Here is a 55,917-nt window from a genome sequence, read left to right on the forward strand (position 1 = left end):
GCGATCGATCCGCGCAGGGAATGTCCGGAAGGTTAATGACGCGATCCGGAATTCACAATCCGCGTGATGGAGAAAATGCGCGATCATCGCTCGCGACCGCGCGAATAGCGCGCGTTTTGCGTGTTTACACCGAGCGCCACGGAGAACCGTCGCGGGGAATCAGGTGGGCGAACCCACGCAGCGCGCGGCGTGCTAACGTGAAAGTAATCTTAAAAACAACAGTCATTGATATACTACATACCGAATATTGAAAAATGCGGCGTTGCAGCATATGATTGAGGGATCAATCTTCTCAATCATCCGGAGTTACACGTGGGATTCGTGCCTCTTGCGCTGTTCGCCATGGCCGTCGTTGGGTTGGGCTGTGCCGCCACCGTTCTGCTGACCGACTGGATTCCCGAATCGGTCGCTGCACCTGCATCGCAACATGGCCGCTTCGTGGGTCTGGGCGAGCAGCGCGGCAAAACGGCGGCGCCGAATCGCGCGCGTGTTCAAGCAGAGGCGATGAATGTCGTCAGAACTTCCAACTGAAACAGTGGCCACCCCGTTGACCCTGTCGTTGCAGCCAATCGGCGCGAGTGCGAGCTTGCGCGATCAGGCCTATGCGATGCTGCGTCAGGCAATCGCCGACGCGGATATCTACCAGAATCGCGAAGAAATCCGTCTCGACGAGCGCGTGCTCAGCGAATCGCTCGGCGTGAGCCGCACGCCGGTGCGCGAAGCGATGACGCTGCTCGAGCAGGAAGGCTTCCTGCGCATGGTGCCGCGGCGTGGCATCTACATCGTGCGCAAGAGCAAACGCGAAATCGTCGAGATGATCCAGATGTGGGCCGCGCTCGAAAGCATGGCCGCGCGGCTCGCCACGCTGCATGCGACCGACGAGGAAATCGGCCGCTTGCGCCATATGTTCGACAATTTCCGCGACACGACGCCGGCCGAGCATATCGCCGAGTATTCGGACGCGAACATCGCGTTTCATCAGGCGATCGTCGAGCTGTCGAAGTCGCAGATCATTCTCGACACGATCAAGAACATCTTCATCCATGTGCGCGCGATCCGGCGCATGACCATCTCGCAGAGCGACCGGGCCGCGCGCTCTATCGTCGATCATCTGCGCATCATCGAGGCGCTCGAAAAGCGCGATACCGAACTCGCCGAGCGGCTCACGCGCCAGCATTCGCTCGATCTCGCGGCGTTCGTCGAAGCCAATTGCGATTTCCTCGATTGATGGCGGCGTAGACGCTGCCTGGCTGCTGATGGCGAAAAGCCCGCGTGTGCAAGCACCGCGGGCTTTTTTGCGTGCGCGCACTTCGAGCGATGCGCAGGTCGCGCGGCGGCGAACGGCAAACAAAACGGGGTCGCCGCCGCGCTGCGGGATAAACCTTGCTTGACGGTCCCGAAAATATGGTATGTGATATATCAACAATGACCGGTGGAACGCACGACCTGGTGTTTTCCCTTGAAATGACTGCCGCAGAGCCTTGTAGATTCGGCGCAAAGCTGCGGCTGGCAAGCTCGAGCAGCACAAACTTCGCGCCGTCTATGTCTCGAAATTGGCCTTGAAGGAATGTGATATATCACATACGGTATCTTCGAAGCCGTGAGACGTCGGTGCAACCGGACGTATATCGAAGCGGACGCGTCCGTCGATAACCGTTGCACATCCGATTGATGAGGAGATGACCATGTCTGCAGTTGTTTCATCCCTGAGTCCGGCCACGGCCACCACGACCGCCGACGACACGCTCAAGCAGAAGACCCGCGACGCGGGCGTCGTGTCGGGCGGCCATCTGGTCGCAAAGGCGCTGAAAAACGAGGGGGTCGACACGATCTTCACGCTGTGCGGCGGCCACATCATCGATATCTACGACGGCTGCGTCGACGAAGGCATCCGCATCATCGACGTGCGCCACGAGCAGGTCGCCGCGCACGCGGCCGACGGCTACGCGCGCCAGACCGGCAAGCTCGGCTGCGTGGTGACGACCGCCGGCCCCGGCTGCACGAACGCGGTGACCGGCATCGCGACCGCGTTCCGCTCGGAAAGCCCGATCCTGCACATCGGCGGGCAGGGCGCGCTGACGCAGCACAAGATGGGCTCGCTGCAGGACCTGCCGCACGTCGACATCATGGCGCCGATCACGAAGTTCGCCGCGAGCGTGTCGAGCACCGAGCGCATCGCGGACATGATCTCGATGGCCGCGCGCGAATGCTTCAACGGCGCGCCCGGTCCCGCCTACCTGGAAATTCCGCGCGACGTGCTCGACCGCGAAGTCGACGTGTCGCGCGCGATCGTGCCGCGGCCGGGCCGCTATCGCGCGTCGACGAAATCGATCGGTGACCCGCGCGACATCGAGAAACTGGCGGACATTCTCGTCGATGCGGAACGCCCCGCGATTCTGTACGGCCAGCAGGTGTGGACCGCGCGCGGTCACGAGGAAGCGATCGCGCTGCTGCGCGGCATCGAGATTCCCGGCTATTTCAATGGCGCGAGCCGCGGGCTGCTGCCGCCGGGCGATCCGCATCATTTCGATCGCACGCGTTCGCAGGCGTTTGCGAATGCCGACGTGCTGATCGTGGTCGGCACGCCGTTCGATTTCCGCATGGGTTACGGCCGACGCATCAGCAAGGAATTGACGCTGGTGCAGATCGATATGGACTATCGAACCGTCGGCAAGAATCGCGATATCGATCTGGGTCTGGTCGGCGATCCGGGCGCGATTCTCGCCGCGGTGCTGCAGGCCGCGAGCGGTCGTATCAAGGACGACAAGCGTCAGGCGCGCCGCAAATGGATGGCGCAGTTGCGCGACGCCGAAGCGAGCGCAACCGAAAAACTGATGCCGCTGTTCCGCTCGAACAGCACGCCGATTCATCCGTATCGCGTCGCGTACGAACTCAACGAATTCCTGTCCGACGACACCGTCTATATCGGCGACGGCGGCGACGTCGTGACGATCTCCGCGCAAGCGGTGCGCCCGCGCCGCCCCGGTCAGTGGATGGACCCCGGCGCGCTCGGCTCGCTTGGCGTCGGCACCGGCTTCGCGCTCGCGGCGAAGCTCGCGCACCCGCACAAGGAAGTGCTCTGCTATTACGGCGACGGCTCGTTCGGCATGACCGCGTTCGACATGGAAACCGCGAACCGCTTCGGCGCACCGTATCTCGCGGTGATCGGCAACAACTCGGCGATGAACCAGATCCGCTACGGCCAGCTTGCCAAATACGGCGAAGAACGCGGCAACGTCGGCAATCTGCTCGGCGACGTGCCGTTCAGCAAATTCGCCGAAATGCTCGGCGGCTATGGCGAGGAAGTGCGCGATCCCGCGCAGATCGCGAGCGCGCTACAGCGTGCGCGCGAAGCGATTCATCGCACCGGCCGCTCGGCGGTGGTCAACATCTGGGTCGACCCGCGCGAGTACGCACCGGGCACGAAGAACCAGACCATGTACAAATAACCCTCATCGTTCAGGAGATACGACATGGCCAAGGCACTCGACGGTGTGCGCATCCTCGATTTCACGCATGTGCAATCGGGGCCGACCTGCACGCAATTGCTCGCATGGTTCGGCGCGGACGTGATCAAGGTGGAACGGGCAGGCGCGGGCGACATCACGCGCGAGCAGCTGCGCGATATTCCCGACGTGGATAGCCTGTACTTCACGATGCTCAATCACAACAAGCGCTCGGTCACGATCGACACCAAGCATCCGGAAGGCAAGCAGGTGCTCGAAGCGCTGATCCAGAAATGCGACGTACTGGTCGAAAACTTCGCACCGGGCGCGCTCGACCGGATGGGCTTTACGTGGGAGCGGATTCAGGAATTGAATCCGCGCATGATCGTCGCCTCGGTGAAGGGCTTCGGTCCCGGTCCTTACGAGGACTGCAAAGTCTATGAAAACGTCGCGCAATGCGCGGGCGGCGCTGCGTCGACCACCGGCTTCGACGACGGGCCGCCGGTCGTGACCGGCGCGCAGATCGGCGACAGCGGCACGGGGCTGCATCTCGCGCTCGGCATCGTCACTGCGCTCTATCAACGCACGCATACCGGACGCGGCCAGCGCGTGCTCGCGGCCATGCAGGACGGCGTGCTCAATCTGTGCCGCGTCAAACTGCGAGACCAGCAGCGGCTCGACCGTACCGGCGTGATGAAGGAGTATCCGCAATATCCGAACGGCACGTTCGGCGAAGCGGTGCCGCGCGCGGGCAATGCGTCGGGCGGCGGCCAGCCGGGCTGGATTCTGAAATGCAAAGGGTGGGAGACCGACCCCAACGCCTATATCTACTTCATCACGCAGGCGCCCGTGTGGGCGAAGATCTGCAACGTGATCGGCAAGGAGGAGTGGGCCACGGACCCCGACTACGCGACGGCGCCCGCGCGCCTGCCGCGATTGAAGGAGATCTTCGCCGAAATCGAACGCTGGACGATGACGAAGACCAAGTTCGAGGCGATGCAGATCCTGAACGGATACGACATTCCGTGCGGCCCGATCCTGTCGATGAAGGAAATTGCCGCGGAGCCGTCGCTGCGCAAAACCGGCACGATCGTCGAAGTCGATCATCCGAAGCGCGGCAAGTATCTGACAGTGGGCAATCCGATCAAGCTGTCCGACAGCCCGACCGACGTCAAACGCTCGCCGCTGCTTGGCGAACATACCGATGAAGTGATGGCCGAGCTCGGTTATTCGGCCGAGCAGATCACGGCGCTGCGCACGGCGGGCGCAATCTAGGAGCGAGGCATGCAGACGTGGATGCGGTTCATGTCGGGCGATGGCGGCATCGTGTTCGGCCGTGTCGAAGGCGCCTATCTGCACGAGTACGAAAGTCTCGCGCAGCCGGTGCCGACCGGCGCGGTACTGTCGCTGCGCGCATTGACGCCGTTGGCGCCGTGCGCGCCCGGCAAGATCGTCGCGCTGTGGAATAACTATCGCGCGCTCGCGGCGAAGCTCGACAAACCCGTGCCCACGCATCCGCTGTTTCTGCTGAAGCCGGCGGCGTCGGTGATCGGCGCGGGCGAGCCGATCCGCCGGCCGCGTCACTACGCGGGCAAGATCGTCTACGAAGGCGAACTCGGCATCGTGATCGGCCAGCGTTGCCGCGACGTGGATGCGCAACAGGCAGAGGCGGCGATCTTCGGCTACACGCTCGTCAACGACGTCACCGCCGCCGATCTGCTTAACGAGAATCCGCATTTTCCGCAGTGGTGTCGCGCGAAGAGCTTCGATACCTTCTGTTGCCTGGGTCCGGCCATCGTCTCCGGTTTCGACTGGCGGGCGGCGCGCCTCCTGACCACGCTCGACGGCGCCGAGCGTCAGAACTATCCGCTCGCCGATATGGTCTTTTCGCCGGCCGAGCAGGTGAGTCTGATATCGCAGGATCTGACGCTCGAACCCGGCGACGTGATTGCGTGCGGCACCTCGGTGGGCGTGGGGTCGATCAAGGACGGTGCAACGGTCTCAATTACGATCGATGGGATAGGCACGCTGACCAATACCTTGAGCGCGGCGCAGCGCGACGAGCCACGGCGATCGGGCGATACCGCGAACGTCGGTTGACGAGGGCCGGACCTCGCGGCTCTTGCCTTTTCATCGCATCACGGAGGATCACGCATGCCGCAAGCCTGTGGGAGTGCCGTGTGGATGGACCTGTTGTTGCTGCTCGCCGTGACTGTCGCCGCGGCGTTGGTTGCGGTGCTGATGGTGGCGTTGGCCGCGCTCTCGCGACGACAGTTCGGCCGACGTTCGGCGCAGCGGCATTCATGCGTGCGCGAACGCGATCTGACACGCAGGCCCCGGATGCTTGCATTGCTTGGCAGCGGCATCGGTTTGGCGGTCGCGTCGACAGGTTTTACGCGCTACCTGTTGGCAGCGGCGCGCGAGAACAGCGAACGCATCGAACTGTTTGCAGCCGTGTTGATCGGCGCGCTGCTCTTTGCGATCTCGGCGATTGCGTTCTGCAAGCTGCGCGGCGCATTGCAACTCGAGGCGGTCGCGCGGCCGGGACATCACGTCGTCAATCTGTTTGCGCTGTTTTTATGCGGATGGCTCGGTTACGGCTTCGTCACTGAACAGGCACAGCCGTTCGGACTCGCGGCATTGCTCGCGACGGGCGCGCTGGCGTTGGCAATGGGCGTGCATCTGATGCTGAGCCGCGAGTACTCGGCCGATCCCGCTCACGCGGCGAATCGCGTCAGTTGCGCAGCGCGCATGTATGCCTTCGCCGCGCGTAGCGATGGCCTGGCGATCGGCAAGCCGGGCCTGCTCGCGAACATCGAGTGGCATGGCGGGGAAGAGCAGACGTGGGCGCTTCGCGATGTCACGCCGGCGATGATGCGCGTGAGCGCCTCTGCAGATAGTCGGGATGGGCGTGATGGTAGACGCGGCAACGGCCGCCAGCGCGACTATGCACGCCAATGCGCGCACGAGCGGCCGGTTCATTTCACTACACGTCGCTGATCAATGATGCATGCGTCGCCAGGAGAGCTGATTGCCAATAGCGAAGACGGCGGGACGATGATCCCGCCGCCCGAGTCTTTTTCGATGCTTCTAGTCGCCCACGGTCGCGGCGAATTCGCTGTAGTACTGCGTCTTCCTATGCAGAATCAGTTGCGCGAGAAAGTCGGCATCGTACGCCCGATGCAGGTGGCTGTGATAGCGCTCGATATAAGCGGTGATTCGCGCCAACTCGCCATTGAACTCTTTCAGCATGTCGAGCGTCGCACGGTCCCAGCGAAACCGCAGCCCAAGATCGCTGAACGCGGCATTGTAGGCGCTCAGATGCGCATCGTCGGGTTGGTCTTCGTGATCCGCCGCCGCTGTGCGAGCGTTGCGTGTACTGATACGGGATTCAACCGGAGCGTGGTTCATGATTGGCCTCCTCGGCTCGCAAGTGAAAGAACTCGCTTGCAGCATAGAAGTCGCGATCGATTTGCAATAGTTAAAGTTTTATTGGCTTTCCATAGCCTACGGCTTATGCACGCTCAGTTCCCTCACGCGGGTGATCTTTTCGATCAGATTGGCGCCTTCCTCCATCAGGAAGCGTTTGAAGGCGACGGCAACCGGTGGCAGACGCTTGTTCTTCCGATGCACGACATACCAATTGAGCATGACCGGAAAGGTTTCGACGTCGAGCACGACCAGATGACCCAGTTGCAATTCGAGGCTGATCGTATGGGCGGACAGAAACGCGATGCCCATGCCGGCGATGACCGCCTGCTTGATCGTCTCGGTGCTCTTGATCTCCATCGCAATCTTCAGATTGGACAGCCGGCCGGCAAAACCTTCTTCCATCGAATTCCACGTGTCCGAGCCGCGTTCGCGCACGATGAACGCTTCGTTCGCGAGTTGACTGAAGCGGATATTGCGCTTGTGCGCAAGCGGATGAGTGGGCGCCGCGACGATCACGTACGGGTGCGGCGCGAACGGTTCATTGGTCGCGTCGGTTTCGTGCGGCGGACGCACCATGACCGCGAGGTCGGTCTGATTGGTCGCCAGTTGATGAAGCAGTTCTTCGCGGTTGTGTACCGCGAGATTGAGATCCACACCCGAATAGCGACGCGTGAATTCGGCGAGAAGGCGCGGAAAGAAATAGTCGCCCGCGCTAATCACCGCAACATTCAGTTTGCCGCCGGAGACGCCCTTCAACTGGCTCATCGCTTCGTCGACTTCATGGAACTGCTGCATGATCGCGCGGCTGTAGTGGAGCATTTCCGTGCCGGCCGGCGTCAGATAGATCTTCTTGCCGAGTTGCTCGAACAGAGGCAGCCCCGCATGTTCCTCGAGTTGCCGGACCTGGGTGGAAACGGCCGGCTGAGTCAGATGCAATTCCTCCGCGGCGCGGGAAAAACTCAGGTGGCGCGCTACCGTTTCAAAGACCTTCAGTTGCCGCAGAGTTGCATTGCGCATCGTCATGGTCGATGTATAAGGAAACGTGAATCAACATAATAACAAACTTTAATTATGAGTAATTCAGCAATGACCCTAGCATGAAACGTATTAGAAGCCGAATAGCCGCTGTAATACGCGGGTTAACGCATAGATATGTGGTGTGGCGGACTCGATAGCGGGGAATAACCTGTAATGCTTACCGGCTGAAGCGTGGTTCTGGTCGGAATAAAGCAAGAATTTTATAGAAGACGAGTTCGGGCATCTGCGGAAACACAAAAGCGTCAATTGAGATTTTTCCCGAATAGCGAAGTTCTCGGGCCATAACGATAAGGCGGGACACATCCAGCGCGGCGCGTAAGCCGGCTGCACTAAATAAATAGTGGAGACAAGGCTCATGAACGATATCACCCAGCAATCGACGACCCGTATGTCCTGGCGTAACCGATGGTGGCAACTCGTCATCGGCATGGTATGCATGGCGCTGGTGGCGAATCTGCAATATGCGTGGACGTTATTCGTGGCCCCTATGCATGCGCGGCATCACTGGAGCGAGGCGTCGATCCAGCTTGCGTTCTCGATCTTCATTCTGACCGAGACGTGGCTCGTGCCGTTCGAGGGCTGGCTCGTCGATCGATTCGGGCCGCGCCCGGTGGTGGCAGCCGGCGCGGTATGCGCGGGTTTGTCGTGGATTCTCAATTCGCATGCGACCACGCTCGGCATGTTGTATTTCGCCGCGGTGATTGGCGGGATAGGCGCGGGCGGTGTGTATGGAACATGCGTCGGCAACGCGCTCAAATGGTTTCCCGACCGGCGCGGTCTCGCCGCGGGTTTGACGGCCGCGGGCTTTGGCGCAGGCGCGGCGCTGACGGTGATTCCGATTGCGAACATGATTACGCGCCGCGGCTATGAAGAGACGTTCCTGTTCTTCGGCATCGTGCAAGGCGTCAGCATTCTGCTGCTCGCGATGCTCCTGACGCGGCCGATCTTGCGTCAGCCAGGGGTACGCAAGAGCCGCTTCGCAGTGTCGAAGGTCGATTTCACCTCGCGCCAGATGATCAGAACGCCAGTGTTCTGGGTGATCTACGCGTCGTTCGTCGCGGTCGCGGCGGGCGGCTTGATGGCGACCGCGCAGATCGGCCCGATCGCGAAAGACTGGGGCATAGCGCGCATTCCGATGACGGTCTTCGGCGCGACGTTGCCGCTGCTGACCCTCACGCTGTCGATCGACAATATCTTCAACGGCTTGACGCGTCCGCTGTGCGGCTTCATCTCCGACAAGATCGGCCGTGAAAACACGATGTTCGTGATCTTCGTCGGCGAGGGGCTCGCGTTGCTCGGCATGATGCAGTTCGGCAGCAATCCGTATGCGTTCATGGTCTTTGCCGCGCTGATCTTCCTGTTCTGGGGCGAGATCTTCTCGATCTTCCCGGCGACTTGCGCCGATACGTTCGGCAGCAAGTACGCGGCCGCCAATGCCGGCACGTTGTACACCGCGAAGGGCACTGCCTCGTTGCTGGTTCCGATCGCGTCCATACTCGCGGCGACGGGCGGCTGGAGCCTTGTCTTCGTCTTTGCCGCCGTCATCACGATCGCAGCCGGCATTTGCGCGAAGTTCATCCTCAAGCCGATGCGCGCGCGTTGGATCGAATCGCACAACGAACCTCAGGGCGCGCTGGCCGTCGCGGGTCATGGCAATGGCAATGCGTCGCGAATGAGTCACTGGCCCGAACAATCTGGCGAATAACGTGAGCGTCGCGCGCCCGGAACCGATGCCATGAATGTTTCGCTGCAGCAACTCAAGGTATTCGTCGCGGTCGCGCGCGAGCGCAGTTTCACGCGCGCGGCGCGCGAGTTCGATCTGACGCAGTCGGCCGTGAGCCGTTGCGTGCGTGAACTGGAAGACGCGGTCGAATTGAAGCTGTTCGATCGCACGACACGCCAGGTCGAACTGACGAATGCGGGTGCGAGTCTCGAAAGAAGAATTGGCCGGCTGCTCGACGAAATCGAGTTGACGCTGCTCGAAGAGCGCGCTGCTTATGACGGACACACGGGCGTCGTCTTATTCGCGAGTAATCCGGTGTTGTCATCGGGCTGGGTGCCGCAGGCTTTGGCGCAGTGCGCGTCGGTTTTTCCCGAGCTGGTCGTATCGGTCAAGGATCAACCTCAAAGCAGCGTACTGGCCAGTGTCGAGCAGGGCGAGGTGGATTTCGGCGCGGTCTGCGTGACTGTACCTGTCGATAGTCCTCTACTGCACGCTCAGGTACTTTTCACTACGCCACTGCATGCGGTGCTTCCATCCGCGCATCCGCTAGCGCGGCAAGACAGCATCGGATGGCACGCGTTGCGCGAATGTCCGCTGATAACGCTGAATGCCGATACTGGCGTGCGCGCCGCGCTCGCACCGGTACTCGCCGCGAACGGATCGAAGCGCCGGCCGTTGCAGGAACTCGGACACGTTGCGACGGTAGCGCGCATGGTCGAATTGGGACTGGGTGTCGGCGTATTGCCTGTCGATGCGCATTGGCCTTCGCCGGGCGCTTCGTTGGTGAGTCGTCCGCTGGTCCCCGAAACGGCATTGACGACGGTACTCGTGCACCGCAGAAATCGCTCGCTTCGTCCCAATGCGGCTGCTGCGTGGGCGCAGTTCGTTGCGTCGACGACTGATCATTCGCCGGTCGCGAACGAAGCACCTGCCGCAGCCGCGACGCCAAGCTTCAACTGGCGGTCCGTGCGGCAAAGCCTGTTGCCGGAACCTTAGACAGGGGCCGACAAAAAGCTTGCGCGACGCGCGGCATTCGATCGATGCGCCGTCAGTCAACCACATAACGTCCTACTCAAGGAGCTTCATGATGGAAATCCAGACCGATCTCAGGCACCATGATCTGCTGATCGACGGCAAGCGCATGCCGCCAGGCAGCGGGGAATATTCCGTCGACATCAACCCCGCGACCGAGGAGCCGATCGCACGGGTGGCGCAAGGCAGCGCCGCCGACGTCGATGCCGCGGTGCGCGCCGCGCGCGGCGCATTGAAAGTATGGAATTCGATTCGGGCCGCCGAACGCGGGCGCATCCTGCAACGTCTCGCGGGCCTGATGCGCGAGAACATGGAAGAACTCGCCGCGCTCGAGAGTCTCGACGGCGGCAAGCCGATTGGCGCGGTGATGCGTCAGGACGTGCCCGCCGCGATCGATACCGTCGAATACTACGCAGGCTGGTGCGACAAGATCAACGGCCAGGTGGTGCCGACGCGTCCCGATGCATTGACCTATACATTGCGCGAACCTGTCGGCGTGGTCGCCGCAATCGTGCCGTGGAATTTTCCGCTGATGATCGGCATGTGGAAGATCGCGCCCGCGCTCGCATGCGGTTGCACGCTGATCGTCAAGCCCGCCGAGATCACGCCGCTCACCGCGTTGCGCATCGGCGAGCTGGCGCTCGAAGCGGGCGTGCCGCCGGGCGTGCTCAACATCGTCACCGGCAAAGGCAGCGTGGTGGGCGACGCGATGGTCTCGCATCCCGGTATCGACAAGGTCACGTTCACCGGTTCGCCTTCGGTCGGACGAGGCATCCTGCAGGGCGCGGCGGGCAACTTCAAACGCGTGACGCTGGAACTCGGCGGCAAGTCGGCCAACGTGATTTTTGCCGACGCGAATCTCGACAATGCGGTGCGAGCCGCGGCGTCGGGTGTGTTCTTCAATACGGGGCAAGTGTGCTCCGCCGGGTCGCGGATACTCGCGCATCGCGACGTGTATGACGAAGTGGTCGAGCGTCTGGCCACGCGCGCGAAGTCGATCAAGGTCGGCGACCCGTCGCTGCGCGAAACGTCGATGGGACCGCTGATTTCGGCCGCGCAGATGAAGACCGTATTGAGCTATGTCGACACGGGACGCTCGGAAGGCGCATCGCTCGTGACGGGTGGCGCGCGCGTCGGCAATCGCGGCTTTTTCGTCGAGCCAACCGTGTTCGCGAATGTCGAGCACGAAATGCGCATTTCGCAGGAAGAAATCTTCGGGCCCGTGGCGAGCGTGATCCGTTTCAACGACGAAGCGGACGCGATCCGAATCGCCAATGGCACGTCGTACAGTCTCGCGGCTGGCGTGTGGAGCGCTGACTTGAGCCGCGTGCATCGCGTGGCGCGCGACCTGAAGGCGGGCACGGTGTGGATCAACACCTACGGCTATACGGACGTGCGTTTGCCGTGGGGCGGTGCTGGCGATTCGGGCTTCGGTCGCGAGCATGGCGATGTCGCGATCGAGAACTTCACGGAACCGAAGGCGGTGTGGGTGGCGATCGATCAATAGCGGCAAATGCGAAAAAGGATCGGATGCATGGCATCCGATCCTTCAGGTCGTGTTGCAAGACGAAAGGGAATTGACGAGTACTCGGTCAATTGCCCTGTAAAGCCATCTTCTCGCGCAATTTGATCAGTGCGAGCACGACGTCGATAGTGGGTGTCGGTTCGGCAACGAGTCGCCCCATTTCCTGCACGACGGTCAATAAAGGATCGATTTCCATCGGCCTGCGGTGCTCGAGATCGACGAGCGTTGATGTCTTGTGCGCACCGACCGCACCCGCGCCATCAATACGCCTTTCCACATCGACGCGAAAGTGCACGCCGAACTGATCCGCGATTCGCTTCGCTTCGAGCATCATCGTGCGTGAGACCGCGCGCGTGCCCGGGTCACTCGTGAGCACATCGAGCGTTGCATGCGTCAATGCGCTAATCGGGTTGAAGCACAGATTACCCCATAGCTTGAGCCAGATTTCGTCGCGAATGTTGTCGCGAATCGGCGCTTCGAAGCCGGCCGCCTGCATGATCTCGTGCAATTGCTCAATGCGCGGGGTGCGCTCGCCACTGGGTTCGCCGATGGGAAACTTCTTGCCGTACACGTGTTTGATCACCCCCGGTTCGACGATCTCCGCCGCCGGATAGAGTACGCAGCCAATCGCGCGCTCGGGTCCGAGCTTGGTCCATTGCGAACCGTCGGGGTCGACGCTCGTCAGCCGAGTGCCGGCAAAGCGCCCGCCGTGCTGATAGAAGTACCAATATGGAATGCCGTTGACGCCGGTAACGATCGCCGTATGCTTGCCCAGCAGCGGTTGCATGGAATCGACCACGCCAGGCAGCGAATGCGCCTTCAGCGTCACGATGACGAAGTCCTGGACGCCGAGTTCGCGTGGATCGGACGTGCAGCGCACCGGCGCGCTGAACGTTTCGCCATCCATGATGAGGCGCGCGCCGTGTTCACGCATCGCGGCCAGATGCGGGCCGCGCGCAATGAAGCTGACGTCCGCGCCGGCGCGTGCCAATTGCACGCCCATTAAACCGCCAATCGCTCCCGCTCCGAAGATGCAGATCTTCATGATGTCGCTCCGTGACGATGAAAAAGCCGTTCGCCCAATGCCGCATTGCAGTACCTCGCGGCCGGTCACGGTTCGAGCATAAGGTGGCGCGACGAATGCTGATAGTTAAAGTTTCTCTGTCGATGTATTAGTTATTCGTTATGACAAGACCCCGACGTGAATGCTGCTTCGACTGTCGGCCTCGATACCTCAGCCGCGCCGAACCAGCAGAAAACTCACGCCGATTGCCGCGAGAAATCCGCCGCAGCAGCGATTGAACCAGCGGCGGATCTGCGCGCGCATCAGCCATTTGCCGAGATACATGCCGGCCCACGAATACAATGCAATCGCCACCCATTCGAGTACCAGAAAGCTCGCGCCGAGCGCGGCGAATTGCGGCAGTATCGGCTGCGCGACGTCGACGAATTGCGGCAGGAACGCGGTAAAAACCAGAATCGCCTTCGGATTGCCCGTCGCCACGAAAAACTCGTGCCGTGCGATGCGCGAGAGCGCGGCCTCCTGGGGTTGCGACGTATCGATTGCGGGTGCGTCGCTGCGCCACAACTGGATCGCGAGCCAGATCAGATAAGCGGCGCCCGCGAGTTTGATCGCCAGAAAGATCCACTCGGACGCATGCAGCACGACCGCGAGACCGGTCGCGGCGAGTGCGAGCATCATCGCGAAGGCGAGCAGCCGGCCGCTGCCGCCGACGAACGCTTTCATGAAGCCATGACGCGCGGCCACGTTGATCGAAAGCAGGTTGTTGGGCCCGGGTGCGAGGTTGATGGCGAAGCAGGCGGGTAAAAAGAATAGCCAGGCGGTAAGGGACATGACGGCTTGCATTCCGAACGGGAGATCACGATGCATCGCGCGCGATGCGTTGCCGGGATTGTAGCGAAACCGCGCCGCGCCTCGGCCAGCCGCGTGCTCAGTTCACCGCCTTGATAAAGCCAGGATCGCCAATCAATGTATCGACGCTGAGCTTGACCGTGTCTTCGATCGCGATCGTGTTGTTGGTGAATTTCGGCGACTTCTGCTTCACGGTGCGCGTGGTCGTGTACATGACTTTTTGGGTCGCCGCATCGATAACCACGTAGTGCATCTTCAGCGTCCACAGCGCCGGCGAGCGCCTATCGTCCACCGTGAAGGTTTCGATGCTGCCGCTGAGCACGCGTTTGTTGTCGTCGATACGAAAACCGGCCACTCGCAGACTATTCGCGACGCCATTGCGCACCGCGAGGCTGACGTCGTCCTTCAGCACGAGCCCGGTCATCCCGTTATTTTCGATGCGGTTCGGCGAGATATGACCGTCGCGCGCGGGCAGATACGCGAAGTCGCGTGCAGGGGCGACGCTGAGCGAGCCGGTGCCGTGGGTCTTCGTGTGCGTTGCGCTGGCGCTGCTGTTCAGGCCGAACCATGACCACGAGCACGCGGACAGCAGCGTGGGCAGCAGTATGGCGCCGCAGCCCTTGAGCACGACGGATCTCAACGGCGAACGCGCAGCAGCCATGCGGGAGAAAGCGGCGGTCGAAGTCAGAGGAGTTGCCCTTTTCAGTGGAGTCATTCCGGTGAAGAACAGCATGGTAGCAGCGAACCGGACCGTCGAACCTTCAAACGGATGTTTTCGGAATTGCCCGCGTCAGGCCCGGACCTGAGCCGTTCAGAAAAAGCCCGCCTTTCCTTGCGTGATATCGATCAGCGTTGCCTTGGCGTCATCGAGTGCGTTGGCGGGCACGCGCATCGTCATCTTCACCAGCATGCCGTAGGCGCTGTCCACGAGCGCATAGCCTTCGGCGTCCATCCATCGACGGACTTTGGCTTCGTCGGCATAACTCACTTCGACGCCCAGCAACACCTGGGCAATCCTCTCGACGCGCGGCGCGTCGAGCAGCGCGGACGCGATCGCATCGGTGTACGCGCGCACCAGACCGCCCGCGCCGAGCTTCACACCGCCGTAATAGCGCACGACCGCCGCAAGCACGCCATCCAGATCGTGATGCCGCAGTACTTCGAGAATCGGCCGACCGGCGGTACCGGACGGTTCGCCGTCGTCGGACATGCCGGACTGGCCGCCCGCCAGCAGCGCCCAGCACACATGCGTCGCGGCAGGATGTTCGTCGCGCAGACGCTGCAATTCGGCCATCGCGGCATCGCGATCGGCGACCGGGATCGCATGCGCGATGAAGCGGCTCTTGCGAATCTCGAGTTCCGCGCTCAGTGGCGCGGGCAGGGTATAGGTGGGCAAGGCGGAAACGTCGGTGGATGAAAAGAAGCACACGGTAGGCGGCGCGATGTCCGTCATGGTAACGGATCGTCGGTGCCAGCGAGGCGCAAGGGCAGCTTCGCGGGTTCGTCTACAATGGTCCGCTGAGCGCGCGCCCGTCATTTAGACCCCGCGCGTCGCAAGGAGACGACATGCTTGACCTATCCACGTTGGGGACGTTCGTTGCCGTCGTGCTCGGGCTCTTTCTGATTCCAGGCCCGGCCGTGCTGCTAGTTTTGACTCGCACCATGCACGGCGGACGTAAAGCCGGCATTCTGACCGGTCTCGGTATCGCAACTGGCGATTTCGTGCATACGCTGGGCGCCGCGGTTGGCCTCTCCGCGCTGCTGATGACGTCCGCGCTGGCCTTCAATGCGGTGAAATTCGTCGGTGCAGCGTATCTCGTCTATCTGGGCATTCGCGCGTTGCGCGAAAAGCAGGCGAGTGCGCACCTGCCGGTCGTCGCGCCGGTGTCGGGTTCGAAGGCGTTCTTGCAGGCAATTCCCGCCGAAGTGCTGAACCCGAAGACCGCGCTGTTTTTCCTTGCGTTTCTGCCGCAGTTCGTGCGCCCCGAACATGGCTCGACGTTTCTGCAGTTCGCGACACTCGGGCTGATTTTCGTTGCCATGAGCGCGCTTTATACGACGCTGATCGTCCTGACGATGCGGCCGCTGGGCAAACTCGTGAAGCGTTTGACGTGGTTGACGCGCTGGCAGAACAAGCTCATCGGTGTGCTGTTCATTTCGCTCGGCCTGCGCGTGGCAGTGCAAACACGCTGAGTCCGGAAGCGCGAGTTCAGGACGGCGCCAGCAGGATCAGCGACCCAACGACGCGACTGTTAAGCATTGCAAGGCGACGATGCCATGGCTCGCCCGATTCAGGAGACAGCGATGAATGAAGACGCAACTTCGACGGCGCGCGCAATCGAGTTCTGGTTCGACTTCGGCAGCAACTACAGCTATCTGAGCATGATGCGGATCGAAGCGTTGGCGGCCGCGCGCAACGTGACGATCGTCTGGCGGCCGTTTCTGCTCGGTCCGGTATTTCGCCAGCTCGGTTTCGACAACTCGCCCTTCGTACTGCAGAAAGAAAAAGGCGCGTACGTGTGGAAAGACATGGAGCGTCAATGCCGCAAATACGGCATTGCGCTCACGCGCCCCAGCACGTTTCCGCGCGCGGCGCTTCTCGCGATGCGTGTCGCGCTGCTGGGTGCGAACGAGCCGTGGATCGGTGCCTGGTGCCGCAAGATCATGCAGTTGAATTTTGTCGACGACCGCGACATCGGTTCAATCGATGTCGTCAGTCACGCGCTCGACTCGCTTGGCTTACCGGCGCAGAGCGTGATCGACGCCGCGCAAAGCGACGCGAATAAGCTCCGCTTGCGCGAGCAGACCGAACGGGCCATCAACAAGGGGATTTTCGGTGCGCCGACGTTTTTTGTCGGCGCGGAGATGTTCTGGGGCAATGACAGGCTGGAGGACGCGTTGGACCACTGCGACGCGATCGCGGCGCGTCATTGAACATCAGCGGGAGCGCTTAATCAGCCTGCTGACAGAAGCGCCGACCCGGCACGTGAGAGACCACGGCCTGGGCGATTTCGAGCGGAGTACATTCGGCGGGAACGACGCGACGGCTCGGTTCGGGCGCGTGCTTCATCGTCCATTCGACGAGCCGGTATGAACGGCCCCAGGGCGGTTGCAGCGGATCGGAGACCTTGCAGGAATGAATCTGGCGAGTCCATTCATGGCCGGGCATCGCACGCAGGTGTTCGACTACCATCTCTTCAACCATGATTTACCTCCTTCTTGTGCGCGTAACCGTTTTCGGTCGCGCTTCTGGCACCCCTCAAGAAAAAGCGCCGCCGATGTTCTGGCGGCTCAACAGGGGATGTGCCACATACTTGCAGGGAACAATTAAGCGAAACTTAAGAACCGCAATCATTACGCAAACGGATCTCATTGCGTGTAAGCGAGTGCAAGTGAATGCAAGCAAGAGCTGACAACAGTGGGCATGAACGCTGGCAGGCCGGCCGACACGTCGCGAGCCTGCCCTCAAGACCCCGGCGGATCGGCCGTTATCAGTAGAGTTGGGGCGTCGACCCCGCTTCGCCTTCAGGGCCGCGCTACTGATACCGTGACGAATCTCGCCCAAACGCCGCTTGCCGAGCGCCTTCGCTCGCTCGTCGACACCGTGCAGCACAACGAGCGCACGTTGCGCCGCTTCCAGAACGTCGAGTTGCGGTTGATCGGCGCGCAGGATTTCGCATCGTTTCTCGATACGTTGTTCAGCCATCTGCCGCGGGAGTTCTCGCTCGCGAACGTGGTGCTGTGGCTCGATGAGCGCGCGCCAATGCTGCTCGAACTGCTCGAGCCGGGCAACCTGCGCGCGCTCGATCATGCGCAGCTGAAGACCTCGCGCGAGGGCGGTCTCGTCGCGCAATCCTTGTGCGAAGACGATCGGCCGTGGCTCGGCCGCCCTGGCGAACTCGACGACGACACGCGCCGCGCGTTCTTCGGTACCGCGCCAGCTCACGTGCCGGCCAGCGCGATCCTGCTGCCGCTCGCCGCGGGCACGAGCGTCAGCGGCTATCTATGCCTCGGCAGCGACGACCCCGCGCGCTTCGGCGCGGGCATGGCCACCGACATTCTCGAGCGCTTCGCGAGCATCGTCACCGCGAGTCTCGACAACGTCGCGCATCGCGAGCGGCTCAGGCAGCTCGGCATGACCGATTCGCTGACCGGCCTCGCGAATCGCCGCTATTTCGACGAACGGCTGCGCGAGGAGTTGATGCGCGCGGCCCGTTATCGCGTGCCGGTCGCGTGTCTTTTCATCGATATCGACGGTTTCAAGCGCATCAACGATAGCCACGGCCATCAGAGCGGCGACCGCGCGCTCGCGGCGGTGGCCGCCTGCGTGCGACAGCAGGTGCGGCTTGGCGACACCGTCGCGCGCTATGGCGGCGAGGAGTTCGCCGCGCTGCTGCAAGGCGATCGCAGCGACGCGTTGACCGTCGCGGAACGCGTGCGGCGTGCGGTCGAGAATCTCGACGTGCGCGACGAGCACGGCGTGCTCATTGCATTGACCGTGTCGATCGGCGTGGCCGGGCGCGTGGTCGCCGGCAGCCCGGCCGAGGCGATGTCGCTCGGTCAGGCGATGATGGACGAGGCCGATCGCGCGATGTATCAGGCCAAGCGCAACGGCCGCAATCGTATCGAGGCGCAGGTCGATGCGCTCGATGAGCAGGGCTGATCGACCGTAACCAACACTAACTACGCGTCACACTCCTGCCGCATCCGGCGGTACCCCGAGCAGCTGCAACGCGCCGCCCATCACGCCGCTGAACACCGGTCCAGCGACCGTGCCGCCATAGAACGCCTTGCCAGCCGGATCGTCGATCATCACGGCGACGATCAGGCGCGGATCGCTCATCGGCGCCATGCCGACGAACAGCGCGCGGTAGCGGTTCTTCGCGTAGCCCGCGCCGATCTGCTTGCGCGCGGTGCCGGTCTTGCCGCCGACGCGATAACCCGCCACGGTCGCGGCGCGTCCGGTGCCGCCGTCGCCCGTGGCCATTTCGAGCATGTTGCGGATCGCGCGCGCGGTGCCGGGCGTTGTGACCGATTCGCCGCGGTCGGCGAACGACTCGGGGCTGTCCGCGTCGAGCGGCTCGCGCAGCAGGCTCACGCGCCTCAGCGCGCCGTCGCCCGCATAGGCGGTGTAGACCTGCGCGATTTGCAGCAGCGATACCGACAGCCCGTAGCCATATGCCATCGTGGCCTGTTCGATCGGGCGCCAGCGCTTATATGGCCGCAGCTTGCCGGCGGCCACGCCAGGGAAGGGCAGCTCGGGCTTCAGACCGAGCCCGTATTGCCGATACTTGGTCCAGATCGTCTCGGCCGGCAGATTCAGCGCGAGCTTTGCCAGCGCGATATTGCTCGACTTCTGCACCGCCTCGGCGACCGTCATCGCGCCATGATTCGACGTGTCGTGAATCACGGCCGGGCCGATCCGATACCAGCCGGGCGCGGTATCGATGATGCTCTGCGGCCGCACCTTGCCTTCGTCGATCGACAGTGCGACGACCAGCGGCTTGATCGTCGAACCCGGTTCGAACGTGTCGATCACCGCGCGGTTGCGCAGCTGCCGGCCGGACAGGTGCGTGCGGTCGTTCGGATCGAAGCTCGGGTAGTTGGCGAGCGCGAGGATCTCGCCGTTGCGCGCATCGAGCACGACCACGCTGCCCGCTTCGGCGCGGTGCTGCGCGATCGCCGCTTTGAGCTGTGTGTACGCGAGTTGCTGGATGCGCCGGTCGATCGTCAGCTGGATCGTGGCGCCGTTGCGCGCGGGCACGAGCGGCCGCGTCTCCGAGATCACGCGGCCGAGCCGGTCGCGGATCACCTCGCGGTGGCCGGGCACGCCTTGCAACTGCGCATTGGCGGCGAGTTCGACGCCTTCCTGGCCGTTGTCCTCGATGTCGGTGAAGCCGACCACATGCGCGGCCGACTCGCCCTCGGGATAAAAGCGTTTGGTGTCGGCGATCTGCGTGATCCCGGCTTGCCCGAGGCGCGACAGATGCCCGGCAGTGTCGGCATCGACCTGGCGCTTGAGCAGCACGAAGCTGCGCTCGCCGTTCAGACGTCGACGCAGTTCCGCGAGCGGCAGATCGAGCAGCTTTGCCAGCGGCGCGAACGCGCTTTCGTCGACGAGCTTCGGCGTGGCCCAGATTTCGTAGGTCGCGAGACTGACCGCGAGCATCGAACCATTGCGATCGACGATCCGGCCGCGCGTCGCGTCGAGTTCGAGCAGGCGCTGATAGCGCTTCTGCCCTTGGTCGACGTAGAAGTCCTGATTCACGACCTGCACCCAGAACGCGCGGAGCGCGAGCGTCGCGAACGCGCCGAACACGAGCAGCACGACGAACTTCGAGCGCCACGCGGGTAGTCGCGCATCGAGCAGCGGGTTCTTCGCGGCTAAGGCATAGGGATCGGGCGACGGCGGTTTTTTCTGGCGGATCATGGCGGCGGGCAGCGGACCTCACGTACTTTCGATTGAACGAGGCCGCCAAAGCCACGAGGCCTGGCGGCAAGGACTGTCGCCTGGCCGATTGTAAATAAAACGTAATTTAAATGCGAGGAATGTGAAAGGAGGCGCGTTCGAGTTGGAGCAAAGGCGAGCCGAGCCGCAGCTTGATCACGAAAAGCCGCGCGAACTTGCAAAATCAGCGCGGCTGATTCGTTCGATTGATGCGTCGACTCCGACGCGGCGTGTTGAATAGGCGCTCCCTGCCTGTGGGGCGCCTTCTTTTTTCGCGCCCGTCGGGGGCGCGGCGGGGCAAGCTCAAGCCGGCAACGCGAAACTCGCAATCGCGTCGCGCAACACGGCGACCTGGTCCTTCAGCGAATGCGCGGCGGCCGCGGCCTGTTCGACCAGTGCCGCATTCTGCTGCGTGACCTGATCCATCTCGCCGACCGCGCGATTGACCTGTTCGATGCCCGCGCTCTGCTCGCGCGACGCGTGGCTGATTTCTTCGAGGATCTCGTTGACCCGCCGCACCGACTGCACGATCTCGCCCATTGTCGCGCCCGCGTTGGCGACCAGTGACGAGCCGGTCTCGACGGTATCGGTCGAGGTTTCGATCAGCGCCTTGATCTCTTTGGCGGCCGTCGCCGAGCGCTGCGCGAGGCTGCGCACTTCGGCCGCGACCACCGCGAAGCCACGGCCCTGTTCGCCGGCGCGAGCCGCCTCGACGGCGGCATTCAGCGCGAGGATATTGGTCTGGAACGCGATGCCGTCGATCACGCCGATGATGTCGCCGATCTGCCGCGAGCTCGCGGTGATCTCGCCCATCGTGCGCACCACGTCGTCGACCACGCGGCTGCCGCGCGTCGCGACGTTCGCTGCGTCGCTCGCGAGTTGCGCGGCCTGGGTCGCGCTGTCCGCGTTCTGCTTCACGTTCACCGTCATCTGATCCATGCTCGACGCGGTTTGCACGAGCGCCGCCGCCTGCTCCTCGGTGCGCTGCGACAGGTCGGTGTTGCCCGCTGCGATTTCGGTCGCGCCGACATTGATGTTCTCGGTGCCCTGGCGCACTCGCGAGACCGTGTCGACGAGTCCCGCCTGCATCGTGCGCAGCGCATGCAGCAGGCTGCCGCTGTCGTGCGGCTCGATCGGCACCGGCGTCGCGAGGTTGCCTTGCGCCATCAACCGTGCGTGCTCGACGGCCACTTCGAGTTCGCCGCCGAGCGAGCGGCGGATGCTGCGCAGCACGACCAGCATCACGGCCGTAGAGAGCGCACCGAGCGTGACGGTGATCGCGAGCCAGCGCAGCAGGTTGCGGTAGAACGCGCTTTGCACGTCGTCCATGTACATGCCGGTCACGAGGTACCAGTCCCACGGCGCGAAGTGCACCGAGTAGCTGGTCTTCGCGACGGGCTGCTCGCTGCCGGGCTTGGCCCACAAATAATCGACGAAGCCGCCGCCGTCGTGATTGCCCGAGTTGACGATATCGACGAACAGATGATTGCCGGCCGGATCGGTGAACTGCGCGAGGTTCTTGCCGATCAGTTCGGGCTTGATCGGATGCATCAGCATGACCGGCTGCGAGTCGTTGATCGACAAATAGCCGTCCTTGCCGTAGCGCATCGCGCCGAGCGTCGCGAGCGCCTGCTTTTTCGCGTCGTCCTCGGACAGCGCATGCTGCTGGGAGAGCGAGTAGTAGTGGCCGACGACGTGGTTTGCCTCGTCGATCAACGAGCGCAATTGCTCGCGTCGGTCCGAGATCATCGATGCGCGGTTCTGCCACGCGCCGAACGCGCCGATCAGGATCAGGCCGACCCACAGAACGGCGATCATGGACGCCAGTTTTCGGTTCAGAGTCATAGCGATGGGAATAGGCGTTTTGGCCAGTAAGGTCCATTGAATTGCGGTCGGATGCCGCTCGCTGTGTTTACGGCGCGAAATGGCATTGATCGAGGCAGGGAAAACCCGCTGTTCGACATCCCTATTCGTCCGATTAATGGGTGGATTTATTGAATGTTTTAGCGGCGCTCATGCGCGCAATTCGAAAAAGATTTTTGTGCATTATTCGCGAATCTGAATTAACCGGCGATTTTCGGTAAATCGCGGCGATTGAAAAATGCGCGAGACAATCGACATGAAAAAATGCCGGCGCTGGTCTGCGTAAAACCTGCTGAGCCCAATCCAGGAGGGTTCGCACCAACATCCCACAAAACGCCAATCAAATCCAAAAATCCCGTTAAATGGTCGCGCATGCAAAAAACAACACATTTTTCCACTTAAACGCAACCACGAAAGACCGCTGAGACCTTCAAAGACTCGTCATAAAAAATTCCGCTATAGTCGCCCTTTTCCGATTGCCAGCCTGGCATCGAAGAACGCCAATAAGCCCGCCACCAGGAGTCCCGAAGAGTGAATGCACGCGATCCCGCTTTCGTTTCCCAGTCCCGCAGCGCGCGCCTGCGCCAGATGCTCGTCAGCAGCGAACTCGAATTCATGATGGAGGCGCATAACGGCCTGTCCGCGCGCATCGTTCGCGAAGCTGGGTTCAAGGCGATCTGGGGCTCGGGCCTCGCGATCTCCGCGCAGTTCGGCGTGCGCGACAACAACGAGGCGAGCTGGACGCAGGTGGTCGATACGCTCGAATTCATGGCCGACGCGAGCGATCTGCCGATCCTGCTCGACGGCGACACCGGCTACGGCAACTTCAACAACGTGCGCCGCCTCGTGCGCAAGCTCGAACAGCGCGGCATCGCCGGCGTGTGCATCGAGGACAAGCAGTTTCCGAAGACCAACAGCTTCATCAACGGCGAGGCGCAGCCGCTTGCCGATATCGACGAATTCTGCGGCAAGATCAAGGCGGGCAAGGACTCGCAGAACGACGAGCATTTCTCGATCGTCGCGCGCGTCGAGGCGCTGATCGCGGGCTGGGGCATGGACGAAGCGCTGCGCCGCGCGCAAGCGTACGCCCAAGCTGGTGCCGATGCGATCCTGATTCACAGCAAGCTGTCGCGCCCCGACGAGATTCTCGAATTCGCGCGCGAATGGGCCGGGCGCGCGCCGCTCGTGATCGTGCCGACCAAGTACTACAGCACGCCGACCGAGGTGTTCCGCGAAGCGGGCATCAGCACCGTGATCTGGGCGAACCATCTGATCCGCGCGTCGACCTCGGCGATGCAGGCCGTCGCGAAGGAAATCCATTCGAGCGAGACGCTCGTCAACGTCGAGGACAGCATCGCGGCCGTCAACGAAATCTTCCGTTTGCAGGACGCCGACGAATATTCGGAAGCCGAAGACCGCTATCTGTCGAGCGGCCGAGCGGCCGGCTCGGCCGTCGTGCTCGCCGCGAGCCGCGGCAAAGGCCTTGAAGCGGTGACCGGGGACCGTCCGAAGGTGATGCTGCCGATCGCCGGCAAACCGCTGCTGCGCTGGCTCGTCGACGCGTTCAAGAAGCAGGGCGTCAACGACATCACCGTGGTCGGCGGCTATCGCGCCGACGCGATCGATACCGCGGGCATCCGCCTCGTGGTCAACCAGCAGCACGCGCAGACCGGCGAGCTTGCCTCGCTCGCGTGCGCACTCGACCACCTGACCGGCGACACGGTCATTTCGTACGGCGACCTGCTGTTTCGCAGCTACATCCTGCGCGATCTGGTGGAAAGCGAGGCCGCGTTCAGCGTGGTCGTCGATTCGTCGCTAACCGATGCGGAGAACGCGAGCGTGCGCGATTTCGCGTGGTGCTCGGCCGCCGACGACCGCGGTCTGTTCGGCAACAAGATCGTGCTGCGGCATGTCGCGAGCGGGCGGGAGCAGTCGTCGGCGGCGGGCGTCGCCCCAGTGCCGCATGGCCGCTGGGTGGGTCTGCTGAACGTGCGCGGCGCGGGTCGCGAGCGCCTGCGGGCGGTCATGCGCGAGTTGCGCACGCGCGACGATTTCGCGTCGCTCGACATGCCCGCGCTGCTGAACGCGTTGATCGAAGCGGGCGAGTCGATCGAGGTGCAATACGTGCACGGCCACTGGCGCGGCGTCAACGATCTCGACGATTTCCGCCGCGCGGGCGACTTCGCGCACGCGCAGGCGCCGTTCGCGACGGCCGTCGGCGGCGGGGCGACGGCGAACGATGCACACGGAGGCGCGCAATGATCGAAGCAGCACAGTTCGTCGAGGCGGCGCGCGAGCGCGGTTTCGACTGGTACGCGGGCGTGCCGTGCTCGTATCTGACGCCGTTCATCAACTACGTGCTGCAGGACGAGTCGCTGCACTACGTGTCGGCGGCCAACGAGGGCGACGCGGTCGCGCTGATCGCCGGCGTTACGCTCGGCGCGAAAAACGGCCGGCGCGGCATCACGATGATGCAGAACTCCGGGCTCGGCAACGCGGTAAGCCCGCTGACGTCGCTGACGTGGACCTTCCGCCTGCCGCAACTGCTGATCGTCACGTGGCGCGGCCAGCCCGGCGTTGCCGACGAGCCGCAGCACGCGCTGATGGGCCCGATCACACCGGCGATGCTCGACACGATGGAAATTCCGTGGGAGACGTTCCCGACCGAGGCCGACGCGATCGGTCCGGCGCTCGATCGCGCGATCGCGCACATGGACGCAACCGGCCGTCCGTACGCGCTCGTGATGCAGAAGGGCAGCGTAGCGCCGTATGAACTGAAGGACGGCGGCGCGCCCAGGCGGCGCACGCCGGTCGAGCCTCGCGCGCGGTTTCGCGACAGCGCCGCGGACGAACTCGCGACGCGCCACGACGCGCTGCAAAAGGTGATCGCGCATACGCCGCTCGACTCCACGGTGGTGCTCGCGTCGACCGGCTTTTGCGGCCGCCAACTCTATGCGATCGACGATCGCGCGAACCAGCTCTACATGGTCGGCTCGATGGGCTGCGTGACGCCGTTCGCGCTCGGCCTCGCGCTCGCGCGCCCCGATCTGCGCGTGGTCGCGCTCGACGGCGACGGCGCCGCACTGATGCGCATGGGCGTGTTCGCGACGCTCGGCGCGTACGGCCCGTCGAACCTCACGCACGTGCTGCTCGATAACGGTGCGCACGACTCGACCGGCGGCCAGGCGACGGTATCGTCGCAGGTGTCGTTCGCGGGCGTGGCGGCCGCGTGCGGTTACGCGTCGGCGGTGGAGAGCGACGATCCTGCGATCATCGACGAGCTGTTCGCGGCGCCGCCGCTCGACGGGCCGCGCTTCGCGCGCCTGACGATCCGCCGCGGCACGCCCGACGGCCTGCCGCGCCCGACCATTACGCCGCCCGATGTGAAGACGCGCCTGATGCGCCACATCGGCGCGATCTGAACCCAACGCCAACAGGAGCGCCCATGCTGCTGCTCAACCCCGGCCCGGTGACGCTCACCGAACGTGTCCGCAACAGCCTGTTGCAGACGGATCTGTGCCATCGCGAGAGCGAGTTTTTCGATCTCCAGGAAGAGGCGCGCACGCGTCTCGTCGACGTGTACGGGCTCGACCCGAACGAATGGCAGGCAGTACTGATGACCGGCTCCGGCACGGCCGCCGTCGAAAGCATGACGGCCGCGCTGGTGCCGCACAACGGCAAACTGCTGGTCGTCGAAAACGGTGTGTACGGCGAGCGTATCGCGCAGATCGCCGCGCAATACGGCATCGCGCACGAAGCGCTGAAGCACGACTGGATGGACGCGCCCGATCTGGCGAAGATCGCCGAACGGCTCGACGCCGACAAGTCGTTCACGCACGTCGCGGTGATTCATCATGAAACGACCACGGGCCGTCTGAACGACATCGCGGCGCTCGGCGCCTTGTGTCGCGAGCGCGGCCTGCGTCTGCTGGTGGACGGTGTCAGCAGCTTCGGCGCCGAAACGATCGATTTCGCGGACGCGAGCCTCGACGCGCTCGCCGCGACCGCCAACAAGTGCCTGCATGGCGTGCCGGGCGCGTCGTTCGTGCTGGTGCGGCGCGCGGCGCTCGCGCGCGCGGCGAGCCGCACGTACTACCTCGATCTCGCGCGGCTCGCGCGTTTGCAGGATCAGCGCAACACGCCGTTTACACCGTCGGTGCACGCGTATTACGCGCTGGTCGAGGCGCTGCGTGAGCTCGCCGACGCAGGCGGCTGGCGCGCGCGTCACGCGCGCTATGCGGCGCTTGCCGAGCAGGTGGGCGCTGGGCTGGCGGCGCGCGGCATCGACAGTGTGTTGCCGGCCGGGCAGTCGTCGGTGGTGTTGCGCGCGTATCGCTTGCCCAACGGTATCGCGTATCCGCAACTGCACGACGCGCTGAAGGCGCGCGGCTTCGTGATCTATGCGGGGCAGGGCGGGCTGTCGGCGGAGCTGTTCCGCATCTCGACGATGGGCAACGTTCACGCGGCCGATATCGACCGCCTGCTGCAGGGCTTCAGCGACTTGATGCGCTGACGCTGCGCCGAGCGGCGCGCCGCGACCGCGCCGCTCGCGGCTCCCTTACACAGGATCCTTGTCCGGCGGCCCGTCAGGCCGCTGCGGCTCCTCGGCATGATGCCCCGGCGACGGCGGCACGAGCGGGTCGGCTTCCGGGTCGCGGTTCGGATCGGCGTTCGGGTCGGGAATCGGGCTGGTGTGCATGTCGTAGCTCATTGCGTCACCCTTGCGGTTGAAATGCGCGGGTCCGGCCGAAGCGGCTTGATACCGCCGATCTGTGCCGCCGCGTCGGCTATCTGTCTTCAAGCGTAGGCGCTCGCCGCGCTTCCTGCTCGCTCCTTTTTGCTATTTCTTCGCGCGTTTGCGGCCGGCGCTGAGCTGCCAGTAGCGCTCGGTCGCGAACACGTCGTCGTAGTTGCCTGCGCCGAACGCCCGCAACTGGCTCGCGTACGCGTTGACCGCTTCGCGTTTCAGATGCGCGCGGCGCTGCACGTCGATGGTGTGGCCCGCGCTCGGCGTTGCCGGCGTCGCGACGATGCCGCGCTGCGCGAGATCGGCGAGCCGCGCCTGCACCGCGCCCGGCGTGAGCCGGTGAATCGCTTCCTCGTAACCGAACCAGTCCAGATGCGTGAGCCGCGGCAGGATCTCGCAGCACGCTTCGAATACCCGGGCGTGATCGTCGTGATGCAGGCCAAGCGGCATCAGCAGCGTGTTCGCGGTCGTGCGGTAAATCGTTTCCTCCAGCGCCGCGGCCATCTGGCTGATCGACGGCGAGTCGGCGTACTGGCTGTCGCGAAACGGCATGCGCAGCGGGATCGCGTCGAGCACTTCGAGCGCGCGGTTGTCTTCGATGGTGCGTTCGCGGACCGCTTCATGGGCGTTCGCGAAGCCTGCTTTTTCGTCCCACTCCGTGTGCATGTCGTGCTCGGGCGGCGCGGCGAACACGGTGCAGACAGCGGCGTCGGGATGGGCGGCGAGCAAGGCGCCGCAACTGAAGACGGCGTCGTCGAAATGGGGCGAGACGATGAAAAGGCGTGGAGTGGTTTCGCTCATGGGCTTGCGTGTGGCGATTCGAGGCGGGACGGATGAGGCATCGAGGCTGCCGGTCGTCAAGGCGCCGCGTGCGAAAAAATGGCGTCACCTCAGCTTAGGCGCAATTGGTGCGGCTTGCGCGCGAAACTTGCGGCGCGCAAAGCGCGTGCCTGAAAGATCGCGGAGGGGCCCTTGAAGCGCACGTTTTTGGTATGAGTCGCCGTCTCGACGGCTCAGGTACAACCAGAAGGTTGAGATCGAAACGCGTCAGATCCAGGGGCTTCATGCCGTATCAGTGTTCCTTGTCCGGCAAGATTCTCGATGTCGACCGGCTGCGGTCAGCCAGTCTCGGCGAGCCTGATGTTAGCGGCTAGAGCGTGCGCAAATCGTCCGGCGTGTCCACGTCGCGCAGAATGCCGGGATCGTCAACGTCGATGCGCGTCAGCGCGTGTGACCTGAGCAGTGCTTTCGCGCCGGTGTCGCCGTCCAGCGCGAGTAGCGCGTCGCGATGCTCGCTGCCGAAGCCGACCGGATGGCCGCGCTGGCCGTCGTAGAACGGCGCGACGAGCGGCGCGCCGTTGTCGAGCGCGCGGGCTATCGCTTCGATCGTCGGAACCGCAATGCGCGGCATATCGGCGAGCGCGACGATCCAGCCCTCGGCGTCGTCGCTCGCTTCGATACCGGCGGCGAGGCTCGCGCCCATGCCGCGTTCGGCGCTCGCCGCAAACACGACATCACAGCCGGCATCGTTCAGCGCGCGGGCGAGCGCGTCGGAGCCCGGCCGCACGACTGCGAGCACCCGCGTCACGACCCGCAGCAGCCGATGCGCGGCTTCATGCGCAACCGGCGTGCCGTCGGGCATACGTGCGAGCAGTTTGTTGTGCAGCCCGTGCGGATCGAAGCGCGAGCCGAGACCGGCGGCGAGCAACACACCAGTGGCGAGCGAAGCGTAGGCCATCGGCGGATACCGGTAGACAGGAATGTCCCCGATTGTGCGATGCAACGGTGCGCGAAGCAAGCGGCAAGGCACGCCCGATGCAAGCCGCCCGCCGCTTTCGCTTTCACTCCAACTCCGGCACTGCCGCCGGTTCAGGTCGGCACCGCCTTGTCCAGCGTGATCGGCAGATCGCGCACCCGCACGCCGGTCGCGTTGTACACCGCGTTCGCGATAGCGGCCACCACGGCCGTGATGCCGATCTCGCCGATACCGCGCACGCCGAGCGAGTTGATATAAGGATCGGGCCGGTCGATGAAGGTGATGTCGAGCGTGCCGATATCGGCATTCACCGGCACGTGATACTCGGCGAGGTTCGCGTTCGTGAAGCGTCCGAAGCGCGCATCGAGCGTGCTTTCCTCCTGCAGCGCCGCGCCGATGCCCCAGACGATGCCGCCCATCATCTGGCTGCGCGCGGTCTTCTGGTTCAGCACGCGGCCGACGTCGTACACCGCGACCACGCGCGGCACGCGGATCGTGCCGAGCTCGGCATCGACGTGGACCTCGACGAACACCGCGCCGAACGAGTGGAACGAGTACTTCTGCTTCTCGTCGCCGGGCTTCACGGTTGCGCTCGCCTCGATCGGCTTGCCGCCCGCGCGCGCGATGATCGCCGCGGCCGGATCGCGCTTGCCCGGTTGCGAGCGGCTCACGACCCAGCCGCTTGCGACGGTGACGTCATCGAGCGGCAGGCCATGCACGGGCGACGCCGCATCGGCAAGCGCCAGCGCGATCAGCTGGCTGCGCGCCTGGCTCGCCGCGTCGCGCACCGCGGGCGACACGCTGGCCGCCGACTGCGAGCCGCCCGAGACCGGCGCGCGCGGCAGCGACGAATCGCCGAGCGCGAAGCGGATCTGCTCGGGCGTGAAGCCGAGCGCATCGGCGGCGACCTGGGTCATCACCGTGTAGGTGCCGGTGCCGATGTCCTGCGTGCCCGATGCGACCACCGCGGTGCCGTCCGGCAGAATCTGCGCAAGCGCCGACGCCTCGCTGCGGTTGGCCGGATAGGTCGCGGTCGCCATGCCCATGCCGATCAGCGTGTCGCCGTCGCGCCTCGAACGTGGCGCGTGCGGGCGGCGCGACCAGCCGAACTTCTCGGCGCCGATCTGATAGCACTCGCGCAGCGACTTGCCCGACCACGGCTTGTGCTCCTGCGGATCGCTGTCCGCGTAGTTCTTCAGGCGCAGCGCGAGCGGGTCCATCTTCAGCGCGACGGCGAGTTCGTCCATCGCCGATTCGAGCGCGAACGAGCCGGTGGTTTCTCCGGGTGCGCGCATGAAGGTCGGCGTGCCGACATTGAGTTGCACGAGCCGGTGCGTCGTTATCTGGTTGGGCACCGCGTACAGCATGCGCGTGACCATGCAGCAGGTCTCGGTCCAATCTTCGATCATCGACGTGTTCGAGATGCTGTCGTGACGCATCGCGCTCAGCGTGCCGTCATGCCGCGCGGCGATCACGAAGTGCTGCTCGGTGCGCGGCCGCGCGCCGACCGGGCCGAACATCTGCGGGCGTTCGAGCGCGAGCCGCACGGGCCGCCCGGTTTGCCGCGCGGCCATCGCGCACAGCGATACGTGCGACCACGACGAGCCTTTGCAGCCGAAGCCGCCGCCGATCAGCGGCGAGATCACGCGCACGTCGGACACAGGGATGGCGAACGTCTTCGCGAGCACCTGCGCGGCGCCGCTCACGCCCTGCGTCGAGTCGTAGACCGTCAACTGCGGGCCGTCCCATTGCGCCATCGTCGCGTGGGGCTCCATCGGGTTGTGGTGCTCGATCGGCGTCGTATAGGTCGCTTCGATATGCACGTCGCCGCTTTGCATGCCGTCTTCGAAGCTGCCGCGCTGCGTGTCGGTCTGACGGCCCTGCGGCTTGTCCGGCGCATGCGCGTGCGCCTTCGCCTGCTCGAAGTCGAGCGCCGCCGCGCCCGGCTGATAGGCGATGCGTAGCTGGCGAGCGGCATCGGCCGCATGTTCGAGCGTATCGGCGACGACCACCGCGACCGGCTCGTTGCTGTAGTGCACTTCGTTATCCTGCAGAAGCGACAGATGCCGGCCGGCCGGCGGCGCGAGCGCGGGCCGGCCGCCATTCGGCAGGCGCGGCGCGTTCTGGTAGGTCATCACGAGCAGCACGCCGGGCACGGCCTCGGCGCGGCTCGCATCGATCGACGCGATCGTGCCGGCCGCGATCGTGCTCGTCACGAGCACCGCATGCGCGAGGCGCGCCCCGGGGAATTCGGCTGCATAACGCGCGTCGCCGGTCACCTTCAGCAGTCCGTCGACGCGATCGAGCGGTTGTCCGATCAGATTCATGCGATACCTCCCGCGTTGCCGGCTGCCTGATTGACCGCACGCACGATCGCGCGCTGCGCGAGCTGCACCTTGAAGGCGTTGTCGTGGCGCGGCTGCGCGCCGCTCAATGCGGCCGCGGCGGCGTTCTTCAGCGTGGCCTGGCTGAGCGGCTGGCCGCTCAGCATCTGCTCGGCCACGTTCGCGCGCCATGGTTTGGGCGCGACGCCGCCGAGCGCGATGCGCGCGCTCTGAACACGCTCGCCGTCCATCTGCAACGCGGCCGCGACCGATACGAGCGCGAACGCGTAGCTGGCGCGGTCACGCACCTTCAGATAGTGCGAATGCGCGCTGAAGAGCGGCGGCGGCAGATCGACCGCGGTGATCAGCTCGCCGGGCTGCAAGGTGGTATCGACATCGGGCCGGTCGCCCGGCAGCCGATGGAAATCGGCGAACGCGATCGTGCGCTCGCCGCTGGGGCCGCTCACGCGCACCAGCGCATCGAGCGCGGCCAGCGCGACGCTCATATCCGACGGGTTGACCGCAATGCATTGCGGGCTCGCGCCGAGGATCGCATGCGCGCGGTTATGGCCGTCGAGCGCCGCGCAGCCGCTGCCGGGCAGGCGCTTGTTGCACTGCGTGAACGCGGTGTCGTAGAAGTAGCCGCAGCGGGTGCGTTGCAGCAGATTGCCGCCGACCGTCGCCATGTTGCGCAACTGCGCCGACGCGCCCGCGAGCAGCGCTTGCGACAGCAGCGGGTACTGCTCGCGCACCAGCGCGTGATTGGCCGCGTCGCTGTTGCGCACCAGCGCGCCGATGCGGATGCCGCCGCCGGGCAGCGTCGTCACCGAGTCGAGGCCGCCGATGTGCGTGATATCGATGAGCCGCACCGGCCGCGCGACGCCGCCCTTCATCAGATCGAGCAGATTCGTGCCGCCGCCGATGAATACCGCGCCCGGCTGTTGCGCGGCGCGCACCGCGCTGGCGACGTCGCCGGCGCGTTCGTAGGAGATCGCATCCATGTCGGTCTCCGTCAGGCGTTGTCGTGCGCGGCGCGGACCGCGGCGACGATGTTCACGTACGCGCCGCAGCGGCAGAGGTTGCCGCTCATGCGTTCGCGGATTTCGTCGTCGGTGAGCGCGGCGGGACGCGCGCGCACGTCGGCGGTCACGGTGCTCGCCGTGCCGTTGCGGAATTCGCCGAGCAGGGCGGTCGCCGAGCACAACTGCCCCGGCGTACAGTAGCCGCACTGGAACGCATCGTGTTCGATGAACGCGGCCTGCACCGGACTCAACGCGCCGTTGCTCGCGAGTCCTTCGACGGTCGTGATGTTCTCGCCTTCGTGCATGACCGCGAGCGTCAGGCACGAGTTGATGCGGCGGCCGTCGACGAGCACCGTGCAGGCGCCGCACTGACCGCGGTCGCAGCCTTTCTTCGTGCCCATCAGTCCCGCGTATTCGCGCAATGCGTCGAGCAGCGTCACGCGCGGTTCGAGCTGCAGCGTGTACGCGCGGCCGTTGACGGTCAACGTGACGGGGCGCGGCGGCACCACGGGGATGCTTGGCGGCGCGGGTGAGGCGGGCGTCGGCGCTTGCGTTTGCGCGCGCAGATGCGGCGCCGCACCGATCGTCGCGGCGGCCGCCGCAGATTGCAGGAAGCGGCGTCGTGACGGTTGGGAAGGCGTGGTGGTGGGCTCGGCGGTGGACTCTGATGCGGGGGTGTCCCCGCAATGCTGACATTCTGTAGGCGTAGTCATGACGATCTGTTGACTCCACTGAAAGGTCAATGCAGGCTGACGACGCGTCGATGTCCAACGCATCGCGTTGAAACAAAACTATTGCGCAGCAATTTGAATGCCGTTGCAGCTAACACGGTATTAAAAACTCGCTGCAAGCGCAAAGCCGATCTGCGCAATAAAGGCAGGCCAATATGCGCAATGACCGCGATGGAGCCCGGCTGGAGCCGCGCAAACACGGGCAAAGGTTGCACGTCGCAACAGGAAAATGCGAAATCGACCTCCGGGCTCAACGCGCCCGGCAGGCGGCCAGGATGCCTCGCAGCAAATCGATCGGCGGCGGCGGACATCCGGGGATCGTTACGTCGACCGGCAAGATCGACGAAACAGGGCCGCACACCGCGTAACTGTCGGCAAAAATGCCGCCCGTGCACGCGCATTCGCCTGCGGCAACGACGAGTTTCGGGGCGGGTGTCGCGTCGTACGCGGCGAGCATGGCCGCTCGCATATTCAGCGTCACCGGCCCGGTCACGAGCAGCAGGTCGGCATGCCGCGGACTCGCGACGAATTTGATTCCAAGTCCTTCGATGTTGTAGTACGGGTTGTTCAGCGCGTGGATCTCCAGTTCGCAACCGTTGCATGAACCCGCGTCGATCTGCCGGATGCACAGCGCCCGCCCGAGCAGATCGAGAATATCCTCGCGAATGCGTCGCTCCTCGTGATGCCACGCGTGTTCTGCCGCCGGTGCGGGTTCGCCGGGAAAATCGGTGCGCGCGAATTGCCGGATCAGTTGCCACATCAGAGATCGTGCCCCGCGTAGTTCAGGTTGAACGACTTGTTGATCAGCGGGAAATCGGGAACGATGTTGCCGATGATCGCGTGCTCGAGCGCCGGCCAGTTCTGCCACGACGGATCGTGGCAATGGCATCGGGCGATAACGTCGCCGGGGGCGAGATCGAGGGCGACGAATACGTCCCCCCGCCAACCTTCCACCCAGCCTATGCCTTGCGCGGGCGCCGTTGCAGGCGTCGTGGCGACGACCACCGGACCATCCGGTAGATTGGCCAGCAGCGTGCGGATCAGGCGCAGGGATTCATCGATTTCGGCGAAGCGCACCGCGACACGCGCGGCAACGTCGCCGCGCGCATCACTGACCGCCTTGACCGCTATGTCGTCATACGGAGCGGGCCGCAAGTTGGCGCGAACGTCGAAGGTTCGACCGCTGGCGCGGGCAGCCATGCCACGCACGCCAAAATGCTCGACCACAGCGGGGGTCAATCGGCCCGTGCCGAGGAATCGATCCTGCAGCCCGGACTGGTCATCGTAGACTTTGCGCATCACGTGGACCTCGCGTTCGATGCGTTCGCATTGCTCCGCCAGCACCGCCGCGTCGTCGGGGCGAACGTCGATCGATACGCCACCCGGCACGATCCGATCCATCAGGTACCGATGTCCGAATGTACGGGCGTTCATCCGTATCCAGTCCTCCTTGAGCCGCGAGAACTGCGCGAGTCCGAAGCCGAACCCGGCGTCGTTGCCGAGCGCGCCGAGGTCGCCGAGGTGGTTGGCCACGCGCTCGCGTTCCAGCAGAAGCGCACGCAGATACAGTGCGCGCTTCGACAGTATCGTGCCGCCGGCTTGTTCGAGCGCCATGCAAAAGGCCCACGAGAACGCGACGGTCGAGTCGCCCGCAATCCTGGCGGCAACCCGATGACCGCGCGATGCAGGAGTACGTTCGAACAGACGCTCGACGCCACGGTGGACATAGCCGAGACGTTCTTCAAGGCGCAACACCTTCTCGCCGACGACCGAGAACCGGAAATGCCCCGGTTCGATGATGCCGGCATGAATTGGCCCGACCGCGATCTCGTGTACGCCATCGCCCGCGACCTGCACGAATGGGTAGTCCGCCTCGCTCGAATCAAAGTCTTCGACACCCGTCGCCTGCCGTTGCAGCGGGAAATAATCTTCGGGCCAGTTGCCGTGATTGAGCCACGGCCGCGTGTCCTCGGCGCCACGCGCCCGCAGGCCGAGCAGATCGAAGATCGCCCGTTGCATGCGAGTCGCGCACGGGAAAACGGTGGCGAGATCGGGATAGTCTCCACCGGCATCCTGCATACGCCCGATCGCGAGGCGTACCCACAATATGCCGTCATCGCATTCGTACGCGGCATTCACCGAGAAACCGTCTTCGACTGCTTCGCTGCCCCACATTGCAACGAGGCGCCGCTGCTCGGATCTCGCGGTTCGCGCCAGCTCGAGCCAGACTGATTCATCGGCGCTCACCACATGCGCTGGAATCTGGCCCGCACGGTGCGTGAGGCGGGTGGCGGCAATCTGCATCGATTCGAGTCGCATCCGTCACCCCGCCAACATCGTTGCGGCCTGGCGATACCACGTCGCCAGGTAGGGTGGCACATAAAGCCCAAGCATCAGCCCCAAACCCAGATGCACGAATACCGGCAGCGGCGCGGGGCGATGCTCGAGCGGTTTGGCCGTCGTGGTTTCACCGAACACCATTTGCTGCACGCGCGCGAAGATCGCCGCGAATGCGACGGCGAGGCCGAGCAGCAACAACGGCGCCGTCCACGGTATCGTGTTCATCGCGGTCGTCAGGATCAGGAATTCGCTTGCAAACACACCGAACGGCGGCAGGCCGAGAATCGCGAGCGCGCCGAGCAGCATGCCCCAGCCGACCGTCGGGCTGACCTGCAGCAGCCCGCGAATGCCTTCGATCGCCTGGGTACCGGCCTTCTGCGTCGCGTGGCCAACCGCAAAGAAGATTGCCGACTTGACGAGGGAATGGACGGTCATGTGCAGCAGACCGGCGAACGTCGCGACCGGGCCGCCGAGGCCGAACGCGAACGTCATCAAGCCCATATGCTCGATCGACGAATACGAGAACAGCCGCTTGACGTCCTTCTGCCGAAACAGCGAGAACGAGGCGACCAGCACCGACACCAGCCCGAACCCGACCAGCAATCGCCCCGGCAGGCCGTTGCCAAGCGCACCGTCCGCCAGCACCTTGCAGCGCAGCACTGCGTACAGCGCGACGTTCAGCAGCAGCCCGGACAGCACCGCTGAAATCGGTGTCGGGCCTTCGGCGTGCGCGTCCGGCAGCCAGTTGTGCATTGGCACGAGGCCGACTTTCGTGCCGTAGCCGACCAGCAGGAACACGAAGGCGATCGACACGATGGACGGGTCGAGGTGCGTCTTGACGGCGGCAAGGCTCGTCCACAGCAGCGCATCGCCGTCGGTCAGTTGCCGGCTCGCGGCGAGGTACAGCAGGATCGTGCCGAACAATGCCTGCGCGATGCCGACACCGCACAGGATGAAGTACTTCCAGGCGGCTTCGAGGCTCGCGGCGGTCCGATAGACGCTGACGAGCAGCACGGTCGCGAGCGTGGCGCCTTCCATCGCGACCCACAGCACGCCAAGGTTATTGGTCAGCAGCGCGAGCAGCATCGCGAACATGAACAACTGGTACATGCTGTGATAGAGGCGCATGCGCGTCGCCGTCATCCGGCCGCGCGCCTCTTCGACCTGCATGTACGGCCGCGAGAACAGCGACGTCGTCCAGCCGACGAACGCAGTCAGCGCGACGAGGTACACGTTGAAGGGATCGACGAAGAAGGCGCGTTCGAACGCGAACGACGGTCCATGTTCGACGGTACGCGCGGCGAGCACGAGCGTCGCCGCGAACGTCACGGCGCTGAAGCCGGCGTTCAGGTTGCGCGCGACATGAGCGGGTCGCACGGCCGCAAGAGAGACGGCCGCCACGAGCGGAATGCCGAGCACGGCGAGCACGACGTGGGCGTCATTCATCTTTGAGTGTCTCGAGGTGACGGATGTCCAGGCTGTCGAACTGCTCGCGAATCTGGAACATGAACACGCCCAGAATCAGAATCCCGACCAGCACGTCGAGTCCGATACCGAGTTCCACGATCATCGGCATGCCATTGGTGGCGGCCGTTGCGGCGAAGAACAACCCGTTCTCCATCGACAGGAAGCCGATCACCTGGGGAATCGCCTTCGCGCGCGTGATCATCGCCATGAACGACAGCAGCACGCACGCAAGCGCGATCCCGAGCGTGCCGCGCGCGGCCGACGTCGCGAGCTGGCTGATCGGCGACGCGACGTTGAACGCGACGATCACGAGCACGATGCCGATCAGCAGTGTCGTCGGAATGTTGATGAGCGGCTCGACGTCGGCCTGAATGTCGAGCTTGCGCACGAGGCGATACAGGAGCCACGGAATCACGCCGACTTTCAGCACGAGCGTCAGTCCGGCCGACACGTACAGATGCGCATCACCGGTCACGAAACCGAGGATCAGATTGGCCAGAACGAGCGCGACACCCTGTAGCGTATAGAGGTGGATCAGCGACAGGATCCGACGCTGACTCAGCATCGCGAACGACAGCATCAGCAGCACCGCCGCGAGGAAATTGATCAGTTGCGTCGCGTAGGTGTGCATTCATGCTCCCAGTAGCAGGTGAACGAGCATGCCGATCACCGCGAGCAGGAAGGCGGTCGCGAGGAACTCCGGGACCCGGAAAATCCGCATCTTCGCGTTGGCGGTCTCGATCACGGCCAGCGCGGCGCCGCCCGCCATCAGCTTGACGAAGAGTGCCGGCACCGCGAGCACCAGCGCGAGCGGATTACCCGCCGCGGCGATCCCCCACGGCATGAACAGCGCAATGCCGATGCACGAGTAGGCGAACAGTTTGAGGCTGGCCGCCCATTCCATCAGCGCGAGGTGCCGCCCCGAATATTCGAGGATCAGCGCCTCGTGGATCATCGTCAGCTCGAGGTGGGTGGTCGGGTTGTCGACGGGCAGCCGCGCATTCTCGGCGAGCGACACCAGCGTGAACGCTATGCCGGCGAACGCCAGGCTCGGATAGATCGTCAGCTCGCTGTGTCCGAGCGTCGCGACGATGCTCGTGAGCAGGGTCGACTGCGTGATCAGCGAGGCCGACAGCAGCACCATCAGCAAGGCCGGTTCCGCGAGGAAACCGACCAGCATCTCGCGGCGCGCGCCGAGCGTGCCGAACGCCGTACCGATATCCATCGCCGCGAGCGACAGCGCGACGCGCGCGAACGCAAACAGGCCGACGAGCGCGATCGCATCCGCGGCGGGAGACAGCGGCAATTCGGTCGACAGCGTCGGCACGATTGCACAGGCGAGCGTCATTGCCGCCCACACGACATAGGGCGCGCCACGGAACACCGGACTCGCGCCATAAGCGACGACTGATTCCTTGTTGAACAGCTTGTGGAGCATCCGGTACGGTTGCCAGATGCTGGGCGCGCGCCGGTTCTGCAGCCACGCGCGGCACTGGTTGACCCAGCCCGTGAGCAGTGGCGCGGCGGCAAGCGCCAGCACGATCTCGAGGGTTTGCGATAGCACGCCGGATAGGGTCACCATCGTCTCACCAGCAGCAGGAGCAGGATCAGCACGGCGAAGCTGTAGGTCAGGTACACGGCAATCTTGCCCGTCTGCAGCCGCCCCGCCCATTCCGCCGCGCGTTGCGTGAGTGCGGCGATACGGTCGTAGAGAATCGACCACGTGCGGTCGGCGACCGAGACCCGGTAGGCCGGCTGTGCGTCGAACGGCGACGGCAGTTGCCGCTCGATGCGCAGCAGCGGCGCGAAGATCTCCCGGATCGGTTGCCCGAAGCCTTCCGCCGTATCCTGCATCCGCGCGGTCGTAAACGGGAAGCCGCAACTCCACGGCGCGGCCCGTCGCAGCCGACCGTGGTAGAAGCGCCGTACCAGCACCCACGCAAGGCCGCAGCAAGCGACGAAAAACAGCATGAACACGACGGGCATGTAACTCGCCCGCGCGGTCGACACCGGCACGAAGATCAACCAGCCATGATTTTCCGCGCCGATTCCGGCACCGACGAGCACGCGCGTGACCCGGTCCAGCACCTTGACGAACTGCGTAGGCATCAGTCCGAGCAGTACACCGGCCACCGCGAACCAGCAGAACGCGAGCCGTTCCCAGGTATTTGCGTCGTGTGCGCGACTCAGTTTCGCTTCTCTCGGCTGCCCGAGGAAGACGATGCCGTAGAACTTGACCATCGTGTAACCGGCGAGAGCTGCCGTCATCGCGACGAGCGCGGCCGCAATCGGCACCGTCATCGCCAGCACGGAATTCTGCAGACCCGGCGTGAACAGGAAGCTTTGCAGCAGGAGCCACTCCGCGACGAAACCACTCATCGGAGGCAAGCCAGCGCTGGCTGCGACGCCAGTGAGCACGGCCCAGGCGGTCCACGGCATGACACGGATCAGGCCGCCAAGCTTGCCGAGATTGCGCTCCCCGGTGGCGTGCAGCACGGCCCCGGTGCCGAGGAACAGCAGGCTCTTGAAGGCCGCATGCGCGACGATCTGGTAGAGCATCGCGCTCAGCGCAAGCGCGGAAAGGGCCGTCATCCCGTACGCGCGAAACAGCACCGCGAGCCCGAGCGAGACGATCATCAGGCCGACGTTGTCGATCGACGAATACGCGAGCAGGCGCTTCATATCGACCTGGATCGTACTGAACACCACGCCGAGCAGCGCGGTGCCGATACCCAGCACGAGCAGCAGCACGCCCCACCAGGCGAGCTGCACGTGCAGCAGGTCGAACACGGTCCGGATCAGGCCATACAGGCCGACCTTCAGCACGAATCCACTGAGCAGCGCCGATACGGGGGACGGCGCCGCGGGATGGGCGTCCGGCAGCCACACGTGCAACGGGAACACGCCCGCCTTGGCACCGAATCCAACCAGCGCGAACAGGAACGCGAGCGATGCCCACAACGCGTCGGGCGACTGCGCGCGCAGATTGGCAAACGTGTAGTCACCGGTGCGCGCCTGCAGGATGCCGAAGCAAAGCAGCAGCGCGAGCGCGCCGACGTGGGAGATCAGGAAATACAGGTAGGCTGCGCGGCGGATCTCGCCGATCCGATGGTTGGTCATCACGAGGAACGTCGCGGACAGCGTCAGCGTTTCCCAGGCGACCATGAACACATACGCATCGTCGGCGATGAGCACGAGCGCGATGCTCGCGATGCAAACGTGGTATTCGAAGCAGATGAGTCCCGGCGCGGACCCTTCGCCCTTACGGAAATAACCGGCGGAGAAGGCGCCGATCCCCGCGCTGACGACACCAAGCACGAACAGGAAATAGCCGGATAGCCCATCGACGCGCAGATGGAACGGCAACCCGGGCAGTCCGATCGGCAGCACCGCGGCGGTCGGTTCGGAAAAGATGCCGGCGAGTCCCGCCGCGCCCAGCAGCAGCCCTCCCAGCGCGCCGAGCGGAAACAGCCCGTGTGCAACGAATCGCGTGCAATGCAGAACTCCGAGACCCAGCGTGCCGGTCACAAGCCAGGCGGCCGCGACCAGCAGGACGAAATGGACGACCGTGAAAGGTGCCATCCGGAATGTCTCCAGTACGCTCGGATTGGGACGAGGAGCATGGAATGAGCTCCAGCTTGCCGGGCTCACTCAAACCGCATTATGACATCAGAAAACCAATCTGGATAACAGGATATGATAATGGCGTTATCATGTGAACCACATGTTCGAGCGAATCGGGCGCCGCTGTGCGCAGCTCGCCTGCATGCGGTGCGCGAAGCGTCTATTCGCCGCGTCTTTGCTGTTGTTCCGAGCGATTGAGTGAAGAACCTATGCCTGCGCAGTACTTTCGAAGCCTGACGGGAAAACACCGCAGCACGACCGCGAACCGTCAGCTCGGGTTGTCTCTTGCCTTCGTCGCCGGCGCCACCAATGCCGGCGGCTTCCTCGCGGTCAAGCAATACACGTCGCATATGAGCGGCATCGTGTCGGCGATCGCGGACCAGACGGCGCTCGGGGACATCCGGCTCGTGCTGGCCGGCATCGGTTCGCTGGCATCGTTTGTCGTCGGAGCGGGGGGCTCGGCGGTGCTCGTCAACTGGGGGCGCCGCCGCGGCCTGCAAAGCCAGTACGTGCTGCCATTGGCGGTCGAGGCCGCGCTGCTGCTCCTGTTCGGTCTGCTCGGCAGCCACCTCGCGCTACGCGAAGCGTTCTTCGTCCCCGTGACCGTGATCCTGCTGTGCTTCATCATGGGGCTGCAGAATGCGATGATCACCAAGCTGTCGGGCGCGGAGATCCGTACCACACACATGACCGGCATCGTCACGGACCTCGGAATTGAGTTGGGTAAGCTTTTTTACTGGAATCGATCGGCGCTCATCGACGACGCGCACGCGGTCATCGCAAACCGCGCGAAGCTGAAGATCCACGGCACGATGCTCGCGTCGTTTTTCGTGGGCGGCCTGATCGGCGCAATCGGTTTCAAGCATGTGGGCTACGTGTCGACCGTGCCGCTCGCCGGCGCGCTCGTCACACTCGCGATCGTGCCCGTCGCCGACGATGTGCTGGCCTATCTCTATCGGTTCGAGCGCAGGCACTGACCTCATAGGAGGCGGGGTGAATCCTCGTCGAAAGCAAATGCATTATAATTTGGTTAGCATATTCGCCGACCCGTCCTCGTAATGGAAACGAAAACCGCACGCCTGACCGTCCTGATCGACCCCGCCAAGAAAGAAGCATTTGAAATGCTCTGCTCGGCGCAAGATCTGACGCCGTCACAAGTCGTCCGCCAACTGATCCGCGAGTATCTCGAGCGTCACGGCGTGACCTACAAGACCAAGAGTCCACTCGCCAAGCGGGGAAAGTGACGCCCAGCTCGAGGCCTGGTGCCGGTCAACCGCCGATTTCCCAGTGCCCTTGCCCTTGCCCTTGCCCTTACCCTTGCGCATGCCAGATCAGCCGCTTCGGATCGAGGCGCTCTCCCGCTTTCAGGTGGCAAGCAGTGACGGACAGCTTGCGTTCGCCTGCAAAGTCAAACGAGAGGGCGCGCTCGAACAGGACTTGTCGGGGCGGCAAGCGACGCCCGCTTTTCCAGGCAAACGCGACGAAGTTGCTGTCGTCGCCGCACCGAACGATCGCATAGGAAACGCCAAATACGGATTTCAGCCGCTCGAGGTGCCGCGGTATGGCCGGATCATCGTCCGTAAAGTTGATGACGAGGACGCCCGTCCCGGTTAAACGCTCGCGACAGGCGGTGAAGAACGCGATGTCCGCGCTTCCGGGCGGGGCCGCCAACGGCGAACGGCCCGTCAGACCTTCTTCAGAAAGCAGGCCTTGAGCATGAAGCTGCCGGCGTCCGTCTTGCAGTCGATTTGGTGATCGCCACCGACGATCCGGATGCTTTTCACCTTGGTGCCCATCTTCAGCGTGATCGACGAGCCCTTGACGCGCAAATCCTTGATCAGCACGACCGAGTCACCGTCCGACAGCACGTTGCCGTTCGCATCCTTGACGACGCTGCCCGCCGGTTCATCGCTCGCGTCGGCGCCAGCGTTCGCCGACCATTCGTGACCGCAGTCCGCGCACACGTACAGCGTGCCGTCAGGGTAAGTGTTTTCCATTGCGCATTGCGGGCATGAAGGGGCAGCGTTCATTGCAGCTTCCATTGAAACGATTTTGAGTCAGTCAGTAAAAAAACAGGCGCGCAACCCGCCAGGCCTGAGCCGGTCGTCGTGCCGGCGGCTCGTGGGTGCAAAAAATTATAATGCAATACACATGCTCTTACCGTCCGATTATCATCGGACTTTCAGTCCCATTCATCAGACTTACGGGTAGCTTCGCCGCGGATGTCGACAGGTTTGAACTGGATGGAAAATGTCCGCTTTGCGGGTGATAAATTTGGAACTGGCCAACCGGGCCAAAATGGAGCCGGTGCTATGAGCAAAACCGATCGGGGACAACACCCTGATTGCCGCGCGCGTTCGCGGCCGACCGAGTATCGCGACGTCGCGGAGCAATAGGCGAGGGAGAGATGATCATGGCGAAGCTGCGCATTGCGACGTTCAACATCAACGGTATCCGCTCGCGGCAGGCGGCGCTATTGCAATGGCTCGAGCGCGAGGCGCCTGACGTGGTCTGCCTGCAGGAACTGAAGGCAGTGGATAGCGCATTTCCAGTCGACGCATTGCGCGACGCCGGTTATGGCGCCGTGTGGCAAGGCCAGAGCGCATGGAACGGTGTGGCGATTCTGGCCAAAGGCGACGCACCGCTCGAACGTCGGCGCGGTCTGCCCGGTTTCGAAGACGACACGCATAGCCGTTATATCGAGGCCGCGGTCGGCGGCGTACTGATCGTGTGTCTGTACCTGCCGAACGGCAATCCGCAGCCCGGCCCCAAGTTCGACTACAAGCTCGCGTGGTTCGATCATCTGATCGCGCATGCGGCGCAGCTCTACCAGAGCGGCCATCCGGTCGTGATCGCTGGGGACTTCAACGTCGTGCCGACCGACGAAGACATCTACAACCCGCGCTCGTGGCTAAAGGACGCGCTGCTGCAGCCGGAGAGCCGCGAGCGTTATCGCAGGCTGCTCGCGCAAGGCTGGACCGATGCGCTGCGCACGCATTTCGGCGACGAACGCGTGTACACGTTCTGGGATTATTTCCGCCGTCATTGGGATACGAATTCGGGGCTGCGCATCGATCATCTGCTGCTGAGCGCCGACCTCGCGCCGCGCCTGCGCGATGCGGGCGTCGACCGTTGGGTGCGCGGCGAACCGCATGCCAGCGACCACGCGCCGACGTGGATCGAACTGGAAATGGGCGCCGGCCGCAAGAAGAAGAGCGGCTAGTGAAGCGGCGGGCGATCCGCTCGCGGCGGATCGCCCGCTTTGGCGCGACTGCTGCGCCCTGTTGATCGGCGCCGCTGATCCGGCGCCGTGCCTGCTTCAGTCGTAGTCGCGACCGCCGCGCGACCACAGCGCGCCCATCACGAACCCGGCGAGAGCAACCACGGCCAACGTCGTGAACGGATTTTCGGCCGTCGTATCGCGCACGAGGCTCGTCGTATTCGCGCATAACTGCTGCGCCTTGCCGCTCAATTCGCGCGCCTTGCCCGCCACCTGCGCGCTGGTGTCGCCGACGGCATCGCCGACCGCGCTTTGCACCTTGCCCGCGACTTCCTTTACCGCGCCTGCCGCTGAATTCGTATCCATATGCATCGCTCCTGTTGTCATATTTACGTGCGGGCCCGCTGCAATTGCAACGCGCTCGCACAAGGGCGCCGCGCAAGCCGTGCCAGTGCGGCGTGAGCCTGCGTCAGTGACGAAAGGGGCGCAAGAAGTGCGCCCGGCGACGGGACGCCATGCATCCGGCCAAACGGGACGTGCTCGAACATCATCGTCGGCGCCCGAAATTGATGCCGACGAACACGGCCAGCAGCATCAGAAAACCGCCGAACAGCAGCGCGGCATTGACGAGCACCTGGCGCAGCCCGAGCGTTTCGACGTCGATGAACGGATACGGATAAAAATCCGACAGGCTGCCGCGCCAGAACGTGATGCCGAGATAGGCGAGCGGATAGACGAGCCACAGCGGAGCGTGGCGCAACCGCAGATGAAAACGCGGCACGAACAGCACCCAGTAGAGCGCGGCGAGCATCGGCAGCACGCTGTGCAGCGACTCGTTGAGCAGGCGCCGGTAGGGCGACAGCGGCCACAGTCCGCGCAACAGCAGGTTGTACGCGAGGCCGACGAACACGATGTACGCGACCACCGCGGTCACGACCGTGGGCTGCCGGAAGAAGCGCACGAGCGGCGAGCGGTGCTTCCGCAGCACGATGCAGGTGAAGCAGAGCGCACTGGCGAGCACCGTCAGATTGGTCAGGTAGCTGCTCATGCGCGCGAGCGCGTCGAATACGGTGAGCCCGCGCGCGAGCGAGCGATCGATCGTCAGGTCGGCTTGCGCGAGGATCGCCATCCACGCGATCAGCGCAATGACCGCCGCCAACGTCAGCGACGACACACTGGGCGTATGCAGCGGCAGCTCGGGCTCGCGCTGCGGAGCGAGGGTAGGGCGCATGCGCTCGATTCTACGCGCGGTGCGCGCGCGGCTGCATCGGCTTTCGCGCCCACGCGCGCCGGCGTTGGCAAAATACTACGGCGTACTACGCGAGGGACTGGCTGGCTGTAAAGCGGGTTGCAAGCTCGCCGCCACGGCTGCAAGCGCCGCGCTCACTGGCGGCGATTCATTGTGTGTTTCGACCCGTTATGATCGCGGCTGCAGCCCTCGATGTTAACGACGCCGTGCGCGGCAAGCAGTCTCTGTCAGCGCCGGCTCAAGACTCGCAAAACGGAGAGAAAGCATGAAAGCCAGCACCATTGCCGAACGGGAAGCGCGCGGCCGCGCCGCGCGCGAGCATTCGAAACGCTCGAGTCACCGGGCGGTCGGCGAGTTGCACCGCGATCCGATCGAGCTGCTGAAACAGAGCAGCGCGGAGCGCGTCGAGGATCTGGTGCCGCTGCGCTATGGGCGCATGGCTGCCTCGCCGTTCTCGTTCTTTCGAGGCAGCGCGATTCCGCAGGCGCACGATCTGAGCAAGGTGCACGACACCGGCCTCACCATGCCGATCTGCGGCGACGGCCATCTGATGAATTTCGGCGGCTTCGCAACGCCCGAGCGGCAACTGGTCTTCGACCTGAGCGACTTCGATGAAGTCTCGATCGGCCCGTTCGAATGGGACCTGAAACGCCTGTGCGCGAGCCTCGTCGTGGCCGCGCGCCAGATGCGCCTGAGCCGCGGCACCGCCGAGAGTCTGGTGATGACCGCGGTCGGCTCGTATCGCGATCGCGTCGCGCAATACGCGCAGTTCGGCGCGCTCGACCTGTGGTACGACCGCATCACGTTCGACCGCATGGCCGAGATCGCACTGACGCCCGAGCGCCGGCGCGCGGTGCGGCGCGGCATGGAGAAGGCCGCGAGCCGCATGCATGAGAGCCTGCTCGAAAAAATGGCCTCGTTCGACGGCAATCGGTGGACCATCCACGATGCGCCGCCCGCGCTGTTTCACGTGCACGGTGCGAACACGTTGTTGACGGCCGAGGAAACCGAAACCTACCGGACCGGCAACGTCGACAAGCTGGTCGAGCAGGTGTGGGACGAGTACCGCAAGACGATGTCGCACGATCGGCGCGAACTGCTGGATCAGTTCACGAGGCACGACGTCGTGTTCAAGGCGGTCGGCGTCGGCAGCGTCGGCACGCGTTGTCTGGTCGTGCTGCTCGTCGATCACATGGGCAAGCCGTTGTTCCTGCAATTGAAGGAGGCGCGGCCGTCGGTCATCGCGCAGTTCTACAAGTCGCCGGCGGTCAAGCATCAGGGCGAGCGCGTCGTGCAAGGACAGCGGCTGCTGCAGGCCGCGAGCGACGTCTTCCTCGGCTGGGGGACCGGGCCGCTCGGGCGGCATTTCTATTTCCGCCAGCTGCGCGACATGAAGCTGTCCGCGAATATCGAGCTGTTCGACAGCGATCTGCTCGACGGCTATGCGCGGCTGTGCGGCTGGATCATGGCGCGCGCGCATGCGAAGGCGAGCGGCCAGGCGATCGAGATCAGCGCGTACATCGGCCGCGGCGATCAGTTCGGCGAAGCGCTGAGCGGCTACGCGAGCGCCTACGCGGATCAGGTCGAGCGCGACCACGACGTGTTCATCAAAGCGTGCCGCGACGGCAAGCTCGAAGCGCGCACCGACGAGGACATGGCGGCGGATTTCCGTGTGTAGCGCTGCGTGCGCGTGGTGTCACTTCACGCGCGCCGTCACGCATCGGCGCGCGCTTCGCGCAGCGTGACGAAACGCAGATGGCGCTCGCGTGCCGCTTCGATCACGCTCGGCAGCACCGCGAGAATCAGCGGCTGGCCTTCGATCGTCAGCGCGGCGTTGCCATCGTGCAGCAACAGGATGTCGCGCGCGGCGAGACCATCGAGCAGCCGCCGCGCAACCACGTGAGGGTCACGCTCGCGCGTATCGTAGCCGCGCCGTGTCCAGGCCGCGAGACGCAGATCGAGCTTGCGCAGCACCGGCTCCAGGAAGAGGTTGCGCAGGCCGGCGGGCGCGCGGAAAAACATCGGCCGCGCGCCGCTGACGGTTTCGAGCGTGCGTTGCGCGGCGGCGATCTCGCGCGTCAACGCGCGCGGAAACGTGACCGAAAACGTATGCATGTGCACCTGCGAGTGATTTTCGAGCCCATGCCCACGCGCGACGATCTCGCGCGCGAGTTGCGGATAACGCTCCACCTTCGCGCCGATGCAGAAGAACGTCGCGCGCACGTCGAACGCGTCGAGCAGATCGAGCACTTTTGGCGTGACGACGGGATCGGGACCGTCGTCGATGGTCAGCGCGATTGCATCCGCGTTGCGCGGGTTCGCGGGCAGGCGGGTCCAGTTGGGCCCGAGCAGGGTGGTGCGCGGCAATAGTCCGGCGATCGTGAACAGCGCGTGGTTCGCGACGATCGCGGCGAGCCACCATGGCCACGCGGCCGGTGCGACAGCCACGCCGATCAGCACGATCACGTGCCAGCCGATCGTGCCGTTCAGCAGTGCGGAGTTGCGGCTACGCGGCCAGCGGCGCGGCGGGTTCGGGCATTCATTCATCGAACGTGCTTCCAGTACGCCTTCCTCCGTCCCGGGAAGGCCGTGAATCTTGCGCGATGCGCAGCCGCGAACGATACCACTGTTGCGCTCGTCGACGTGCCGTTCGGCGGCCACGTATCCGGTGAAAGCGCGCTGAAAGACGTCGCGCGGTTTGCGATCGCTGATTCGCTGTTGTATGGTGCGGGGCGAAAAGAGTCGCGCGTGTCGATGGCGATCGGACCGATTGCCGCAACAAGCTCGCGTCGCTACCCAATACAACAGGAGATGCGTGATGTCGGAAACAGGAAACGGAAAAGTGGCGCTGGTGACGGGCGCGGGTAGCGGCATCGGCCGCGCGTGCGCACTGACGCTCGCGCAGCACGGCTATAGCGTGGTGCTCGCCGGCCGCCGCCAGGCCGCGCTCGATGCGGTCGCGCAGCAAGCGCGGGCGCTGCGCGGCGACGCGCTCGCGGTTGCGTGCGACGTGACCGACGCCGACAGCGTCGCCGCGCTTTTCGACACGATCCGCGCGCGCTTCGGCCGGCTCGACCTGCTGTTCAACAACGCGGGACGCAACGGCTCGCCCGTCGATCTCGACGAAGTGAGCATCGACGAATGGCGTTCCATCGTCGATACCAATCTGAACGGCGTGTTCCTGTGCACGCGCGCGGCGTTCGGCCTGATGAAGACGCAGAACCCGCGCGGTGGCCGCATCATCAACAACGGCTCGATCTCCGCGCATGCGCCGCGTCCGAACAGCGCCGCTTACACGGCGACCAAACACGCGATTACCGGACTCACGAAAGCGGTGTCGCTCGACGGCCGCAAATACGACATCGTGTGCGGGCAGATCGACATCGGCAACGCGGGGACCGAGATGGCCGCGCGAATGGCGCGCGGCGTGCCGCAAGCGAACGGCGAGATCGCGGTCGAGCCGCTGATGGACGTGCAGCACGTCGCCGACGCGGTGCTGCATATGGCGAGCCTGCCGCTGTCGGCGAACGTGCAGTTCATGACGATCATGGCGAGCAAGATGCCGTTCGTCGGGCGCGGCTGAGCGGCGCGCCGCACCGGCTCACAACGCCGGGGCGGGGAGCGGCGCGCGCGCGTTCAACTTATACTGGGCGCTTAGCCGTCTTTCCACGCAAAGCAAGCCGCCGTGCCCCGCGCCACACCCAGCGACGACCCGCCGCCACAGCCGCCCGTGCGGCCCGATCTCGACGACTGCTGTCATAGCGGCTGCACGCAGTGTGTGTTCGATCTCTACGATGAAGCGCTGGAGCGCTACGAGCTCGCGCTGGCTGCGTGGCACAAGCGGCAGGCGCAGAAGGCGCGGCCAGCGCGGCGACCGGACACGCAGGGCGCGAAGTCGAAACCGGAAGCCGACGCGCGTCGCTCGACACCCACGCGCGGCAAACCGAGCCCTCGCCGCTGATTCGCGCACGAATTCGCGCACGATCGTCCACCGTCCCCGTTATGACCGACCTTCAGCTCACGCCGACCGAATCTCTCACTGATCCGCACACGCTCGACGATCTGCATCGCTTCGTGCAGCGTCATCCGCGCCTGTTCGTGCTGACCGGCGCGGGCATCAGCACTGACTCCGGCATCCCCGGCTACCGGGACGACAACGGCGCATGGAAGCGCTCGCCGCCGATCACGCTGCAGGAGTTCCTTGGCACGCCGGCGATGCGTCAGCGCTACTGGGCGCGCAGCATGGTCGGCTGGCCGCTCGTCGCGCGCGCGCAGCCGAATGCCGCGCATGTCGCGCTCGCGCGGCTCGAAGCGGCCGGCCACGTGCCGACGTTGGTCACGCAGAACGTCGACGGCTTGCATCAGCGCGCGGGCAGCCGCGACGTGATCGAGCTGCATGGCGGCATCGACGGCGTCAGTTGTCTCGACTGCGGCATGCAGCACTCGCGCGCGGCGATCCAGCAGACGCTCGAAGCCGACAACCCCGCTCTGCTCGACGTCACGGCCGAAGCCGCCGCCGATGGCGACGCGCATCTCGAGTGGCACGATCTCGGCGGTTTTCGCGTGCCGGCATGCGCGAACTGCGGCGGGTTGCTGAAGCCGTCGGTGGTGTTCTTCGGCGAGAACGTGCCGAAGGCGCGCGTCGAAGCGGCGTCGCATGCGCTCGATGCGGCCGACGCCGTGCTCGTGGCCGGCTCGTCGCTGATGGTGTATTCCGGCTACCGCTTCTGCGTGTGGGCGCAGCGCCAGGGCAAGCCGATCGCGGCGATCAACCTCGGCCGCACGCGCGCCGATCCGCTGCTGTCGCTGAAGGTGGCCGCGCCGTGCGGCGATACCTTGAGCGCGCTCGCCGGTCTGCTGGCTGGCGATTGAGAATGAATAGATCCCGTGGATCACCGTCAAAACCTGAGGAACACCCAGAGCCGACCATGACTGACTCCCGGCAACATTCGCCATCCGCCGAACGCAATCGCGAACCGATCCTCGCCGTGCTGCGCGAGGCGCTGCCGGCGAGCGGCCGCGTGCTCGAAATCGCGAGCGGCACCGGTGAGCACGCGATCTGCTTCGCCGGCGCGCTGCCCGGTCTCGACTGGCAACCGAGCGATGCCGATGCGCAGGCGCGCGAGTCGATTGCCGCGTGGACCGCGCACGCGGGGCTCGCGAACGTGCGCGCGCCGCTCGCGCTCGACGTGCATCAGCCGGACTGGGGCGTCGATGCGCTCGACGCCGTCGTCTGCATCAACATGATCCACATTTCGCCGTGGAGCGCGGCGCAGGCACTTTTCGACGGCGCGGGGCGGCGCCTCGTCGACGGCGGCGTGCTCTATCTATACGGTCCTTACCGGCGCGGCGGCGCGCACACGGCGCCGAGCAACGCAGCGTTCGATCAATGGTTGAAGAGCCGCGATCCCGAATGGGGCGTGCGCGATATGGAAGCGGTCGTCGCGCTCGGCGACACGGCGGGGCTCACCTGCGAACGGGTGGTCGCGATGCCCGCGAACAACTTCAGCCTGGTGTTCACGAAGCGGGCAGGGTAGCGGGTGCACCGACGGGCCGCGCATTCGTCCACGCCTTGCCAAACCTCGGTCCGATCCCAAACCGAACCCGCCGCGCAAACGCCGACGCGCGCACAATACCTGTCGTCACGCGCAAACATGAGCACGACAGGAGCACGAGCAACTGGCATGCTTGCCCCCTCCCAAGCGGCAAGCGCGCATTTCTTTTATCCTTTCACCCTCGACGCCGCGCCCGCCGTTTTCATGGCGCGGCGCCACGACATTTTTTTGGACTCTGGAGAATTCAAATGGGCAAACAGGCAATCGGCGTGGTGGGGCTGGCGGTCATGGGCCGCAATCTGGCGCTCAACATCGAGAGCCGCGGCCACGCGGTGTCGGTCTACAACCGTAGCCGCGCGAAAACCGACGAACTCATCGCCGAATTTCCGGACCGCAAACTGGTGCCGGCTTTCACGCTGGAAGAGTTCGTCGACTCGCTCGAAAAGCCGCGCCGCATTCTGATGATGGTCAAGGCCGGCGAGCCGACCGACGCGACCATTGCCTCGCTCAAGCCGCTGCTCGAAAAAGGCGACATCCTGATCGACGGCGGCAACACGCCTTTCACCGACACGATCCGCCGCAACCAGGAACTCGCGAAGGCGGGTCTGCATTTCATCGGCACCGGCGTCTCGGGCGGCGAGGAAGGCGCGCTGAAAGGCCCGTCGATCATGCCGGGCGGCCCGCGCGACGCGTACGACCTCGTCGCGCCGATCCTCACCGAGATCGCCGCGAAGGCGCCGGACGGCGAGCCCTGCGTCGCGTACATGGGACCGGACGGCGCGGGCCACTTCGTGAAGATGGTGCACAACGGCATCGAGTACGGCGACATGCAGCTGATCGCCGAAAGCTACGCGGTGTTGAAGCAGGTCGTCGGATTGTCGAACGAGGAACTCGGCAAGGTCTACACCGAGTGGAACCAGGGCGAGCTCGACAGCTATCTGATCGAAATCACGTCGAAGATCTTCGGCAAGAAGGACGACGAAACCGGCAAGGACCTCGTCGACGTGATTCTCGACCGTGCCGCGCAGAAGGGCACCGGCAAGTGGACCAGCCAGAACGCGCTCGACCTCGGCGCGCCGTTGCCGCTGATCACCGAGGCGGTGTTCGCGCGCGTGCTGTCGTCGCTGAAGACGCAGCGCGTGGCCGCGAGCAAGGTGCTGGAAGGTCCGCAGGCGAGGCCGCTCGAAGGCGCGAAGGACGCGTTCATCGAATCGGTGCGCCGCGCGTTGTACTTCAGCAAGGTGATCTCGTACGCGCAGGGCTTCGCGCAGTTGCGCGCCGCGTCGGAAGAGTACAACTGGGATCTCGACTACGGGACGATCGCGAAGATTTTCCGCGCGGGCTGCATCATCCGCGCGCGCTTCCTGCAGAAGATCACCGACGCCTATTCGAAGGACAAGGCGCTCGCGAACCTGCTGCTCGACCCGTACTTCCGCGACATCGCGAAGAACTACCAGGCGGCACTGCGCGAAGTCGTGGTGGCCGCGGTCAACGCGGGTGTGCCGGTGCCGGCATTCGCGTCGGCGATCGCGTATTTCGACGCCTACCGCTCGGAGCGTCTGCCCGCGAACCTCGTGCAAGCGCAGCGCGACTTCTTCGGCGCGCATACGTTCGAACGCATCGACAAGCCGGGCAGCTTCCACGCGCAGTGGAGCTGAGCGGTTGAAAAAACGGCCCGGCGCGCCATGGTGACAGGGCGCGCCGGGCCGTTGCTCCGTTTGGATCGGCAAGGAAACGCCGCATTATTACCAAATGTCTTGCGGGTTAAAAGCGGACTTAAAGAATGCCCAAATGATTATTGCGACGGCAGCAATAGAGTTTCACTGGTTTAAGGGTTTACCCTAGGTCGAGACACCTCTAGACTTGTTTTCAATCGCTGAGGGATAAGCAGAAACCCGAAGCGCACCACACAACAAGTCCTTTGGAGGTTAATCATGAAGACCCTGATTTCCGCTGTTGCTATCGCCGCCGCCCTCGTTGTTCCGGTCGCGTCGTTCGCTCAAGCGAGTCAGCCGGTGACCCGTGCTCAGGTTCGCGCTGAACTGATTCAACTCGAAAAGGCCGGCTACAACCCGAGCGCCAGCGACGTGAACTACCCGGCCGACATCCAGGCAGCGCAAGCACGCGTCGATGCGCAACGCGGCACGGCCATCGCGGCCAACCCCGCAGACAGCAGTGGCTACGGCGCTCCGGCCGCCGGCACATCGCAAGCTGGCCACGCTGTCATTCCGGCGAAGGCCAACCGTGACTCGGTGTACTTCGGCAACTAATCGCAGTAGAAGTCCGCAGATGTAGTGGGTAGTTGTAGTGCGCTGTAGACGCCGCTTCGTGGAATAGCGCGAACGCGGCGGGCAAGAAAAAACGCCATCCAGTTCGATCGGATGGCGTTTTGTCGTTTACGGCGCCGTGCTGCGACGTTCCCGTCAATGCAGCGTTCGCTGCCGCCGGCCGATGTCATCGAACAGCGCGCGGCTCGGCTCCAGCGCGAGCAGCCACGATTCGTCGTAGTCGCTCAGGTTGTCGAGCGCCTCGCGCAGCCGTTCGAGCGCCACCGCCGGCAGCTCGACGCTCGCCTCGACCCCGCTCGACAGTCTCGCGATGCTCGCCAGTTGCACGAGCGCATCGGCGGCCTCGGCAACTTCGGCGGCGAAGATCAGATGCGTGTTCAGCAGTTCGACGAGGCCGGCAGACGCCGCCACATCGTCGACGTTGAGTTGCACGGCCAGAAAGGTGGCTTTGTTCATGCTCGATTCCTCCCAGAATCCCAACGTTGTCGTGAGCTGCTCCGCGCGGCTTGACTGAGTATAGGCGATGGTCGATCGCCTGCAATGATCGGACGGAACGACCGTGGCGGCTTGCTCGCCCAGACGCGCGGGCCACGCGACCTATAATAGGGCCAGCCGCGCGAGCGCCGACGCCGTGGGCGCACGGCGCCGCCCGCCGGGCTTGCGCGCTTGCCAATTGCTCATCGACCATGAAGATCATCCGCAGCAGAAGCTTCACCGCGTCGCGTGCCTGGGGCGCGCTCGACATCGCGAACATGAACGGCATCACCACGCGTCTGCATTGGACCGACCAGCCGTACAAGTGGCACGTGAACGACGGCGAGGAGGTATTCGCCGTGCTCGACGGCCGCGTCGAAATGCGCTATCGCGAAGACGGCGTCGAACGCACGACAGTGCTCGAAACCGGCGACGTGTTCCATGCGTCGGTCGGCACCGAGCATGTCGCGCATCCGCTGGGCGCGGCACGCGTGCTCGTCGTCGAAAAGCAGGGCAGCGTCTGAAGATCACGGCAGTTTGCCGGCGCGCGTGTGGCGGTCGCGCACAATATCCAGGCGGCAACGGACAACCGCGACCGTGTGCAAGCGTGACGGCACGGCAATTGCTACGGCGTCGATTGAATTGGATTGAGACACAGGTCGAGGAAAATCAGATGACACGACAATGGCAACCGACGGCGATCCGCCTGCTGATGGCGGCGGCGCTCGGTGTGGCGATCGCCGGCTGCACGACGATGCCGTGGGAAAGCACGCCGTTCTACAGCAACGCGCCGTCGAGCACGACCAGCCTCGCGACCGTCCCGGTGCCCGCCGGCTACTATCGCGTCAATCCGGGCGATACGCTGTCCGGCATCGCTTCGGCCTATGGACGAAGGCCGCAGGAAATCGCGGCCTGGAACGGCTTGCCGGTCAACGCGGCGGTCGCGCCCGGCCAGGTGCTGCGCGTTTCGCCGCCGATGGCCTCGGGCAGCGTGGTCACGCCGCCGGTCGCGGTGGCGCCGGGTGCGCCAGCCGCGCCGGGCGCGACGGCGAACGTGCCGCCGGGCGCCGTACCCGGTGCGCCGGCCCCTGCCGCCGTGCCACAGCAGGGCGTGCTGCAATGGCCATTGCGCGGACCGATCCTGCGCGCGTTCGCGCCGGGCAAATCCAACGGCATCGTGATCGGCGGCCAACCCGGTGATCCGGTCAAGGCCGCGGCGACCGGCCGCGTGGTGTACGCGGGCACCGGCATCGAAGCCTACGGCCCGCTCATCATCATCAAGCACAACGATTCGCTGATCACCGCGTACGGCCAGAACAGCCAGCTACTCGTCAAGGAAGGCGATGCGGTGGCGCAAGGGCAGACGATCGGCGAGGTCGGTGTCGATAGCCACGGCGTCGCGTCGATCCAGTTCGAAGTGCGCGAGAACGGCCAGCCGGTCGATCCGCTCCAGTGGTTGCCGAAGCCTGGCGGCTGAGCGTCCCCGTCGCGACTGTTGGCTCATCGCAGCCGGATCGGCGCGCTTCTCGGGGATGCGTCGATTTTCAGCGTCGTCTGAATTGAATACACTGTATGGCTCGTTTGCCGGCGCGCGCGTTCCTTCCGGGATGCACGGGCAGCCGGTTGCCGCAGGCTGTCATTCATGGACGCACAGGGACACACAATGATCGATTTGCGCAGCGATACCGTTACCCGTCCGACTCCGCCGATGCTCGCGGCGATGTCGGTGGCCGAAGTCGGCGACGACGTCTGGGGCGACGACCCCACCGTCCTGCGTCTGCAGGCCACGCTGGCCGAGCGCACCGGCAAGGAAGCGGGGCTGTTCTTCCCGAGCGGCACACAAAGCAACCTCGCCGCGTTGATGGCGCACTGCGCGCGCGGCGACGAATACATCGTCGGCCAGCTCGCGCACACCTACAAATACGAGGGCGGCGGCGCGGCCGTGCTCGGCAGCATCCAGCCCCAACCGCTCGAAAACGCCGCCGACGGCTCGATCCCGCTCGACAAGATCGCCGCCGCAATCAAGCCGATCGACGATCACTTCGCGCGCACGCGGCTGCTCGCGTTGGAAAACACGATCGGCGGCAAGGTGCTGCCGGCGCAGTACGTCGCCGATGCGACGCGGCTCGCGCGCGAGCGCGGCCTCGCGACCCACCTCGACGGCGCGCGCGTGTTCAACGCGGCGGTCGCGGCGGGCAAGCCGGTCGCGGCGCTCGCCGAGCCGTTCGATTCGGTGTCGATCTGTTTTTCGAAGGGACTGGGCGCGCCGGTCGGCTCGGTGCTGGTCGGCAGCCGCGCGCTTATCGACGTCGCGCATCGCTGGCGCAAGGTGCTCGGCGGCGGCATGCGCCAGGCTGGCGTGCTCGCGGCGGCGTGCCTGTACGCGCTCGATCACAACGTCGAGCGGCTCGCCGACGACCACGCAAATGCCGCGCGTCTGGCGGCGGGGCTGGAGACGATCGAGCAGGTGAAGGTGCAGTCGGTCGCGACGAACATGGTGTTCGCGCAGTTTCCGCAGCAGCATTGCGCGCCGCTCGAGGCGTGGCTCAAGGAGCGCGGCATCCTCACGCAGATGCTGTATGCGTCGCGCTTCGTCACGCACATGGATGTGTCGCGCGACGATATCGACACGTTCGTTGCCGCGGTGAAGGGGTATTTCGCGGCACGTTGATCGCGCCGCATGGGTCGTAAGCGAGGCGGCTCGCGTGGTTGCCGCCTCGTCTTCCCGCACTGGCTTCAA

At 64.6% G+C, this 55,917-nt stretch carries 54 protein-coding genes and 1 pseudogene; 28 read left to right on the top strand and 27 right to left on the bottom strand.

Translation table 11 applies throughout. The annotated features are described in order from the left end of the window. Positions 1–312 precede the first annotated feature (312 nt). The 6 genes from OKW39_RS38840 to OKW39_RS38865 all read left to right on the top strand — a co-directional run bounded on the left by OKW39_RS38840 (position 313) and on the right by OKW39_RS38865 (position 6,446). A complete protein-coding gene (locus tag OKW39_RS38840) occupies positions 313–531 on the top strand; it encodes a hypothetical protein (RefSeq protein WP_429565067.1) in 219 nt (72 codons plus the stop codon). Beyond that, positions 509–1,228 (top strand): GntR family transcriptional regulator, encoded by a 720-nt coding sequence (locus OKW39_RS38845; protein WP_013091210.1) that lies wholly within the window; start codon positions 509–511, stop codon positions 1,226–1,228. The genes OKW39_RS38840 and OKW39_RS38845 overlap by 23 nt, the downstream gene beginning before the upstream one ends. 457 nt (positions 1,229–1,685) lie before the next feature. Continuing rightward, positions 1,686–3,449 (top strand): thiamine pyrophosphate-binding protein, encoded by a 1,764-nt coding sequence (locus OKW39_RS38850; RefSeq protein ID WP_090809273.1) that lies wholly within the window; start codon positions 1,686–1,688, stop codon positions 3,447–3,449. A gap of 24 nt (positions 3,450–3,473) precedes the next feature. Next, positions 3,474–4,721, top strand: a complete 1,248-nt coding sequence (frc, locus tag OKW39_RS38855) for a formyl-CoA transferase (protein WP_090809275.1) — start codon at positions 3,474–3,476, stop codon at positions 4,719–4,721. Positions 4,722–4,730: 9 nt separating this feature from the next. Beyond that, positions 4,731–5,546, top strand: coding sequence for a fumarylacetoacetate hydrolase family protein (locus tag OKW39_RS38860; RefSeq protein ID WP_429334256.1), 816 nt, complete (start codon positions 4,731–4,733; stop codon positions 5,544–5,546). Between the two features lie 54 nt (positions 5,547–5,600). Then, positions 5,601–6,446: an NAD(P)(+) transhydrogenase (Re/Si-specific) subunit beta gene (locus OKW39_RS38865; protein ID WP_429565068.1), complete on the top strand. Its 846-nt coding sequence runs from the start codon at positions 5,601–5,603 to the stop codon at positions 6,444–6,446. Positions 6,447–6,536: 90 nt separating this feature from the next. Here the strand turns inward: OKW39_RS38865 and OKW39_RS38870 are convergent, their stop codons facing one another. Beyond that, on the bottom strand, positions 6,537–6,857 hold the full coding sequence (locus tag OKW39_RS38870; RefSeq protein WP_090809281.1) for a hypothetical protein: 321 nt from the start codon (positions 6,855–6,857) through the stop codon (positions 6,537–6,539). Between the two features lie 96 nt (positions 6,858–6,953). After that, on the bottom strand, positions 6,954–7,901 hold the full coding sequence (locus OKW39_RS38875; RefSeq protein WP_090809283.1) for a LysR family transcriptional regulator: 948 nt from the start codon (positions 7,899–7,901) through the stop codon (positions 6,954–6,956). A gap of 370 nt (positions 7,902–8,271) precedes the next feature. On the opposite strand from OKW39_RS38875, the gene oxlT reads away from it, so the two are divergent. From oxlT to OKW39_RS38890, 3 genes are all read left to right on the top strand, one after another. Continuing rightward, positions 8,272–9,621, top strand: a complete 1,350-nt coding sequence (oxlT, locus tag OKW39_RS38880; protein WP_090809285.1) for an oxalate/formate MFS antiporter — start codon at positions 8,272–8,274, stop codon at positions 9,619–9,621. Between the two features lie 30 nt (positions 9,622–9,651). Continuing rightward, on the top strand, positions 9,652–10,635 hold the full coding sequence (locus OKW39_RS38885; RefSeq protein WP_429565069.1) for a LysR family transcriptional regulator: 984 nt from the start codon (positions 9,652–9,654) through the stop codon (positions 10,633–10,635). A 91-nt stretch (positions 10,636–10,726) separates the two neighbouring features. Continuing rightward, the gene (locus OKW39_RS38890; RefSeq protein ID WP_429565493.1) at positions 10,727–12,178 is read left to right on the top strand and encodes an aldehyde dehydrogenase family protein; all 1,452 of its coding nucleotides are present in this window, start codon (positions 10,727–10,729) and stop codon (positions 12,176–12,178) included. Between the two features lie 85 nt (positions 12,179–12,263). Here the strand turns inward: OKW39_RS38890 and OKW39_RS38895 are convergent, their stop codons facing one another. From OKW39_RS38895 to OKW39_RS38910, 4 genes are all read right to left on the bottom strand, one after another. Then, the gene (locus OKW39_RS38895) at positions 12,264–13,241 is read right to left on the bottom strand and encodes a 2-dehydropantoate 2-reductase (protein WP_184060502.1); all 978 of its coding nucleotides are present in this window, start codon (positions 13,239–13,241) and stop codon (positions 12,264–12,266) included. Positions 13,242–13,430: 189 nt separating this feature from the next. After that, positions 13,431–14,051: a LysE family translocator gene (locus tag OKW39_RS38900; protein WP_429334253.1), complete on the bottom strand. Its 621-nt coding sequence runs from the start codon at positions 14,049–14,051 to the stop codon at positions 13,431–13,433. A gap of 97 nt (positions 14,052–14,148) precedes the next feature. Next, positions 14,149–14,730 (bottom strand): hypothetical protein, encoded by a 582-nt coding sequence (locus OKW39_RS38905; RefSeq protein ID WP_429565070.1) that lies wholly within the window; start codon positions 14,728–14,730, stop codon positions 14,149–14,151. A gap of 150 nt (positions 14,731–14,880) precedes the next feature. Next, entirely contained in the window at positions 14,881–15,522 is a 642-nt protein-coding gene (locus tag OKW39_RS38910) for an IMPACT family protein (RefSeq protein ID WP_262420055.1), read from the bottom strand. 113 nt (positions 15,523–15,635) lie between these two features. Here OKW39_RS38910 and OKW39_RS38915 point away from each other — a divergent pair, with 113 nt between their 5' ends. Both OKW39_RS38915 and OKW39_RS38920 read left to right on the top strand, forming a co-directional pair. Further along, positions 15,636–16,262, top strand: a complete 627-nt coding sequence (locus OKW39_RS38915) for a LysE family translocator (protein WP_090809317.1) — start codon at positions 15,636–15,638, stop codon at positions 16,260–16,262. A 111-nt stretch (positions 16,263–16,373) separates the two neighbouring features. Beyond that, complete coding sequence (locus tag OKW39_RS38920; protein ID WP_429334252.1) at positions 16,374–17,003, top strand: 2-hydroxychromene-2-carboxylate isomerase; 630 nt, start codon at positions 16,374–16,376, stop codon at positions 17,001–17,003. A gap of 16 nt (positions 17,004–17,019) precedes the next feature. Here OKW39_RS38920 and OKW39_RS38925 read toward each other — a convergent pair whose 3' ends face one another. After that, on the bottom strand, positions 17,020–17,274 hold the full coding sequence (locus tag OKW39_RS38925; protein WP_429334251.1) for a DUF2866 domain-containing protein: 255 nt from the start codon (positions 17,272–17,274) through the stop codon (positions 17,020–17,022). Between the two features lie 342 nt (positions 17,275–17,616). On the opposite strand from OKW39_RS38925, the gene OKW39_RS38930 reads away from it, so the two are divergent. Next, entirely contained in the window at positions 17,617–18,732 is a 1,116-nt protein-coding gene (locus OKW39_RS38930; protein ID WP_429334250.1) for a diguanylate cyclase, read from the top strand. Between the two features lie 27 nt (positions 18,733–18,759). Here the strand turns inward: OKW39_RS38930 and OKW39_RS38935 are convergent, their stop codons facing one another. Together OKW39_RS38935 and OKW39_RS38940 are read right to left on the bottom strand one after the other, a co-directional pair. Next, positions 18,760–20,499, bottom strand: coding sequence for a peptidoglycan D,D-transpeptidase FtsI family protein (locus OKW39_RS38935; protein ID WP_429565071.1), 1,740 nt, complete (start codon positions 20,497–20,499; stop codon positions 18,760–18,762). Positions 20,500–20,820: 321 nt separating this feature from the next. Continuing rightward, complete coding sequence (locus OKW39_RS38940) at positions 20,821–22,362, bottom strand: methyl-accepting chemotaxis protein (RefSeq protein WP_429565072.1); 1,542 nt, start codon at positions 22,360–22,362, stop codon at positions 20,821–20,823. 549 nt (positions 22,363–22,911) lie between these two features. On the opposite strand from OKW39_RS38940, the gene aepX reads away from it, so the two are divergent. From aepX to OKW39_RS38955, 3 genes are read left to right on the top strand one after another with little or no spacing between them, the layout of a single operon-like run. Then, a complete protein-coding gene (gene aepX / locus OKW39_RS38945; protein WP_090809327.1) occupies positions 22,912–24,642 on the top strand; it encodes a phosphoenolpyruvate mutase in 1,731 nt (576 codons plus the stop codon). Further along, complete coding sequence (aepY, locus tag OKW39_RS38950; RefSeq protein ID WP_429565073.1) at positions 24,639–25,802, top strand: phosphonopyruvate decarboxylase; 1,164 nt, start codon at positions 24,639–24,641, stop codon at positions 25,800–25,802. Before aepX ends, aepY begins: the two co-directional genes overlap by 4 nt. 23 nt (positions 25,803–25,825) lie before the next feature. Continuing rightward, positions 25,826–26,893: a 2-aminoethylphosphonate aminotransferase gene (locus OKW39_RS38955; protein ID WP_090809331.1), complete on the top strand. Its 1,068-nt coding sequence runs from the start codon at positions 25,826–25,828 to the stop codon at positions 26,891–26,893. 45 nt (positions 26,894–26,938) lie between these two features. Here OKW39_RS38955 and OKW39_RS38960 read toward each other — a convergent pair whose 3' ends face one another. The 12 genes from OKW39_RS38960 to hyfB form a co-directional block, all read right to left on the bottom strand. After that, positions 26,939–27,091: a hypothetical protein gene (locus OKW39_RS38960; RefSeq protein ID WP_166618176.1), complete on the bottom strand. Its 153-nt coding sequence runs from the start codon at positions 27,089–27,091 to the stop codon at positions 26,939–26,941. Between the two features lie 129 nt (positions 27,092–27,220). Beyond that, the gene (locus tag OKW39_RS38965) at positions 27,221–27,928 is read right to left on the bottom strand and encodes a PIG-L deacetylase family protein (RefSeq protein WP_090809333.1); all 708 of its coding nucleotides are present in this window, start codon (positions 27,926–27,928) and stop codon (positions 27,221–27,223) included. Positions 27,929–28,277: 349 nt separating this feature from the next. Next, a complete protein-coding gene (locus OKW39_RS38970) occupies positions 28,278–28,865 on the bottom strand; it encodes a nucleotidyltransferase family protein (RefSeq protein ID WP_429565074.1) in 588 nt (195 codons plus the stop codon). A gap of 131 nt (positions 28,866–28,996) precedes the next feature. Then, positions 28,997–31,210: a xanthine dehydrogenase family protein molybdopterin-binding subunit gene (locus OKW39_RS38975; protein WP_429565075.1), complete on the bottom strand. Its 2,214-nt coding sequence runs from the start codon at positions 31,208–31,210 to the stop codon at positions 28,997–28,999. Next, positions 31,207–32,208 (bottom strand): FAD binding domain-containing protein, encoded by a 1,002-nt coding sequence (locus OKW39_RS38980; RefSeq protein WP_429565076.1) that lies wholly within the window; start codon positions 32,206–32,208, stop codon positions 31,207–31,209. The genes OKW39_RS38975 and OKW39_RS38980 overlap by 4 nt, the downstream gene beginning before the upstream one ends. Positions 32,209–32,219: 11 nt before the next feature. Beyond that, positions 32,220–32,942: a (2Fe-2S)-binding protein gene (locus OKW39_RS38985; protein ID WP_429565077.1), complete on the bottom strand. Its 723-nt coding sequence runs from the start codon at positions 32,940–32,942 to the stop codon at positions 32,220–32,222. Positions 32,943–33,210: 268 nt separating this feature from the next. Next, a complete protein-coding gene (locus tag OKW39_RS38990; protein ID WP_184010575.1) occupies positions 33,211–33,720 on the bottom strand; it encodes an NADH-quinone oxidoreductase subunit B family protein in 510 nt (169 codons plus the stop codon). After that, a complete protein-coding gene (locus OKW39_RS38995; RefSeq protein ID WP_429565078.1) occupies positions 33,720–35,279 on the bottom strand; it encodes an NADH-quinone oxidoreductase subunit C in 1,560 nt (519 codons plus the stop codon). Before OKW39_RS38995 ends, OKW39_RS38990 begins: the two co-directional genes overlap by 1 nt. 3 nt (positions 35,280–35,282) lie before the next feature. Continuing rightward, positions 35,283–36,746, bottom strand: coding sequence for a hydrogenase 4 subunit F (locus OKW39_RS39000; protein ID WP_429565079.1), 1,464 nt, complete (start codon positions 36,744–36,746; stop codon positions 35,283–35,285). Then, on the bottom strand, positions 36,739–37,398 hold the full coding sequence (locus OKW39_RS39005) for a formate hydrogenlyase (protein ID WP_184010569.1): 660 nt from the start codon (positions 37,396–37,398) through the stop codon (positions 36,739–36,741). The genes OKW39_RS39000 and OKW39_RS39005 overlap by 8 nt, the downstream gene beginning before the upstream one ends. Then, complete coding sequence (locus OKW39_RS39010; protein ID WP_429565080.1) at positions 37,399–38,349, bottom strand: respiratory chain complex I subunit 1 family protein; 951 nt, start codon at positions 38,347–38,349, stop codon at positions 37,399–37,401. Then, entirely contained in the window at positions 38,343–40,349 is a 2,007-nt protein-coding gene (hyfB, locus tag OKW39_RS39015) for a hydrogenase 4 subunit B (RefSeq protein WP_429565081.1), read from the bottom strand. Before hyfB ends, OKW39_RS39010 begins: the two co-directional genes overlap by 7 nt. Positions 40,350–40,600: 251 nt before the next feature. On the opposite strand from hyfB, the gene OKW39_RS39020 reads away from it, so the two are divergent. Then, complete coding sequence (locus OKW39_RS39020; protein WP_090809353.1) at positions 40,601–41,368, top strand: YoaK family protein; 768 nt, start codon at positions 40,601–40,603, stop codon at positions 41,366–41,368. Between the two features lie 81 nt (positions 41,369–41,449). Further along, entirely contained in the window at positions 41,450–41,635 is a 186-nt protein-coding gene (locus tag OKW39_RS39025; RefSeq protein WP_090809355.1) for a CopG family transcriptional regulator, read from the top strand. A gap of 67 nt (positions 41,636–41,702) precedes the next feature. Here OKW39_RS39025 and OKW39_RS39030 read toward each other — a convergent pair. Continuing rightward, a pseudogene (locus tag OKW39_RS39030) lies at positions 41,703–42,041 on the bottom strand (spermidine synthase); the annotation flags it as partial. A gap of 35 nt (positions 42,042–42,076) precedes the next feature. Beyond that, positions 42,077–42,421: a zinc ribbon domain-containing protein YjdM gene (locus tag OKW39_RS39035; protein ID WP_090809357.1), complete on the bottom strand. Its 345-nt coding sequence runs from the start codon at positions 42,419–42,421 to the stop codon at positions 42,077–42,079. Between the two features lie 383 nt (positions 42,422–42,804). Between OKW39_RS39035 and xth the strand changes: the two genes are divergently transcribed. Beyond that, complete coding sequence (xth, locus tag OKW39_RS39040) at positions 42,805–43,614, top strand: exodeoxyribonuclease III (RefSeq protein WP_090810451.1); 810 nt, start codon at positions 42,805–42,807, stop codon at positions 43,612–43,614. Positions 43,615–43,710: 96 nt separating this feature from the next. Here the strand turns inward: xth and OKW39_RS39045 are convergent, their stop codons facing one another. Together OKW39_RS39045 and OKW39_RS39050 are read right to left on the bottom strand one after the other, a co-directional pair. Beyond that, positions 43,711–43,977 (bottom strand): CsbD family protein, encoded by a 267-nt coding sequence (locus tag OKW39_RS39045; RefSeq protein WP_013091250.1) that lies wholly within the window; start codon positions 43,975–43,977, stop codon positions 43,711–43,713. 181 nt (positions 43,978–44,158) lie between these two features. Next, the gene (locus tag OKW39_RS39050; RefSeq protein WP_090809359.1) at positions 44,159–44,842 is read right to left on the bottom strand and encodes a Pr6Pr family membrane protein; all 684 of its coding nucleotides are present in this window, start codon (positions 44,840–44,842) and stop codon (positions 44,159–44,161) included. A gap of 283 nt (positions 44,843–45,125) precedes the next feature. Here OKW39_RS39050 and OKW39_RS39055 point away from each other — a divergent pair, with 283 nt between their 5' ends. Beyond that, entirely contained in the window at positions 45,126–46,538 is a 1,413-nt protein-coding gene (locus tag OKW39_RS39055; RefSeq protein WP_429565082.1) for a DUF2252 domain-containing protein, read from the top strand. Positions 46,539–46,573: 35 nt separating this feature from the next. Here the strand turns inward: OKW39_RS39055 and OKW39_RS39060 are convergent, their stop codons facing one another. Next, positions 46,574–47,407 (bottom strand): polysaccharide deacetylase family protein, encoded by an 834-nt coding sequence (locus OKW39_RS39060; RefSeq protein WP_429565083.1) that lies wholly within the window; start codon positions 47,405–47,407, stop codon positions 46,574–46,576. A gap of 271 nt (positions 47,408–47,678) precedes the next feature. On the opposite strand from OKW39_RS39060, the gene OKW39_RS39065 reads away from it, so the two are divergent. The 6 genes from OKW39_RS39065 to OKW39_RS39090 all read left to right on the top strand — a co-directional run bounded on the left by OKW39_RS39065 (position 47,679) and on the right by OKW39_RS39090 (position 52,685). After that, positions 47,679–48,443: an SDR family oxidoreductase gene (locus OKW39_RS39065; protein WP_090809366.1), complete on the top strand. Its 765-nt coding sequence runs from the start codon at positions 47,679–47,681 to the stop codon at positions 48,441–48,443. 102 nt (positions 48,444–48,545) lie between these two features. Then, a complete protein-coding gene (locus OKW39_RS39070; protein WP_429565084.1) occupies positions 48,546–48,821 on the top strand; it encodes an oxidoreductase-like domain-containing protein in 276 nt (91 codons plus the stop codon). A 41-nt stretch (positions 48,822–48,862) separates the two neighbouring features. Next, a complete protein-coding gene (locus OKW39_RS39075) occupies positions 48,863–49,732 on the top strand; it encodes an NAD-dependent protein deacetylase (RefSeq protein ID WP_429334235.1) in 870 nt (289 codons plus the stop codon). A 56-nt stretch (positions 49,733–49,788) separates the two neighbouring features. After that, positions 49,789–50,397, top strand: a complete 609-nt coding sequence (locus tag OKW39_RS39080) for a DUF938 domain-containing protein (protein ID WP_429334234.1) — start codon at positions 49,789–49,791, stop codon at positions 50,395–50,397. 266 nt (positions 50,398–50,663) lie between these two features. Beyond that, a complete protein-coding gene (gene gndA, locus OKW39_RS39085; protein ID WP_184037125.1) occupies positions 50,664–52,073 on the top strand; it encodes an NADP-dependent phosphogluconate dehydrogenase in 1,410 nt (469 codons plus the stop codon). Positions 52,074–52,349: 276 nt separating this feature from the next. Continuing rightward, on the top strand, positions 52,350–52,685 hold the full coding sequence (locus OKW39_RS39090) for a DUF4148 domain-containing protein (protein ID WP_429365151.1): 336 nt from the start codon (positions 52,350–52,352) through the stop codon (positions 52,683–52,685). 153 nt (positions 52,686–52,838) lie between these two features. Here OKW39_RS39090 and OKW39_RS39095 read toward each other — a convergent pair whose 3' ends face one another. After that, a complete protein-coding gene (locus OKW39_RS39095; RefSeq protein WP_090809379.1) occupies positions 52,839–53,159 on the bottom strand; it encodes a hypothetical protein in 321 nt (106 codons plus the stop codon). Positions 53,160–53,389: 230 nt separating this feature from the next. On the opposite strand from OKW39_RS39095, the gene OKW39_RS39100 reads away from it, so the two are divergent. The 3 genes from OKW39_RS39100 to ltaE all read left to right on the top strand — a co-directional run bounded on the left by OKW39_RS39100 (position 53,390) and on the right by ltaE (position 55,848). Further along, on the top strand, positions 53,390–53,701 hold the full coding sequence (locus tag OKW39_RS39100) for a cupin domain-containing protein (protein WP_090809381.1): 312 nt from the start codon (positions 53,390–53,392) through the stop codon (positions 53,699–53,701). A 149-nt stretch (positions 53,702–53,850) separates the two neighbouring features. Further along, positions 53,851–54,654 carry a peptidoglycan DD-metalloendopeptidase family protein gene (locus OKW39_RS39105; protein WP_090810456.1) on the top strand — a complete coding sequence of 268 codons (804 nt, stop codon included), beginning with the start codon at positions 53,851–53,853 and terminating at the stop codon, positions 54,652–54,654. 186 nt (positions 54,655–54,840) lie between these two features. Then, positions 54,841–55,848, top strand: coding sequence for a low-specificity L-threonine aldolase (gene ltaE / locus OKW39_RS39110; protein WP_429565085.1), 1,008 nt, complete (start codon positions 54,841–54,843; stop codon positions 55,846–55,848). Positions 55,849–55,917 lie beyond the last annotated feature (69 nt).

Origin of the sequence: Paraburkholderia sp. MM6662-R1, from assembly GCF_050436245.1 — a bacterium.
GTDB classification, from domain to species: domain Bacteria; phylum Pseudomonadota; class Gammaproteobacteria; order Burkholderiales; family Burkholderiaceae; genus Paraburkholderia; species Paraburkholderia tuberum.

Excerpts from the sequence above, each read along its gene's own strand:
- OKW39_RS38845 (WP_013091210.1), top strand. The coding sequence starts at position 509 with ATGTCGTCAGAACTTCCAACTGAAACAGTGGCCACCCCGTTGACCCTG.
- OKW39_RS38850 (WP_090809273.1), top strand. The coding sequence starts at position 1,686 with ATGTCTGCAGTTGTTTCATCCCTGAGTCCGGCCACGGCCACCACGACC.
- frc (WP_090809275.1), top strand. The coding sequence starts at position 3,474 with ATGGCCAAGGCACTCGACGGTGTGCGCATCCTCGATTTCACGCATGTG.
- OKW39_RS38860 (WP_429334256.1), top strand. The coding sequence starts at position 4,731 with ATGCAGACGTGGATGCGGTTCATGTCGGGCGATGGCGGCATCGTGTTC.
- OKW39_RS38865 (WP_429565068.1), top strand. The coding sequence starts at position 5,601 with ATGCCGCAAGCCTGTGGGAGTGCCGTGTGGATGGACCTGTTGTTGCTG.
- OKW39_RS38870 (WP_090809281.1), bottom strand. The coding sequence starts at position 6,857 with ATGAACCACGCTCCGGTTGAATCCCGTATCAGTACACGCAACGCTCGC.
- OKW39_RS38875 (WP_090809283.1), bottom strand. The coding sequence starts at position 7,901 with ATGACGATGCGCAATGCAACTCTGCGGCAACTGAAGGTCTTTGAAACG.
- oxlT (WP_090809285.1), top strand. The coding sequence starts at position 8,272 with ATGAACGATATCACCCAGCAATCGACGACCCGTATGTCCTGGCGTAAC.
- OKW39_RS38885 (WP_429565069.1), top strand. The coding sequence starts at position 9,652 with ATGAATGTTTCGCTGCAGCAACTCAAGGTATTCGTCGCGGTCGCGCGC.
- OKW39_RS38890 (WP_429565493.1), top strand. The coding sequence starts at position 10,727 with ATGGAAATCCAGACCGATCTCAGGCACCATGATCTGCTGATCGACGGC.
- OKW39_RS38895 (WP_184060502.1), bottom strand. The coding sequence starts at position 13,241 with ATGAAGATCTGCATCTTCGGAGCGGGAGCGATTGGCGGTTTAATGGGC.
- OKW39_RS38900 (WP_429334253.1), bottom strand. The coding sequence starts at position 14,051 with ATGTCCCTTACCGCCTGGCTATTCTTTTTACCCGCCTGCTTCGCCATC.
- OKW39_RS38905 (WP_429565070.1), bottom strand. The coding sequence starts at position 14,730 with ATGGCTGCTGCGCGTTCGCCGTTGAGATCCGTCGTGCTCAAGGGCTGC.
- OKW39_RS38910 (WP_262420055.1), bottom strand. The coding sequence starts at position 15,522 with ATGACGGACATCGCGCCGCCTACCGTGTGCTTCTTTTCATCCACCGAC.
- OKW39_RS38915 (WP_090809317.1), top strand. The coding sequence starts at position 15,636 with ATGCTTGACCTATCCACGTTGGGGACGTTCGTTGCCGTCGTGCTCGGG.
- OKW39_RS38920 (WP_429334252.1), top strand. The coding sequence starts at position 16,374 with ATGAATGAAGACGCAACTTCGACGGCGCGCGCAATCGAGTTCTGGTTC.
- OKW39_RS38925 (WP_429334251.1), bottom strand. The coding sequence starts at position 17,274 with ATGGTTGAAGAGATGGTAGTCGAACACCTGCGTGCGATGCCCGGCCAT.
- OKW39_RS38935 (WP_429565071.1), bottom strand. The coding sequence starts at position 20,499 with ATGATCCGCCAGAAAAAACCGCCGTCGCCCGATCCCTATGCCTTAGCC.
- OKW39_RS38940 (WP_429565072.1), bottom strand. The coding sequence starts at position 22,362 with ATGACTCTGAACCGAAAACTGGCGTCCATGATCGCCGTTCTGTGGGTC.
- aepY (WP_429565073.1), top strand. The coding sequence starts at position 24,639 with ATGATCGAAGCAGCACAGTTCGTCGAGGCGGCGCGCGAGCGCGGTTTC.
- OKW39_RS38955 (WP_090809331.1), top strand. The coding sequence starts at position 25,826 with ATGCTGCTGCTCAACCCCGGCCCGGTGACGCTCACCGAACGTGTCCGC.
- OKW39_RS38960 (WP_166618176.1), bottom strand. The coding sequence starts at position 27,091 with ATGAGCTACGACATGCACACCAGCCCGATTCCCGACCCGAACGCCGAT.
- OKW39_RS38965 (WP_090809333.1), bottom strand. The coding sequence starts at position 27,928 with ATGAGCGAAACCACTCCACGCCTTTTCATCGTCTCGCCCCATTTCGAC.
- OKW39_RS38970 (WP_429565074.1), bottom strand. The coding sequence starts at position 28,865 with ATGGCCTACGCTTCGCTCGCCACTGGTGTGTTGCTCGCCGCCGGTCTC.
- OKW39_RS38975 (WP_429565075.1), bottom strand. The coding sequence starts at position 31,210 with ATGAATCTGATCGGACAACCGCTCGATCGCGTCGACGGACTGCTGAAG.
- OKW39_RS38980 (WP_429565076.1), bottom strand. The coding sequence starts at position 32,208 with ATGGATGCGATCTCCTACGAACGCGCCGGCGACGTCGCCAGCGCGGTG.
- OKW39_RS38985 (WP_429565077.1), bottom strand. The coding sequence starts at position 32,942 with ATGACTACGCCTACAGAATGTCAGCATTGCGGGGACACCCCCGCATCA.
- OKW39_RS38990 (WP_184010575.1), bottom strand. The coding sequence starts at position 33,720 with ATGTGGCAACTGATCCGGCAATTCGCGCGCACCGATTTTCCCGGCGAA.
- OKW39_RS38995 (WP_429565078.1), bottom strand. The coding sequence starts at position 35,279 with ATGCGACTCGAATCGATGCAGATTGCCGCCACCCGCCTCACGCACCGT.
- OKW39_RS39000 (WP_429565079.1), bottom strand. The coding sequence starts at position 36,746 with ATGAATGACGCCCACGTCGTGCTCGCCGTGCTCGGCATTCCGCTCGTG.
- OKW39_RS39005 (WP_184010569.1), bottom strand. The coding sequence starts at position 37,398 with ATGCACACCTACGCGACGCAACTGATCAATTTCCTCGCGGCGGTGCTG.
- OKW39_RS39010 (WP_429565080.1), bottom strand. The coding sequence starts at position 38,349 with ATGGTGACCCTATCCGGCGTGCTATCGCAAACCCTCGAGATCGTGCTG.
- hyfB (WP_429565081.1), bottom strand. The coding sequence starts at position 40,349 with ATGGCACCTTTCACGGTCGTCCATTTCGTCCTGCTGGTCGCGGCCGCC.
- OKW39_RS39020 (WP_090809353.1), top strand. The coding sequence starts at position 40,601 with ATGCCTGCGCAGTACTTTCGAAGCCTGACGGGAAAACACCGCAGCACG.
- OKW39_RS39025 (WP_090809355.1), top strand. The coding sequence starts at position 41,450 with ATGGAAACGAAAACCGCACGCCTGACCGTCCTGATCGACCCCGCCAAG.
- OKW39_RS39035 (WP_090809357.1), bottom strand. The coding sequence starts at position 42,421 with ATGAACGCTGCCCCTTCATGCCCGCAATGCGCAATGGAAAACACTTAC.
- xth (WP_090810451.1), top strand. The coding sequence starts at position 42,805 with ATGGCGAAGCTGCGCATTGCGACGTTCAACATCAACGGTATCCGCTCG.
- OKW39_RS39045 (WP_013091250.1), bottom strand. The coding sequence starts at position 43,977 with ATGGATACGAATTCAGCGGCAGGCGCGGTAAAGGAAGTCGCGGGCAAG.
- OKW39_RS39050 (WP_090809359.1), bottom strand. The coding sequence starts at position 44,842 with ATGCGCCCTACCCTCGCTCCGCAGCGCGAGCCCGAGCTGCCGCTGCAT.
- OKW39_RS39055 (WP_429565082.1), top strand. The coding sequence starts at position 45,126 with ATGAAAGCCAGCACCATTGCCGAACGGGAAGCGCGCGGCCGCGCCGCG.
- OKW39_RS39060 (WP_429565083.1), bottom strand. The coding sequence starts at position 47,407 with ATGAATGAATGCCCGAACCCGCCGCGCCGCTGGCCGCGTAGCCGCAAC.
- OKW39_RS39065 (WP_090809366.1), top strand. The coding sequence starts at position 47,679 with ATGTCGGAAACAGGAAACGGAAAAGTGGCGCTGGTGACGGGCGCGGGT.
- OKW39_RS39075 (WP_429334235.1), top strand. The coding sequence starts at position 48,863 with ATGACCGACCTTCAGCTCACGCCGACCGAATCTCTCACTGATCCGCAC.
- OKW39_RS39080 (WP_429334234.1), top strand. The coding sequence starts at position 49,789 with ATGACTGACTCCCGGCAACATTCGCCATCCGCCGAACGCAATCGCGAA.
- gndA (WP_184037125.1), top strand. The coding sequence starts at position 50,664 with ATGGGCAAACAGGCAATCGGCGTGGTGGGGCTGGCGGTCATGGGCCGC.
- OKW39_RS39090 (WP_429365151.1), top strand. The coding sequence starts at position 52,350 with ATGAAGACCCTGATTTCCGCTGTTGCTATCGCCGCCGCCCTCGTTGTT.
- OKW39_RS39095 (WP_090809379.1), bottom strand. The coding sequence starts at position 53,159 with ATGAACAAAGCCACCTTTCTGGCCGTGCAACTCAACGTCGACGATGTG.
- OKW39_RS39100 (WP_090809381.1), top strand. The coding sequence starts at position 53,390 with ATGAAGATCATCCGCAGCAGAAGCTTCACCGCGTCGCGTGCCTGGGGC.
- OKW39_RS39105 (WP_090810456.1), top strand. The coding sequence starts at position 53,851 with ATGACACGACAATGGCAACCGACGGCGATCCGCCTGCTGATGGCGGCG.
- ltaE (WP_429565085.1), top strand. The coding sequence starts at position 54,841 with ATGATCGATTTGCGCAGCGATACCGTTACCCGTCCGACTCCGCCGATG.